Raw genomic sequence first — 55,893 nt, 5'->3', positions numbered from 1 at the left:
CGGGTGGGCGTCCAGCCGCTCGGTGTCACCGGGGCTCGGGTACATGCCGTGGGGTGCGCGGGCGCCGCCGAGCTCCACCACGTGGGAGACGATCTCGATCCCGGCCGTTTCCTTCAGGTAGGACCGGGCGACCGCGCCGAGCGCGACCCGGGCGGCGGTCTCGCGGGCGGAGGCGCGCTCCAGGATGGGCCGGGCGTCGTCCACGCCGTACTTCTGCATGCCGGCCAGGTCCGCGTGACCGGGGCGCGGACGGGTCAGCGGGGCGTTGCGGGCGAGACTCGCGAGCACCTCGGGGTCCACCGGGTCGGCCGCCATGACCTGCTCCCACTTGGGCCACTCGGTGTTCCCCACCATGATCGCCACCGGGGAGCCCATGGTCAGGCCGTGCCGGACGCCACCAAGGAACGTGACCTCGTCGCGTTCGAACTTCATCCGCGCCCCCCGGCCGTAGCCGAGACGGCGGCGGGCCAGCGCGTCCGCCACCAGGTCCGTGGTGACCGGCACCCCGGCGGGCATTCCTTCCAGCGTCGCCACGAGTGCGGGGCCGTGCGACTCCCCCGCCGTCAGCCAGCGCAGCCTGCTCAAGGGTGCTCCTCGCGATTGTTCGACCGTGCGGTGTCATACCCGATCCTGCCATGTCCGCACCGGCCTTCCCCAGGCCGTCTGACCTGCGAGACAGCGGAACCCCGGCGGAACCGGCCGCGCGGTCAGCGCGCGGCCAGGGCCGCCAGCCCCGCTTCGCGCATCTCCTTCAGCGGGGCGGGGGCGAGGCCCGTCATCGCCTCGACCTGCAGGACCGCCTGATGGACCAGGAGGTCCAGGCCCCCGACGACCTCGCCGCCGCGTCCGGACCAGGCTGCCGCCAGGGCGGTGGGCCACGGGTCGTACAGCACGTCGAAGAGGATGCCGGGCGTGCGGGGAACGGCCGCCGCCAGCGCGTCGGTGGTCCCGGCCGGGGTGGTCGCGACCACCAGCGGCGCGGCCGACGCCCGGTGGGCCAGTGACCAGTCCTCGGTGCGGAGGGCCACCCCGAGCCGTTCGCCCCAGCCGCGCATCTCGGCGGCGCGCGCCGGGCTCCTGACGTAGGCGGTGACCTCGCCGTCGCAGAGCTGGGCGAGGGCGGCCAGGGCCGAGGAGGCGGTCGCACCGGCACCGAGGACGGCGGCGGCGGGCACGCGGGTCACGCCGCGCTCGCGCAGCGCCGCCACCATGCCCGGAATATCAGTGTTGTCCCCGAGGCGACGGCCGTCGGGCGCGAAGACGACGGTGTTGACGGCCTCCACGGCCGCGGCCGTCGCGCTGACCTCGTCCAGCAGCGGGATGATCGCTCGCTTGAGCGGCATGGTGAGGGAGAGGCCGGCCCAGTCCGCGCCCAGCCCGGCGATGAAGCCGGGCAGCGCCGTCTCGTCCACCTCGAACCGGCCGTAGGACCAGTCGTCCAGCCCCATCGCCCGGTACGCGGCCCGGTGCAGCGCCGGGGAGAGCGAGTGCGCGATGGGTGAGCCGAGCACCGCCGCCCGACGGACGGCCGACGGGGCGGGCATCAGCCGTCGCCTCCCTCTTCCTCGCGCGCCTCCTCCTGGGCCGCGTTGAAGTCCGCGACGTTCCGGTCGTGTTCGTCGGAGTCGGCGGTGAAACGGGTGTCGCCCGGCCGGACGGTCACGAAGTAGAGCCAGTCGCCGTCGGTCGGGTTCAGCGCCGCCTCGATGGCCTGGTGCCCGGGGTTGTCGATCGGGCCGGGCGGCAGGCCGTACTCGCGGTAGGTGTTGTAGGGGGAGTCCACCTGGGTGTCCGCGATGGAGGTGTCCAGCGTGGAGCGGCCCATCGCGTAATTGATGGTGGAGTCGAACTGGAGCATCATGTCGATGTCCAGCCGGTTGTGGATCACCCGGGACACCTTGCCGAACTCCTCGTCCGCCTGGGCCTCGGCCTGGATGAGGGAGGCGATGACGAGGACCTCGCGGGGCGACCGGCCCAGCCGCGCGGCCTCCTCCTCCAGCCCGATCTCGTCGAACTCCGATTCCGCGCGGTCCACCATCTGCGTCAGCACGTCCTCGGGCGCGGTGTCCGAGGCGATGTCGTAGCGGGTGGGGAAGAGGAAGCCCTCCGGGTCGCCCTCGGCCCACTCCGGCAGGCCGATGTCGGCGCTTCCCGCCACCTCCTCGGTGGCGCCCTCCGCCAGGCCCAGGTACGTGTCGATGGTGGCGTAGACCTGGGTGGCGCGCAGGCCCTCCGGAATGGTGAGCGCGCTGACGGCGGACGGGTCGAGGAGCAGCTCGACGGCCGCTTCGGCGGACATCTGCCCGCGGAGGACGTAGACGCCGGCTTGGATGCTCTGGCCGTCCGCCCCGGCCGCCGCGACGAAGGCGTCGTGGCTCTTGACGACGCCCAGTTCCTTGAGGATGTTGCCGATCTGGGAGACCGAGGAGCCGGAAGGGATCTCCACCTGGATCTCGCCGGTGCCGTCGCCCGCGAAGTCGGGAGCCGGGCCGAACCGGTCCTGGTAGAACGCATACCCGTAGAAGCCGATACCGCCGACGCCGCCGACCACGAGGACCGCCGCGGCCAGGCAGCCGAGGCCGCCGCGCCGCCGTTTGGGCCGGTCGCCGCGCCGTCCGGAGCGCCGGGGCGGCTCGTCCCCGGGGTCGTCGTCGTACTCGTCGCGGTGGAAGAAGTCCCGCACGCCCTGGTCGGGGCCGGGGTCCCAGCCCGTCTCCGGGTCCGGCCCGGGTTCCTGGTGCGGCGCGCCGGAGCGGGACGGCTGCCGCGGCTGGTGCTGCTGAGGGGGCTCGGGGGACGGCGCGTACTGCTGGTGCTGCTGGGTGGCGTAGGGGTCCTGGTACTGCTGTCCGGTGGCGTACTGCCCGGACGGCTGGTGCTGCTGCTGGTAGGGGTCGGCGCCGTAGTACTGGCCGTTGGCGTCCCAGCCGCCCTGCTGCGGGTACTGCTGCTGCGGGTACTGCTGCTCGGGGTACTGGTCCGGGTAGTACGGCTGCCGCGGCTGCTGCTGAGGGGGGTAGTGCTGCTCCTGCTGCCCGCCGTACTGATCCCAGGAGCCGGGCTGTCCCTGCGGCGTGACCGTGCCGTCGTACCCGCCGGACCACTCCTGATCCCCGTAGAGCGGATCGTCGGGGTACCACGGTTCGGAGCCGGGACCCCGGCCATAGTCAGTCATCGATCCCCTTGTGACGCAAGGCGGCGGCCGCTTCCCCCGGACCCCACGGCCGCCCTTCCGCGCGAACGTTACCGTACCGCGATCAGACAACCACTTCGACGCACTGCCCGGGGGGACGGCCCGCGCTCCGCTCGGTCTCCAGGGCGCTCTGCAGGATGACGACGGCGGCGGCCTGGTCGATCCGGGCCCTGCCCTTCTTCTCCTTGACGCCCGAGGCGCGCATGCCCCGGGTGGCGGTGACCGTGCTCAGCCGCTCGTCCACCAGCCGCACCGGGACGGGCGCGATCCGGCGGGCGGTCTGTTCGGCGAACGCCCGCACCCGGGCCGCGGCCGGTCCCTCGCCGCCGTTCAGCGAGCGCGGGAGGCCGACCACGACCTCGATCGGCTCGTACTCGGCGACCAGCTCGGCCAGCCGCCGCTGCGCGGCCGGGGCGTCCCGGCCGGGCACCGTCTCCACCGGCGTGGCGAGCAGCCCGTCGGGATCGCTGCTCGCGACTCCGATCCGGGCCTCCCCGACGTCCACGCCGAGCCGTCTGCCGCGCCGCATCAGGCGGCGCCCGCGACCTGGCGCTCGATGGCGGCCAGCGCCTCGTCGATGGCGGCCGGGTGCTGGCCGCCGCCCTGGGCCACGTCGGGCTTGCCGCCCCCGCCGCCGCCAAGGGTCTTGGCGGCGGTGCGCACCAGGTCACCGGCGGCGAGACCGCGCCCGCGGGCGGCGTCGTTGGTGGCGACAACGGTCAGCGGACGCCCGTTCACGACGGTGAACAGGGCGACCACGGCAGGCCGTTCGCCGGGGAAGCGGCCTCGCACGTCCAGCACCAGCCGGCGCAGGTCGTCGGCCGTCGTGCCGTCCGGCACCCGCCCGGCGGCCAGGGCCACCCCGCCGATGTCGCGGGCGCCGGCCGCCAGGCCGCCGGCGGCGGCCAGCACCTTCTCGGCGCGGAAGCGTTCGATCTCCTTCTCGGCGTCCTTCAGCCGGCCCAGCATCCCGGAGACCCGCTCGGGCAGCTCCTCCGGGCGCCCCTTGACCAGCTCGGTGAGCTGGGCGACGACCGTGTGCTCGCGGGCCAGGAAGCGGTAGGCGTCCACACCGACCAGGGCCTCCACCCGGCGCACGCCGGAGCCGATGGACGACTCGCCGAGCAGCTTGACCAAACCGAGCTGGGCGGTGTTGTGCACGTGGGTGCCGCCGCACAGCTCCTTGGAGTAGTCCCCGATGGTGACCACGCGCACTCGGTCGCCGTACTTCTCGCCGAACTCGGCGATGGCGCCCTGCTTCCTGGCCTCGTCCATCGACATCACCTCGGCGGTGACGTCGAGTTCACGGGCCAGCACCTCGTTGATCTTCTGCTCGACGTCCGCGAGGACGCTGCCGGGCACGGCGGCCGGGGAGCCGAAGTCGAAGCGGAAGCGGCCCGGCGAGTTCTCCGAGCCGGCCTGCGCGGCGGTCGGGCCCAGGGCGTCGCGCAGCGCCTGGTGCGTCAGGTGGGTGGCGCTGTGGGCGCGGGCGATGGCCCGGCGGCGCTGGATGTCGATCTGGCTCTGGACGCCCGCGCCGAGCGTCACCTCGCCGACCAGGACTTCACCCTTGTGGACGATGACGCCGGGGACCGGCTGCTGGACGTCGCGGATCTCCACGAGGGCGCCGGAGTCCAGCCGCAGGCGCCCGGTGTCGGCGAGCTGGCCGCCGCCCTCGGCGTAGAAGGGGGTGCGGTCGAGCACGACCTCCACCTCGTCGCCCTCCTCGGCGGCGGGCGAGGAGACGCCGTCGACCAGCAGCCCGACGACGGTGGCCTCGCCGGCCGTCGCGGAGTAGCCGATGAACTCCGACGCGCCGGCGGCGTCCGCGACCTCGCGGTAGGCGGACAGGTCGGCGTGCCCCTGCTTCTTGACGCGGGCGTCGGCCTTGGCGCGGTCCCGCTGCTCCTTCATCAGACGCCGGAAGCCCGTCTCGTCCACCGACAGGCCCTGCTCGGCGGCCATCTCCAGGGTCAGGTCGATCGGGAAGCCCCAGGTGTCGTGCAGCAGGAACGCCTTGTCGCCCGGCAGGACCGTGCCACCCGCCGTCCTGGTCTCGGTGACGGCGGAGTCGAAGATGTTGGTGCCGGCCTTCAGCGTCTTCAGGAACGCGGCCTCCTCGGCCCGCGCGACCGTCTCGATGCGCTTGCGCTCGGTCAGCAGTTCCGGGTAATGCTGACCCATCGCGCCGAGGACCACGTCGACCAGCTCCCCGACGACGGGCTCGGTGGCGCCGAGGATGCGCATGTTCCGGATGGCGCGGCGCATGATGCGGCGCAGCACATACCCGCGGCCCTCGTTGCCCGGGGTGACGCCGTCACCGATGAGCATCACGGAGGTGCGCATGTGGTCGGCGACCACGCGCAGCGACACGTCGGAGTCCTCGCCGGCGCCGTAGGCCACGCCGGTCAGTTCGCCCGCCTTGTCGATGACGACGCGCAGGGCGTCCGTCTCGTACATGTTGCGCACGCCCTGGAGGATCATCGCCAGGCGCTCCAGGCCGAGACCGGTGTCGATGTTCTTGGCCGGCAGGTCCCCGAGGATCGGGAAGTCCTCCTTGCCCTCGCCCGGCCCGCGCTCGTACTGCATGAAGACCAGGTTCCAGAGCTCCACGTACCGCTCGTCGTTGACCGCGGGGCCGCCCTCGGGGCCGAACTCCGGGCCGCGGTCGTAGTTGATCTCGGAGCAGGGGCCGCAGGGGCCGGGGACGCCCATGGACCAGAAGTTGGGGCCCATGCCCAGGCGCTGGACGCGCTCGGCGGGGACACCGATGACGTCGCGCCAGATCCGCTCGGCCTCGTCGTCCTGCTCGTAGACGGTGATCCACAGCCGCTCGGGGTCCAGGCCGTAACCGCCGTCGCCCACCGGGGTGGTCAGCAGCTCCCAGGCGTAGCGGATGGCGCCTTCCTTGAAGTAGTCGCCGAACGAGAAGTTGCCGCACATCTGGAAGAAGGTGCCGTGCCGGGTGGTCTTGCCGACCTCCTCGATGTCCGGCGTGCGCACGCACTTCTGCACGCTGACCGCGCGCGGGTGGGGCGGGGTGGCCTCGCCCAGGAAGTACGGCTTGAACGGCACCATGCCCGCGGGGACCAGCAGCAGTGTCGGGTCGTCCGCGATCAGCGACGCCGACGGCACGACGGTGTGCCCGCGCTTCTCGAAGAAGCTCAGCCAGCGACGGCGGATTTCAGCCGACTCCATCAGCGGTCCTCTTTTCCGTACTCAGCGGCGGCCCGGTGTCCGGGGGCCGCGGTGATGTCGGGGGCCCGGCCGAGCTGGGCGCGTCGGGCCGGCGGGGGCAGCGTCCGGCCGTCGTGGCCGGGCTCTTCGGGGCCGACGCCCAGGGCCTCGTTGAGCTCGTCCTCCCGCTGGGCCATCCCGGCCCGGACATCGAGGGCGAACTCCCGGGCCCGGTGGCCGGCCGCGACGGCGCGGTCCGCGGCCCGGGCGGCCAGGCTTTCGGGCGTGAGGCGGCGCAGCGTGCGCTGGACCTTGGTGGTGGCCCAGACGCCGGCGGCGGCGCCGGTGGTGAACCAGAACGCGCGGCGGATCACGGGGGATCAGTCCTTTCCCGGCCGGCGGCGCCGGGCGGCAGGCACCCGCCGGGCCACGACGGGAGGCTCGACGGGCCGCGGGGCGCCGCGGCGGCGCAGGGCCCGGCGCACTCCGTAGCCGAAGGCGGCCACCTTCACCAGCGGCCCGCCGAAGGTGGAGGCGACGGTGGCGGACAGCGCCGAGGCGTTGGCGGCGACGTCCTGGACGTCGACGGCGATCGCCTCCACCCGGTCGAGCTGCGTCTGCGCGGAGCGCACGGTCTGCGACGCCTCGCCGAGCAGCGGAACGGCCTGCTCGGTCACGCCGTTCAGCAGCCTGGTCGCCGCTCGCAGGGTCTGGGCGAGCCGGACCAGCGCCACCGCGAGGAACGAGACCAGGATCGCCCAGAAGACGGCCACCAGCAGGCCGGCCACTTCTCCACCGGACACGAACGCACCGCTTCCCTCGGACGGGTTGTTTCTGGACAGCTTTCGGGTCGGCCGCCGCTCGCCTGGGCTGGCGGCCCGTTCCGCGTGCGGCGGCAGATCCCGACCTTATCGCGCCCGGCGCCCGCGCTCGTACCGCATTCCGGCGTCCCTGCCAAGGGCGGCGGCCCACAATTGTACGTTCTGCATACCTCCGAGTACGCTGCGTGTCTCATGCGAGGCTTTCAGGGCTCCGAGCCTCCGGCTCGGGAGACTCCGGGGATGGGGTGCCGGCGGGGCAACCTTCCCGCGGAGCTCACCAGGTTCATCGGCCGGCACACCGAGGTGGCCGCGCTGATGCGGGAGTTGACGACGTCCCGGCTGGTCACGGTGACCGGCGTGGGGGGCGTTGGGAAGTCGCGCTGCGCGATCCAGGCCGCCCGGCAGGCGCAGGAACGCTTCTCCGACGGGGTCTGGCTGGTGGAGCTGGCCACCGTCCGCGACCCCGAACTCCTGGAACACGCCGTGGTGGAGGCGCTCGGCCTCACCGACCACACCGGCCGCCCGCCGCGCGTGGTGCTCGTCGAGCGGCTGGCGCAGCGGCGGTTGCTGCTGGTGCTGGACGGCTTCGAGCACCTGGTGGAGCAGTCGGCCGCGCTCGCGCACGAGCTGCTGCGGTCGGCGCCGGGACTGCGGGTGCTGGCCACCGGGCGCTGCCCGCTCGGCGTGGCGGGTGAGCGGCTCTACCCGCTGGCCCCGCTCGACGCGCCGGCCCCCGGCTCCGGGGAGGCCAGCACGCTGGCGCCGCTGAGCGAGGCCGCCTGGCTGTTCGCCGAGCGGGCCGCCGCCGTGCTGCCGGGCTTCACGCTGGACGAGAAGAACCACAGGCTCGTCGCCGACCTGTGCCACCGGCTCGACGGCATCCCGCTGGCGCTGGAGCTGGCCGCGGGGCGGCTGCGCACGCTCTCCCTGGACCAGACGCTGCACCGGCTGGACGACCGGTTCCGGCTCCTGATCGGCGGCAGCCGCGGCGCGCCGCCGCACCACCAGACGCTGCGCACGGCCATCGGCTGGAGCCACGAGCTGTGCACGCCCGCGCAACGGCTGCTGTGGGCGCGGCTGTCGGTCTTCGCCGGGCACTTCGACCTGGAGGCCGCGGAGTACGTCTGCTCGGGGCCCGATCTGCCGGCCGAGGAAGTCCTCGACGTGCTCACCGAGTTGGTCGCGCAGTCGGTGGTGAGCCGCGACGACGCGGCGTCCGGGGTGCGGTACCGGATGCTCGACACACTGCGGGCGTACGGCGCGGACTGGCTGGCGGCGACCGGCGACACGGACCGGCTGCGGCGGCGGCACCGGGACTGGTGCACGGGGCTGGTGACCTGGTGCGAGCTGGAGTGGTTCAGCCCACGCCAGGCGCAGGTGGCGCGGCGGATCGACGACGAGATGCCCAATCTGCGGGCCGCGCTCGACTTCGCCCTGAGCGACGCGGAGGACGCGCGGCTCGGGCTCTACCTGGCCGCCACGATGGCGTTCTGCTGGATCGGCTGCGGGCGGCTGAGCGAGGGCCGGATCTGGCTGGACCGGGCGCTCGAACTGCGCACCGACCACGCGGAGACGCGCCTGAAGGCGCTGTGGGTGGCGGGCTATGTCGCGGTGCTCCAGGGCGACCCGGAGACGGCGGTGCGGGCGCTGCACGAGTGCCAGGAGAGCGCGGAGCGCACGGGCAACGCGCGGGCCGCCGCGTACAGCCTGCACCGCACCGGCTGCCTGGCGCTGATCCAGGACGAGACGCAGCGGGCCGAGCGGCTGCTGCGGGCGGCGCTGGACCGTTTCGAGGAGGCCGGGGAGCTCAACAGCGACGTGCTGATGTGCCAGGCCCAGCTGGCCATGGCCATCGCCTTCCAGGGCGACCTGCCGGGGGCCGTGGCGCTGTGCGAGGAGGCCAGGGAGGTGGCCGACGAGCACGGTGAGCGCTGGGCGCGGACCTACTCGCTGTACGTGCTGGCCTTCGCGGCCTGGAGCCGGGGTGACACGGGCACCGCGCGGGCTCTGCTGGAGGAGTCCCTGCCGGTGAACTACGCCTTCCGGGATCTGGTGGGCACGGTGCTGGCCCTGGAGCTGCTGGCGGGGATCACGGCCACCGAGGGCGACCCGGCGGAGGCGGCCGTGCTGCAGGGCGCGGCGGGCAAGCTGTGGGAGTCGGTGGGGATGCAGCTCTTCGGTTCGAAGGCGTTCAACGCGCCGCACGTCGCCTGCCGGCAGCATCTGCTGCGGCGGCTGGGCGGGGCGCGGTTCGGGGAGTGCGTCCACGAGGGCGAACAGCTGAGCACCGACCGGGCCGTGGCCCGCGCGCTGCGCCGCCGGCCCGGGGAAAGCGGCGCGCACGCCGGGGCCCAGGCGCCCAGGGAGCTGCCGGGGCGCCGGGAGCCCGCTCCGCCGGCCCTGCCGCCGGCTCCCCGCCGGGAGGGCGGGGAGCCGGAGCGGTCGGCCGGCGGTCAGCGGGCGTAGAACTCCACGACGAGCTGTTCGTCGCAGATCACCGGGACCTCGCCGCGGTTCGGGTCGCGGTCAAGGCGGAAGGCCAGCGCCTCCAGGTTGACCTGGAGGTAGCGCGGGGTCTCGCCCTCGCCCGCGTAGCCACCCTCGCGGGCGACCAGGAACGGGTGCTTGGCACGGCTGCGTTCGCGCACGGTCACGACGTCCTCGGGGCTGACGCGGAAGGACGGCTTGTCCACCTTGCGGTCGTTGACGGCGATGTGGCCGTGCACGACCATCTGGCGAGCCTGGTAAATGGTACGGGCCAGGCCGGAGCGCAGCACGAGGGCGTCCAGCCGCCGCTCCAGCTCGATGATGAGCGCCTCGCCGGTCTTGCCCGACACCTTGCGGGCGCGCTCGTAGGCGCGGACCATCTGCCGCTCGCTGATGTCGTACTGGGCACGCAGACGCTGCTTCTCCAGCAGTCGGACCTTGTAGTCGCTGCTCTGCTTCCGGCCGCGCCCATGCTCGCCGGGCGGATAGGGGCGCCTCTCGAAGTACTTGACGGCCTTCGGGGTGAGCGCGATGCCCAGGGCACGCGACTTCTTGACCTTGGGACGCGACTGGTTCACGTTGAACGGACCTCCGTGTAAGTTAGGTGAGCCTTACCTTAGCTGAGGAGTGCGCATGATTCGACCTGGGAAGCCCGCGCCCGGCGCCGGACGCCGAAGCCAGGAACACCGGGAAGGGGGCCAGCCGCGCCCCGGCGACGACACCCGGCAGCCGACGGCGGCCGAGCGCGTGCGCACACTCCTGGAGTCCAACGCCTCCGCCGCGCTCGCCATTCCGGGACTGGGGGCACCCCCGGGAAGCGACGCAGGGAAGGGCAAAACCAATGAACTCGGGCATACCGTCCCCGAGTCGCGCGCGGTCATGCCCTCGGGCGACGTGCTGGTGCTGATCCCGTCCCGGTCTCCGGCCGCGCGCGCCGTGGCGCACGCGCAGGACGACGACGTGACGGCCGTGATGGAGATCACGGACGTCGCCCCCGTCGCGGTGCCCTACCGGATCCGCGGGCGCGGCTGGGTGGCCGGCTGGCTCACCCCGGTGACGGGCGAGGCGTGGGCCGCCGGCATCCGGCTCCTCACCGAACGCCATCCCGGCGGCCCCGTCCCGGGGCCCGACTGGACGCTGCTGCGCCTGGAGGTGGGCGAGGCGTACACCGACGATCTGTGGGGCGCCGCATACGTGGAGCCGGACGAGCTGGCCGACGCCGAGCCCGATCCGCTGGCCCGCCACGAGGCCGAACTGCTCCAGCACATGGCCGCCGCGCACGGACCCGAACTCCGCTCGCTGTGCGCGCTGCTGGGCGACCGGGGCGCCGGCTGCGCGGCCTGGGAGGCGGTCACCCCGCTCGGGCTCGACCGGTTCGGCCTGCGGGTGCGCTTCCGGGCGGGGAGCGCGTGCTTCGACGCGCGCTTCGAATTCCCCGAGCCCGTCCGGGACATCAGCCGGCTCCGGCACGCCCTGCGATGGCTCTTCGAGGCCGCGGCGGCCGACTGAGCCCGGCGGGCGCCTCGCTTCAGGATTCCTCGCGCGGCTCCCCGGAGCCGGTCAGGCGGCGGCGGACCCGGTCGAGAATCTCCCCGAACCGGGCCTCCGCGCCGTGCCGCGTCGGCCGGTAGTACCGCTTGCCGTGCACCGCGTCCGGCGCGTACCGCTGGGCCGCGATGCCGCCGGGCACGTCGTGCGGATACTGATAACCCGCGCCGTGGCCCAGCCGCTTGGCGCCCTGGTAGTGACTGTCGCGCAGATGCGCGGGCACCGGGCCGGCCAGCCCGGCTCTGACGTCCGCCTGGGCCTCGCCGATGGCGACCACCGCGGCGTTCGACTTCGGGGCGAGCGCGAGCGCGATCGTGGCGTGCCCGAGGGTGATGGCCGCCTCGGGGAAGCCGATGAGCGCCACCGCCTGGGCCGCCGCCACCGCCGTGGGCAGCGCGGTCGGGTCGGCCATGCCGATATCCTCGCTGGCGGAGATCATCAGCCGTCTGGCGATGAACCGGGGGTCCTCCCCCGCCTCGATCATGCGGGCCAGATAGTGCAGCGCGGCGTCCACGTCCGAGCCCCGGATCGACTTGATCAGCGCGCTGGCCACGTCGTAGTGCTGATCGCCGTCCCGGTCGTACCGCACCGCCGCGCGGTCCACCGCCTCCTCCAGCGTGGCGAGGGCGATCTCCTCCTCGCCCTTGGCGAGGGCCGCGCCCGCGCCCGCCTCCAGCGCGGTCAGTGCCCGCCGCGCGTCGCCGCCGGCGATCCGCAGCAGATGCTCCTCGGCGTCCGCCGCCAGCGAGACGGCGCCGCCCAGCCCCCGCTCGTCCGCCACCGCCCGGCGCAGCAGTCCGCGCAGGTCGTCCTCGGTCAGCGACTCCAGGGTGAGCAGCAGGGAACGCGACATCAGCGGCGAGATCACCGAGAAGTGCGGATTCTCCGTGGTGGCCGCGATCAGGGTCACCCACCGGTTCTCCACGGCGGGGAGCAGGGAGTCCTGCTGGGCCTTGCTGAAGCGGTGGATCTCGTCCAGGAAGAGGACCGTGTCCCTGCCGTACGCGCCGGAGGAGCGGCGCGCGCCGTCGATGACGGCCCGCACCTCCTTCACCCCGGCGGTGATGGCCGACAGCTCCACGAACCGCTTCTCCGTGGCCTGGCTGACCACATACGCCAGCGTGGTCTTGCCGGTGCCGGGGGGACCCCACAGGATCACCGACGACGGCCCGGCCGGCCCCCCACCGCCCTCGCCGACCAGGCGGCGCAACGGCGATCCCGGGCGCAACAGATGCCGCTGCCCCACGACGTCGTCCAGGGTGCGCGGGCGCATCCGCACGGCCAGCGGCCTGGCGGTGAGATCCTTCTCCGCGCGCTCCTCGGCCGCGGCGGTGAACAAGTCCTCGGGCTCCACGTCACCGACCCTAAGCCACGGCACCGACAGCGCCGCCCGCGCCGGTCAGCTCGTCCAGAAGTCCCACCAGCGCGTGAGGATCAGCATGCCGATGACGGCGATGTGCACCGCCGGGATCAGCCAGTGGAACTCCTCCAGCGCGGAGCGCACTCCCGCCGGCGCGGGCAGGAAGCCGTGCCGCACGGTGTGCAGCGTCGTGTACCAGAACATGACGATCGTGGCCGCCCAGGCCAGACAGCACCACAGGCACAGGGCGTTGATCTCGTACAGCGACTGGTACTGGAGCCAGGTGCAGAACGCGACGCCGAAGAGCGTGCCGGCCTGCAGGCCGAGCCAGAACCAGCGCCGGTAGCGCGCGCCGGCCAGCAGGCCCATGCCGATGGCGATCACCATGCCGTACGTGACCATGCCGAGCATCGGGTTGGGGAAGCCGAACACCTCCGCCTGGTCGCTCTCCATGATGCTGCCGCAGGAGACGACGGGGTTGAGGCTGCAGGCGGGGGTGAAGTCCGGGTCCTCCAGCAGGTGGAACTTGTCCAGGATGATGACCCAGGAGGCCAGCACCCCGGCGAGGCCGGTGATCACCAGCGTCAGCGCGAAGGCGCGTCCGGCGCCGACGCCCGGCCGTTCGTCCCCGCCGCGCGCCGGCCCGTCGGTGCGCTCCACGTCCATCGCCGATGTCACCATCTCCGCCTGTCCATTCCGTCCGTCCCGGTACGGCCTCATTGTGCCTCAGTGACACAACGCCTACGGAGCGGCACTGTCAACCCGCCGCGGGGCCGGCCGGTCCGGCGGACGGCCCCCCGGCCGGCGTCAGGCGAGCCGGCCACGCAGTTCGTCCACCACCGACTCCAGGGCGACGGGCGCCTGTTCGCCACTGACGAGGTCCTTGAGCTGCACGACGCCCTCGGCCAGGTCCCGATCGCCCGCCACCAGGGCGAACCGGGCGCCGCTGCGGTTGGCCGACTTCATCGCCGACTTGACGCCGCGCCCGCCGTACGCGAAGTCCGCCGCCACCCCGGCCCGCCGCAGCCCGGTCACCACGGCGAACAGCGCCCGCCGCGCCTCCTCGCCGAGCGGGACGGCGAACACATCGGTGGCCGACGGGAGTTCGAGCTCGATGCCCTCGGCGCGCAGCGCCAGCACCGTGCGGTCCACACCGATCGCCCAGCCGACGGACGGCAGCGGCGGGCCGCCGATCATCTCGGACAGGCCGTCGTAGCGCCCGCCGCCGCCGACGGCGGACTGCGAGCCGAGCCCGTCGTGGACGAACTCGAACGTAGTGCGGGTGTAGTAATCCAGCCCGCGCACGAGCCGGTCGTCATCCGTGAAGGCGACCCCGGCCTCGGTGAGCAGCTCCCGCACCCGCTCGTGGTACTCCTTGCACGCCTGGCACAGGTGGTCGCGCATCAGGGGCGCGCCGGTGAGCTGCCGCCGCACGCCCTCCCGCTTGTCGTCCAGCACCCGCAGCGGGTTGATCTCGATCCGCCCGCGGGTCTCCTCGTCCAGATCCAGGCCCCGCAGGAACGACTGGAGCGCGGCCCGGTAGGCGGGGCGGCACTCACGGTCGCCCAGCGAGTTCAGCAGCAGGCGCACGTTCCGCAGGCCGAGCGACCGGTAGGCGTCGGCGGCCAGGATGACCAGCTCGGCGTCCAGGGCCGGGTCCTCGGTGCCGATGGCCTCGGCACCGACCTGCGAGAAGTGCCGGTAACGGCCGGCCTGCGGGCGCTCGTACCGGTAGTAGGTGCCCGAATACCACAGCTTCACCGGCAGGTTGCCCGCGCGGTGCAGGCTCGACTGGAGGGCGGCGCGCAGCACGGAGGCGGTGCCCTCGGGGCGCAGCGCGAGACGGGTGCCGCCCTTGGTGGTGAGCGTGTACATCTCCTTGGTCACGATGTCGGTGGACTCGCCGACACCGCGGGAGAAGAGCTCGACGTGCTCGAAGCCGGGCGTCTCCGCATAGCCGTATCCGGCGCGGCGCACCGGGGCGGCGAGCGCCTCGCGCACCGCGAGGACGGCGGCGGAGTCCGGGGGGATCAGGTCGTACGTGCCCTTGGGGGCGGAAAAGGTGCTCACGGAGAAAGGTTCACAATCCTGGTCGCGGGGCCGCCGCGTCGGCGGCTCCCGGGCCGGCGGCCAGCTCCCGGAGATACGGGTTGCCGACGCGCTCGCGGCCGATGGTGGTCTGCGGGCCGTGCCCGGACAGCACCACGGTCGAGTCATCGAGCGGCAGGCAGACACGCGCCAGCGACCGCAGGATCTCGGCGTGGTCACCGCCGGGGAGATCGGTGCGTCCGATGGAGCCGGCGAAGAGCAGGTCGCCCGAGAACAGGACCGGCGGGATGTCGGCCTGGTCGGGCAGCCGGAAGGTCACCGACCCCTGGGTATGGCCCGGGGCGTGCGCCACGGTGAGCGACAGCCCGGCGAGCGTCAGCTCGGCCCCGTCGGTCAGCTCCCGCAGGTCGTCGGGCTCGCCCACGGTCAGCTCGCCCAGCAGCGGCTGGCCGATGCGCATGCCCAGCGCCTTGCCGGGGTCGCTGAGCATGTACCGGTCCGCCGGGTGGATCCAGGCGGGCACGTCGTGGGCGCCGCAGACGGGGACGACCGAGGCGACGTGGTCGATGTGGCCATGGGTGACAATGACCGCCACCGGCTTCAGCCGGTGCTTGGCGATCGTCTCGGCCACTCCGGGCGCCGCCCGGTGGCCGGGATCGATGATCACGCATTCCTCGCCGGCGGCGGGCGCGACCAGATAGCAGTTGGTCCCCCAGGCCCCGGCGGGGAAGCCAGCGATCAGCACGGTCGTCCTTCGGTCGTCGTCGTGGGCGGGCTGCCGGCTCAGAGCCTACCGGCGGCGGTGCGGCGGGTGCGAACCCGTATACGGTGACGCCACGAGACGACGAGACGACAAGGGGAGAGCGCGGTGGTCAGCAAGGATCAGCGGCGCAAGCAGCTCGCGCGGGCGAAGTGGGATCGGCAGCAGGCACGCCGGTTCGACCGGGCACGGAAGGGCCGACGGCTCCGCGTGCTGCTCTCCGTCCTCCTGGTGGTGCTGATCGCGGGCGGCGTGACCGCCTTCGTGATGCTCACCGGGGACGACGGGACGTCCGACGAGGCGGCGGACGGCGAGCCCACCGAGGAGCCGAGCGCCCCGGAGGACCCGTGCGACGAGCCGGCGGCGGGCGATCCATCGACCGCGCAGTGGGACGCCGAGCCGGAGATGTCGGTGGACACCTCCGTCGACCACGTCCTGCGGCTCGCGACCACCTGTGGCGAGATCGAGATCACGATGGACACCGAGGCGGCCCCACACACGGTGAACTCGTTCGCGTTCCTGGCCGGTGAGGGCTTCTTCGACCACTCCCCCTGCCACCGGCTGGTGACCGAGGGCATCCACGTGCTCCAGTGCGGGGACCCGCAGGGCACCGGGCAGGGCGGCCCGGGGTACACCATCCCGGACGAGAACCTGGACGACCCGGCCCTGGAGGGCGGCGTCTACCCGGCGGGCACCGTGGCCATGGCCAACCAGTACGACGCCTCCGCCGACGCCGGCCGGGACACCGGCGGCAGCCAGTTCTTCCTGGTCTACCAGGACAGTCCGCTCCCGCCGGATTACACACCGTTCGGGAAGGTGACGGCCGGGCTCGACGTGCTGGAGCTGATCGCGGAGACGGGCGCGGCCCCGGCCGACCCGACGACCGGCAACACCGCGCCCTACGCCACGGTCGTCATCGAGGAGGCCACGGTGGAACCGGTGAATCCGTAGGCGGCGCCCGCCCCACCCGTAATTTCCGCCCGGCAAGGTGCGGACAGCCGGGCGGCCTGTCGCCTATGTTGGCGTTGTGCAGGGTGCCACGCCGGTCAGGCGGGGAGAGAACAAGCCGGTGGACCCGGACGAGAACTGTGTGCGGTGCCGGGGGCGTCACGCCCTGTCGCGCGCATCGAACGAGGAGGCGCTGTGAGCAGCGAGCCGTGGGGTCGCGTCGATGAGACAGGGACCGTGTACGTACGGACGGCGGACGGCGAGAAGGCCGTCGGCAGCTGGCAGGCGGGTTCCCCCGAGGAGGCGCTCGCCTATTTCGAGCGCAAGTACGAGGGTCTGGTCGTCGAGATCGACCTGCTGGAGCGCCGGGTGCGCACGACGGACCTGGCGGCCAAGGACGCCATGGCCGCCCTCGGTCACCTGCGCGAGCAGGTGACCGAGGGACACGCGGTCGGCGACCTGGCGGCCCTCGGCCGGCGTCTGGACGAGCTGGTCGCGGTGGTGGACGCCCGCCGCGAGGAGCGGAAGGCGGCCCGCGCCCGGCAGAACGAGGAGGCCAGGTCCGCCAAGGAGACGCTGGTCGCGGAGGCCGAGGAGCTGGCGGCGAGCGAGCAGTGGCGCACGGCCGGCGAACGGCTGCGGGCGCTGGTCGACATCTGGAAGGGCCTGCCCCGGCTGGACCGCAAGGCCGATGACGAGCTGTGGCACCGTTTCTCCCAGGCGCGCTCCGCCTTCTCCAAGCGCCGCAAGTCGCACTTCGCCGCCCTGGACTCGCAGCGCGAGGAGACCCGGCGCCGCAAGGAGAAGCTGATCGCCGAGGCGGAGGCGCTGTCGGACTCGACGGACTGGGTGACGACCGCCGCGCGCTACCGCGACCTGATGCAGGACTGGAAGGCGGCGGGCCGGGCCCACCGGGACGTGGAGGAGGGCCTGTGGACCCGGTTCCGGGCGGCACAGGACGTCTTCTTCCAGGCCCGCAGCGAGGCGTTCGCGGAGCGGGACGCCGAGCAGCGCGACAACCTGGCCCGCAAGGAGCTGCTCGCGGCCGAGGCCGAGAAGCTGCTGCCGATCACCGACCTGAAGTCGGCCCGGGCGGCGCTGCGGTCGATCGGTGAGCGCTGGGAAGCCATCGGGCACGTGCCGCGCGACGCCAGGCCGGCGATCGAGGGCCGGATGGCCGTCGTCGAGCGGGCCATCGCGGAGGCGGAGGAGACCGAGTGGCGGCGGACCAACCCGGAGGCGCGGGCCCGGGCGGCCGGGCTGACCGGCCAGCTCCAGGACGCCGTGGACCGGCTGCGCGAGCAGGCGGAGCGGGCGCGCGCCCAGGGCAACACGGCGAAGGCCGACAAGCTGGAGCAGGAGCTGGCCGGCCGGCAGGCCCTGCTCGACCAGGCGCTCAAGGGGCTCCAGGAGTTCGGCGGCTGATCCGTCGGCCCCCGTGACGGCGGCGGGGGGCGGGGCACACACCGTGCCTCGCCCCCGCCGTCGTCGTGTCGTGTCCGGGCTCTCAGGGCCGGCGCGGTGAGGACGTCACCCGGTAGACGTCGTAGACGCCCTCGACGCCGCGTACCGCCTTCAGGACGTGGCCCAGGTGCTTGGGGTCGCCCATCTCGAACGTGAACCGGGAGATGGCCACCCGGTCGCGGGACGTCTGCACGGCGGCGGACAGGATGTTGACGTGCTGGTCGGACAGCACCCGCGTGACGTCCGAGAGCAGCCGGGACCGGTCCAGCGCCTCGACCTGGATGGCGACCAGGAAGACGGAGGACTGGGTGGGCGCCCACTCGACCTCCAGGATGCGGCCCGGCTCCTGGGTGAGGGAGTCCACGTTGACGCAGTCGGCGCGGTGCACCGAGACACCGTTACCCCGGGTGACGAAGCCGATGATCGGGTCGCCGGGCACCGGGGTGCAGCAGCGGGCGACCTTGACCCACACGTCGTCCACGCCCTTGACGACCACGCCCGGGTCCATGTGGGCCCGTCGCTTGCCGCGCACCGGGACGGGCGGCGCGCCCTCCGCGATGTCCTCGTTGGCCGCCTCCTCGCCGCCGACCGCCTGGACCAGCTTCTGCACGACGCTCTGCGCCGAGACGTGGCCCTCGCCGATGGCGGCGTAGAACGAGGAGATGTCCGGATAGCGCATCTCGTGCGCCAGAGTGACGAGGGAGTCGCCGCTCAGCACGTGCTGGATGGGCAGGTTCTGCTTGCGCACCGCGCGGGCGATGGAGTCCTTGCCCTGCTCGATGGCCTCGTCGCGGCGCTCCTTGGAGAACCAGCCGCGGATCTTGTTGCGGGCACGCGGCGACTTGACGAAGCCGAGCCAGTCGCGGGACGGGCCGGCGCCGTCGGCCTTGGAGGTGAAGATCTCCACGGTGTCGCCGTTGTCGAGGGTCGACTCCAGCGGCACCAGGCGGCCGTTGACCTTGGCCCCTATGGTCCGGTGGCCGACCTCCGTGTGCACCGCGTACGCGAAGTCCACGGGGGTGGCACCGGCCGGCAGCGCGATCACGTCGCCCTTGGGCGTGAAGACGAAGACCTCGTTGCGGGAGAGGTCGAAGCGCAGCGACTCCAGGAACTCCCCGGGGTCCTCCGTCTCCTTCTGCCAGTCCAGGAGCTGCCGCAGCCACGCCATGTCGTCGACGGTGCTGCCGCCGCCCTTCTTCGGCGCGTCCGAGCGGACCTTGGAGGTGCCGGCGACCGCCTGCTGCTTGTACTTCCAGTGCGCCGCGATGCCGAACTCGGCGCGCCGGTGCATGTCGAAGGTGCGGATCTGCAGCTCGACGGGCTTCCCGCCGGGCCCTATCACCGTCGTGTGCAGCGACTGGTACATGTTGAACTTGGGCATCGCGATGTAGTCCTTGAACCGCCCGGGCACCGGGTTCCACCGGGCGTGCACGGTGCCGAGCGCCGCGTAGCAGTCACGGACGGTGTCGACCAGGAGCCGGATGCCCACCAGGTCGTAGATCTCGGCGAAGTCGCGGCCCCGCACGATCATCTTCTGGTAGACGCTGTAGTAGTGCTTGGGCCGGCCGGTGACCGCGGCCTTGATCCGGGCGCCGCGCAGGTCGGACTGCACCTCGTCGATGACGGTCGCCAGGTACTCGTCCCGCTTGGGGGCGCGCTCCGCGACCAGGCGCACGATCTCGTCGTACATCTTCGGGTAGAGGATGGCGAAGGCCAGGTCCTCCAGCTCCCACTTGATGGTGTTCATGCCCAGCCGGTGGGCCAGCGGGGCGTAGATCTCCAGGGTCTCGCGGGCCTTCTGCTCCTGCTTCTCCCGCTTCAGGAACCGCATGGTCCGCATGTTGTGCAGGCGGTCCGCGAGCTTGATGACCAGGACCCGGGGGTCCTTGGCCATGGCGACCACCATCTTGCGGACGGTCTCGGCCTGGGCCGCCTCGCCGAACTTGACCTTGTCCAGCTTGGTGACGCCGTCCACGAGCTGGGCGACCTGGTCGCCGAAGTCCCGGCGGAGGGTGTCGAGGCCGTACTCGGTGTCCTCGACCGTGTCGTGCAGCAGCCCGGCCATCAGCGTGGCGGCGTCCATACCCAGCTCGGCCAGGATCGTGGTCACGGCGAGCGGGTGCGTGATGTACGGGTCGCCGCTCTTGCGCTTCTGGCCGCGGTGCCAGCGCTCGGCCACCTGGTAGGCGCGCTCGATCTGCCGCAGCGCGGCGGTGTCGGCCTTCGGATCGTTGGCGCGGACCACCCGCAGCATGGGTTCGAGGACCGGGTTGTACGCGCTGGAGCGCTGGACGCCGAGCCGGGCGAGCCGGGCCCGCACACGGTTGGAGGAGCCGGAACGGCCGGAGACCCCGGAGACGGCGGGCGCGGGCTGCGGGGCCGCCGGCGTCGGGGTACGCGGGTCCACGCCGTCCCGCCAGCTCAGGGCGGTCGACGGCTTGGCACTCTTCCGCTGCGCTGACGCGAGCGGCTTGGCGTCGTCTGGCAAGGGCACTCCTTCTCGGGCCCTCTCCCGTCCATGGGCGGAACAGGAGAGGGAGCGGTCCTCCGGGCCCTGGTGCGGCCCGAGGAGAGTCCGGCCGGGAAACGATCGGACTGCCATGGTAACGAGCCCTGGCGCGTCACTCCCGCTCAATCGGCGCACAGACCAGGGCGCCCGCTTGACGGCGGGCGCCCTGGTGTGTGAGCGGAAGGGATCAGACGGTGATGAGGGCCTGGTAGGGGGCATCGCCCAGCGCGGGGAGCACTCGTTCGCGCCCTGCGAGAAATCCGAGCTCCATCAGCACGGCGAGCCCCGCCACGCGCGCCCCCGAGCGCTCGATCAGGCGCAGGGACGCCTCGGCGGTGCCGCCGGTGGCCAGCACGTCGTCCACGACGAGCACCCGGTCCTCGCCGGACAGGTCCTCGGCGTGGATCTCCATCTCCGCGCTGCCGTACTCCAGGTCGTACACCTGGGAGAGCGTGGCGCCCGGGAGCTTGCCCGCCTTGCGGACCGGCACGAAGCCGAGGCCCGCCCGGACGGCGACGGGGGCGGCGAGGATGAAGCCGCGCGCCTCCAGGCCCGCGATCTTGGTGGCACCGTGCGCCAGGGCGAACGCGGCCAGCGCGTCGGTGAGCGCGGTGAACGCCACCGGGTCGGCCAGCAGCGGGGTGATGTCCTTGAAGACGATGCCCGGCTTGGGGTAGTCCACGACATCCCGGATCCGGCTGAGCAGCAGATCCGCCAGCTCACCCGGCTCGTGCGACGCCGGGACCACGGCCGTCACCGCCGCTTCCCCGAGGGACGGCCCCGGCCCCGGCCGCGGGACGGCGGCTGGCGGCGGGGCGCACGCGGGCCCACCGCGCCCCGGACGGCGGCGACCGGCGTGCCGGACCCCTGGCCGAGCGGCTCCTCGTCGTACGGACCGTCGTCCTCCAGCGGCCCGTCCTCCGGCGCGGCGGACTCGTCCTCGTCGTCACGCTTGGCCCGCTTGGCGAGCACCTTCCGGTCCTGGGCCTTGATCGCCGGCTCGCGGGACTTGAGGTCCGCGACGAGCGGGGTGGCGATCATGATCGAGGAGTACGCGCCGGCGGTGAGTCCGACGAACAGCGACAGCGCGATGTCGTTGAGCATGCCGCCGCCCAGCAGACCGCCGCCGATGAACAGCAGCGCGCCGACGGGCAGCAGGGCCACCACCGAGGTGTTGATCGACCGCACCAGCGTGCCGTTGAGGCTGCGGTTGGCCAGCTCGGAGTAGGTGTGGCGGGTCTGCCGGGTGAACTCCCTGGTCTGCTCCTTGAGACCGTCGAAGACCACGACCGTGTCGTAGAGCGAGTAGCCGAGGATCGTCAGCAGACCGATCACCGTGCCGGGCGTGACCTCGAAGCCGACGACGGCGTAGACGCCGACGGTGATCGTGATGTCGTGGACCAGGGCGATGAGGGCCGCCAGGGCCATCCGCCACTCGAAGGCGATGGCCAGGTAGATCACCACGAGCACGAGGAAGATCACCAGGCCGCGCCACGCCTTGTCGGCGATCTGGTCACCCCAGCTGGGGCCGATCACCTCGGCGTTGAGGTCCTCGGTGGCGATACCGAGCTCCTCGGCCAGGGCCTCCCGGGTGGCGTTGGACTGGTCCGTGTCCAGACCGCTGACCTGGATCCGCATCTCGCCGTCGTCGCCGAGCGTCTGGACCAGCGCCTGGCTGCCCGAGACCTCCTCGGCCACCTCACGCGCCTCCTCCACGGACACCTCCGTCGCCGGGGTGGTGAAGACCGCGCCGCCCTCGAACTCGACGCCCATGTGCAGACCGCGCACGGCGAGACCGGCGAAGGCGAGGATGGTGATCAGGATCGAGACGCAGTACCAGATCTTCCGCCTGCGGACGAAGTCGACGCCGACCTCTCCGCGGTACAACCGGGCACCGAGATCGCCGAGCCGTGACATCTCACGCCTCCTTCGGGTCGCTGGGAACGGAAGCGGGAACGGGACGGCGACCGCGCAGCAGTGGCTTGGCACCCAGCCGCGCGGGGTCGAGGCCGGACCAGGAGTGCCCGCTGGAGAAGAACCGCCTGCGGGCCAGCAGGGTCATCAGCGGCTTGGTGAACAGGAAGACGACCACCACGTCCAGGGCCGTGGTGAGGCCGAGCGTGAAGGCGAAGCCCTGCACCTTGCCGACGGTCACCACGAACAGCACGGCGGCGGCCAGGAAGGACACGAAGTCCGAGACCAGGATGGTGCGCCGGGCGCGCGGCCAGGCCCGCTCCACGGCCGGGCGGAGGGTGCGTCCCTCCCGGACCTCGTCCCTGATCCGTTCGAAGTAGACGATGAACGAGTCGGCCGTGATACCGATGGCCACGATCGCGCCGCAGACGGCCGGCAGGTTCAGCGCGAAACCGATCGTCGGGCCGAGCAGCGCCATGATCGTGTAGGTGAGGATGCTGGAGACGACGAGGCTGGCGATCGCGATCAGCGACAGTCCCCGGTAGTACATCAGCATGTAGGCCACGACCAGGGCGAGACCGATACCGCCGGCGATGAGGCCGGCCTGGAGCTGCTCGCCGCCGAGCGTGGCGGAGACGGTGGAGACGCTGGCCTCGTCGAAGCTCAGCGGCAGCGCGCCGTACTTGAGGATGTTGGCCAGGTCCTCGGCCGACTCCTGGTTGAAGCTGCCGGAGATCTCGGCGCTTCCGCCACCGAGCCGCTCGGAGACCGAGGGGGCGGAGACGACCTCGCCGTCGAGCACGATGGCGAACTGGTTCTGCGGCTGGACCTGCTCGGCCAGCTCGGCGGTCACGTCGGCGAACTTCTCGGCGCCGGAGCCGTCGAACTCCATCTGCACGATCCAGCCCTGGCCGCGCTGGGTGTCGAACACCGCGTCGGCGCCGCTGACATCCGTGCCGGGAACGGCGACCGGGCCGAGGATGTACTTGGCGGTGCCGTCGGAGTCACAGGCCACCACGGTGTCCTCGTCCTTGGCCTGCGCCGCCGCCCGGCTCGCCGCCAGGCGGGCCTCCTCGGTGGTGCAGTCGAGCGCGTCGAGCTGGGCCTGGATCTCGGCCGCCTCCTGGGCGGCGGCGTCGTTCTCGGACTCGTCGGCCGTCTCGTCCGTGTCGTCGTCGGCGGCGCGGTAGGAGGCGTAGCCGGCGGTGGTGGCCGAGCCGTCGGCGGTACCCGGAGCGGGCAGGCCCTGGTCCTCGGTACCGGTCCCCTCGTCCGTGGGCTCCTCGGTCGGCTCGTCGGTCGGCTCGTCCGTGGGCTCCTCGGTCGGCTCCCCGGTGTCCTCCTCCTCGGGGAGCGGCTGACCGGCGGCGGCGGAGAGCACCGGCCGGAAGCCCAGCTCGGCGGTGGTGCCGACCTGCTCCCGGGCCTGCTGCTCGTCGGACCCCTTGGGGATGTTGACGATGATGTTCCGGTCGCCCTGGGTCTGGACCTCGGCCTCGGAGACACCGAGGCCGTTGACGCGCCGCTCGATGATGTTGACGGCGGTGTTGAGGTTCGTCGAGTTGATCGCGTCCTCTTCACCCTCGTCGGCGACGGCTTCGAGCGTGATGCTCGTCCCGCCGGCGAGGTCGATGCCCAGCCGGGGCTTGGTGTGGCCGGAGACGAACATGCCTCCGACCAGGGCCGCGATGGCCAGCAGGATCAGCGCGAGCGCCCGCCCGGGGTGGCCCTGGGCTCCCCCGGACCTGACACCCCTCTTCTGTGAGGACCTGAGGTCCTTCTTCGGTGTCGCCACCTTCTCGTCTTCTCTCTGTCCAGCGGCCCGCGACCGAACGATCGCCGCGCGGCTTACGCGGAATGGCTGACGGACGGCCGTGCCGTCACGGTCAGGACTTGGACCCGTTCTCGCCGTCGTCCCCGGCGTCGCGGGTGTCCGCCTCGTCGCCGTCCTCGGACTTGCCCAGCTCCACCCGGCCGTCGCCGTCGGTCTTCCCGGTGTCGGTGGCGTCCCCGGTCAGCGAGGAGGCGTCGTCCGGCACCACGGGGCTGTCGTCGTCCGCGAAGGCGGACTCACCGCTGATGATCCGCTCGTATTCCTCGGCGTCCAGCACGGCGCCGATGGCGTTCTTCGCGAAGAGCGCGTGCACGCCGGGGGAGATCTCCAGCAGCACGGTGTCGTCGCGGACCTCCTTGACCTCGGCGTACATGCCCCCGATGGTCCGGACACCGGTCCCCGGCTCCATCTGGTCGCGCATCTCCATGGCCTGGCGCTGCCGGTTTTTGGCAGATCGAGTCATCAGCAGCATGACACCGATGAGCAGAATGAATGGGAGCAGAAGCGCGATATCCACGATGGAGGAATGTCCTTGTGTTCGGCCGCTGAGTGCGGCCCGTATCCGGGTGGCATGCCGCCCTGAGGGTCGGGCGGCATCGGCGGAGTCTAAGCGAGGCTGCGCCGGGGGAACAACGTCCAGGATGCTATCGGAGTTCCGCACCGGGAAATACCGCCGCTATCACCGCCGTCACGTCCCGAACAACCCCTCTTGTCCGCCGCCGGACGTGGGGCGCGGCGGCTCCAGACCGAGATGGTGCCAGGCGGCCGGGGTGGCGACGCGACCGCGCGGGGTCCTGGCCAGCAGGCCCTCCCTGACGAGGAACGGCTCGGCGACCTCCTCGACGGTCTCCCGCTCCTCCCCCACGGCGACGGCGAGCGTCGACAGGCCCACCGGGCCGCCGCCGAAGAGATGCAGCAGCGCGTGCAGCACCGCGCGGTCCAGCCGGTCCAGGCCCCGGTCGTCCACCTCGTACACGGCCAGGGCCCGGGTCGCCGCCTCCTTGTCGACCAGGCCGTCCGCCCGGACCTGGGCGTAGTCCCGCACGCGGCGCAGCAGCCGGTTGGCGATGCGCGGGGTGCCACGGGAGCGGCCGGCGATCTCCGCCGCGCCCTCCGGGGTCACCTCCACGTTCAGCAACCGGGCGGAGCGGTGGACGACCCGCTCCAGCTCGGCGGGCGCGTAGAACTCCATGTGCCCGGTGAAGCCGAACCGGTCGCGCAGCGGCGGCGGCAGCAGCCCGGCCCGGGTGGTCGCGCCGACCAGGGTGAACGGCGGCAGCTCCAGTGGGATCGCGGTGGCGCCGGGCCCCTTGCCGACGACCACGTCGACCCGGAAGTCCTCCATCGCCATGTAGAGCATCTCCTCAGCGGGCCGCGACATGCGGTGGATCTCGTCGAGGAAGAGCACCTCTCCCTCGGCGAGGGAGGACAGGATCGCGGCGAGGTCGCCGGCGTGCTGGATGGCCGGTCCCGAGGTGATGCGGATCGGGGCGCCCATCTCGGCCGCGACGATCATGGACAGGGTGGTCTTGCCCAGCCCCGGGGCGCCGGAGAGCAGCACGTGGTCGGCGGTCGCCCCCCGGGCGCGCGCGGCGCGCAGCACCAGGTCGAGCTGCTCGCGGACCCGGGTCTGGCCGATGAACTCCCCCAGGTCCTTGGGCCGCAGCGCGGCCTCGACGGCGAGATCCTCACCGTCGGCGGCGGCGCCGACCAGCCGCTCGGGGTCGACGGGCACGTCCTCGTCCCAGCTCATGGTCGTTCGCCTCCTCGCGTCGGTGGATGGACAGGCCGCCCGGGCCGGGCGCGGCGGCGCGCGACGCTCACCTGGCGCGGTTCAGGGTCTGGAGGGCGGCGCGCAGCAGCCGGCCGACGGAGGGCTCGGCGCCGTCGGCCCGGGCGGTGCCGTCCGGCGGGGCGACGGCGGCGATCGCCTGCTCGGCCTCGCGGGGCGCGTAGCCGAGGCCGACCAGCGCGGTGTGCACCTGCTCGCGCCAGTCGGGCGCGCCCGCCGCGCCCACCGCACCCGCCATGGCCCGGGCGGCGGGCGCGCCCGTGCCGACCGGCGCGCCGAGCCGGTCCCGCAGCTCCAGAAGCAGCTTCTGGGCGCCCTTCTTACCGATGCCGGACACCGCCATGAGCGCCTTCTCGTCGCCGGTGGCCACGGCGAGGCGCAGGGCGTCCGGGCTGTGCGCGGCGAGCATGGCCTGCGCCAGGCGCGGCCCGACGCCGCTCGCGGTCTGGAGCAGCTCGAAGACCTGGCGCTCGTCGTCGTCCGCGAAGCCGTAGAGGGTGAGGGAGTCCTCGCGGACGACCAGTGAGGTGGCGAGCCGGGCGGGCTGCCCCAGGCGCAGCTCCGCCAGGGTGCCCGGCGTGCACTGGACGGCGATCCCGACGCCGCCGACCTCGACCACGGCGCGGTCGGGGGCCAGGGCGGCGACCAGCCCGGAGACGAAGGCGATCATGACGGAATGGTGCCCTTCGAGCGGGGTGCGGCGGGGCCGGACCGCGCCGCCGCGCGCGCCCGCCGGAGACGGTCCTGGGCGGGGGCGCGCCAGATATGACAGATGGCCAGGGCGAGCGCGTCGGCCGCGTCGGCGGGCCGGGGCGGCGCGTCGAGCCGCAGCAGGCGGGTGACCATGGCTCCGACCTGCGCCTTGTCGGCCCGGCCGCTGCCGGTGACGGCGGCCTTGACCTCGCTCGGCGTGTGCAGCGCGACCGGCAGCCCGCGCCGGGCGGCGCACAGCATGGCCACGGCGCTGGCCTGGGCGGTGCCCATGACGGTGCGGACGTTGTGCTGGCTGAAGACGCGCTCGACGGCGACCGCCTCCGGCTGGTGCGCGTCGAGCCACTCCTCGATGCCGCGCTCGATCAGCACGAGGCGGTCGGCGGTCTCGGCGGCGGCGGGCGTCCGCACGACACCGACGGCGGCCATCCGCAACGGCCGCCCGGCGGCACCCTCCACGACGCCGACCCCACAGCGGGTGAGCCCGGGATCCACGCCCAGCACGCGCACCGGCACTCCCCCTCACTCGCCACGACAGATCAACTCCGCTGGCAGGCTACCGGCCCCCACCGACAATCCACCCCCGCCGCCCTCACCCGATGGGACGAGAGCCCCCAGGCGGGGAAGGCCCGGCCGGGAAGGGCTAGGCGTCGACCTTCGCCATGACGTCGTCCGGGACGTCGAAGTTCGCGAAGACGTTCTGCACGTCGTCGCTGTCCTCCAGCGCGTCGATCAGACGGAAGATCTTCCGGGCGCCGTCCTCGTCCAGCTCGACCTGCATGGTCGGCAGGAAGCCCGCCTCCGCCGAGTCGTAGTCGATACCGGCCTCCTGGAGCGCGGTCCGCACCGCCACCAGGTCGCCCGCCTCGCTGATCACCTCGTACGACTCGCCCAGGTCGTTGACCTCCTCGGCACCGGCGTCCAGCACCGCGCCCAGCACGTCGTCCTCGGCCAGTCCGCCCTTGGGAACGAGGACGACGCCCTTCCGGTGGAACAGGTACGACACGGAGCCGGGGTCGGCCATGGAGCCGCCGTTGCGGGTCATGGCGACGCGCACGTCCGAGGCGGCCCGGTTGCGGTTGTCCGTCAGGCACTCGATCAGCACGGCGACACCGTTGGGGCCGTAGCCCTCGTACATGATCGTCTGGTAGTCGGCACCACCGGCTTCAAGGCCCGCGCCGCGCTTGACGGCCCGGTCGATGTTGGTGTTGGGCACCGAGCTCTTCTTGGCCTTCTGGATGGCGTCGTAGAGCGTGGGGTTGCCGTCCGGGTCGGCGCCGCCGGTCCGGGCCGCGACCTCGATGTTCTTGATCAGCTTCGCGAACAGCTTGCCGCGCTTGGCATCGATCACGGCCTTCTTGTGCTTGGTGGTTGCCCACTTGGAGTGGCCGGACACAGCGCTGCTCCTTCGATGTCACCGACTTCAAACCCGACGCCGTGATCCTACCGGCCGCCGCCTACCCCGCCGTGCGCACCATCTCGGCGAACAGGGCGTGCACCCGGTGGTCGCCGGTCAGCTCGGGGTGGAACGCGGTGGCCAGCAGGCGGTCCTGGCGGACGGCGACGCTGTGCCCGTCGTACTCCGCGATCGACTCCGCGCGCGGGCCGAGGGACTCGACCCAGGGCGCCCGGATGAAGACACCCTCGACCGGGTCGCCGTCGACGCCGGCGACCCGAACCGCCGCCTCGAAGGACTCGTTCTGCCGCCCGAAGGCGTTGCGCCGGATGATCATGTCGATGCCGCCGATGGTCTCCTGACCCGCGCGCGGGTCCAGGATCTTGTCGGCGAGCATGATCATCCCGGCGCAGGAGCCGTACGCGGGCATGCCGCTCCGCACCCGCTCGCGCAGCGGCTCCAGCAGGCCGAAGACGGCCGCCAGCTTGGACATGGTGGTGGACTCGCCGCCGGGGATGACCAGGCCGTCGACCGCCGCCAGCTCCTCGGGCCGGCGCACGGACGCGGTCCGCGCGCCGACCGCGTCCAGCGCGGCGAGGTGCTCCCGGACGTCGCCCTGGAGGGCGAGGACACCGATGACAGGGGAACTCACGCGCGCCGTGCCTCGCTCACTCACCAGCCGCGAGAGGCGTAGCGCTCGCCCTCGGGCAGAGTGTCGATGTTGATGCCGACCATGGCCTCGCCCAGGCCGCGCGAGACGTCGGCGATGATCTTGGGGTCGTCGTAGAAGGTGGTGGCCTTCACGATCGCGGCGGCGCGCTTGGCCGGGTCGCCGGACTTGAAGATGCCGGAGCCGACGAACACGCCCTCGGCGCCGAGCTGCCGCATCAGCGCCGCGTCGGCCGGGGTGGCCACGCCGCCGGCGGAGAACAGCACGACCGGCAGCTTGCCCAGCTCGGCGACCTCCTTGACCAGCTCGTAGGGGGCCCGCAGCTCCTTGGCGGCGCCGAACAGCTCGTTGTTGTCCAGGCCCCGCAGGCGGGAGATCTCGTTCTTGATCTGCCGCATGTGGCGCACGGCCTCCACGACGTTGCCGGTGCCGGCCTCGCCCTTGGAGCGGATCATCGCCGCGCCCTCGGCGATGCGGCGCAGGGCCTCGCCCAGGTTGGTGGCGCCGCAGACGAACGGCGTGGTGAAGGCCCACTTGTCGGTGTGGTTGACCTCGTCGGCCGGGGTGAGGACCTCGGACTCGTCGATGTAGTCCACGCCGAGCGCCTGGAGGACCTGCGCCTCGACCAGGTGGCCGATGCGGGACTTGGCCATCACGGGGATGGAGACGGCCTCGATGATGCCGTCGATCATGTCCGGGTCGGACATCCGGGCCACCCCGCCGTCCTTGCGGATGTCGGCCGGGACCCGCTCCAGCGCCATGACGGCGACGGCGCCCGCGTCCTCGGCGATCTTGGCCTGCTCGGGCGTGACGACGTCCATGATCACGCCGTTCTTGAGCTGCTCGGCCATGCCGCGCTTGACGCGCGCGGTGCCGGTCTCCGGGGCCTGGGTGGTACTGGGGGACGTGCTGGACACGGATTCGACCTCACTCGACGGAAAGCGCGGAACTCACGACATAAGGAGAACAATGGTTCAACGGGAACCATCGTAGAGCCGTTCGAAAGCGGACCACGAGTGGCGGAGCGCACGAACGGATGCCACCGCCTCGATGACACCGCACGGTGGCCCGGCCGGAAAGGGCCAATCGTCGTTCAGTGGCCCGGTCCTTCGCCTTGTACGGCGTAGTCGTTCAGCGAGGCGGGCGGCTCGTCGTCCATCTCGAAGGCGAGCGGGAACGGCGCGTGTCCGGCCAGCCGGAACCAGCGGACCATGCGGTGCCTGCGCACGGCGCGGGCGGCGCGGACCGCGTCGTTGTGGAAGCGCCGCGCCATCGGCACCCGGCGTACGGCCGCGACCAGCTCCTCGGCGCTGGCCTCGCCGCCGGGGGCGTCGCACACCGCCCTGACCTGGGCCCGCTCCGCGAAGACGGCGCGCAGGGCCTGGCTCAGCTCGCTCTCGGCGACCTCGCGCTGCTCGTCCCGAGCCAGCCGGGCGGCGTGCGCCGCCTGGTAGAGGACCATCGAGGCGGCCGGGTCGAAGACCCCGGCGGTGGCCAGCTCCTGGGCGATGGAGGCGCGGCGCAGGAGCTGGGCGTCCAACGCCGCCCTGGCCGCGTCGATCCGCGCGTGCAGCCGGTCCAGCCGACCGGCGGTCCAGCTGAGATAAAGGCCGAAGAGGACCAGGGCGGCGGCGATCCAGATCACTGTGGTCACGCCCGGTCACCCTACCGGGCCGCGGCGCTGGTCCCCGGCGCCCGGGTTCCCGGGGCCGGGCCGGGCCGACCGTCAGTCGCGGGCGAAGCCGAGCCGGCCGAGCAGCCCGACCCGGTCGTCGGGCGCCACGGCCTCGGCGCCGGCGGTGACCGTCTCGTAGACGGCGAGGATGTCGGCGCCCACCGTGGACCAGTCGAACCGGCGCACGTGGGCGCTGCCGCGCTCGCGCAGCTCGGCCAGCCGTCCGGGGTCGCCCAGCAGCCGCACGGCGGATCGGGCGAGGGCGTCGGCGTCCTCATTGCGGAACAGCTCGCCGGCCCCTCCCCCGTCGAGCACCTGGGCGAAGGCGTCGAGATCGCTGGCGAGCACGGGGGCGCCGGCCGACATGGCCTCGACCAGAATGATGCCGAAGCTCTCGCCGCCGGTGTTGGGCGCGACGTACAGGTCGACGCTGCGCAGCAGCCGCGCCTTGTCCTCGTCGCTGACCATGCCCAGGAACTCGACCCGGTCCCGCAGCGGACGCGGCAGCCCGGCCACGGCCTCCTTCTCGTCGCCGCGCCCGGCGACCAGCAGCCGGGTGTCCGGGCGGGCGGCGAGGATCTTCGGCAGTGCGCGCATGAGAACCGGAAGGCCCTTGCGGGGCTCGTCGATCCGGCCGATGAACCCGATGGTGCCGCCCTGCCACTCGGCCTTGGGCCCGGCGTCGGCGAAGAAGCCGACGTCCACGCCGTTGGGGATGACCACGGCGTCGCCGCCGAGGTGCTCGACCAGGGTGCGGCGGGCGTACTCGCTGACGGCGATGCGGGCGCTGATCTTCTCCAGCGCGGGCTGGAGGATCGGGTAGGCGGCGATCATCGCGCGGGAGCGGGGGTTGGAGGTGTGGAACGTGGCGACGATGGGCCCGCGCGCCGCCCAGCACGTCAGCAGGGCGAGGGAGGGCGCGGCCGGCTCGTGGATGTGCAGCACCTGGAAGTCGCCGTCGTGCACCCAGCGCCGGACGCGGGCGGCGGAGAGGAAGCCGAAGTTGAGGCGGGCGACCGAGCCGTTGTAGGGCACCGGCACGGCGCGGCCGGCGGACACGACGTAGGGCGGCAACGGGGTGTCGTCGTCGGCGGGGGCGAGGACCGAGACGCCGTGCCCGAGCCGGATCAGGTGCTCGGCCAGGTCCCGGATGTGGAACTGCACGCCGCCGGGGACGTCCCAGGAGTACGGGCAGACGATGCCGATCCTCATGACGGCCGCCTCCCTTCGGGCGCTGTCCGGACCGGCGCGGTGTCGGCGGTCCACAGCCGCTGCAGCATGTGCCAGTCCTGCGGGTGCGCGGTGATCTCGGCGGCGAAGGTGTCGGCCAGGGCCTGGGTCATGGCCGCCGTCCGTTCCGCGCGGGTGCCGGTCTCCGGCACCGGGACCGGCGGGTGGACGCGGCCCCTCATCACCGGGGTGTCGTCGAACCACAGGGCGGCGGGCAGCAGCAGCGCGCCCGTCTGCTGGGCCAGCATGGCAGGTCCGGCGGGCATCCGCGCCGTCTCGCCGAAGAACGAGACCTCCACGCCCGAGGCGGACAGGTCGCGGTCGGCGATCAGGGCCACCAGGCCGCCGGCCCGCAGCCGCCGGGCGAGCGTGCCGAACGAGCCGCCGGTGTGCGGCAGCACCTCCATGCCGAGTCCCTCGCGATAGGCGACGAAGCGGTCGTAGAGGCTCTCGGGCCGCAGCCGCTCGGCGACCGTGACGAAGGGGGTGTTCAGCGCGGTGACCAGCCAGGCTCCCGCCAGGTCCCAGTTGCCCATGTGCGGCAGGGCGAGGATGACGCCGCGCCCGCGGGCCAGTCCCTCGGTGAGGTGGCGCATGTCCTCGCCGGCGTAGGACGCCCTGATCCGCTCGGGGCTCCAGACCGGCAGCCGGAAGGACTCGATCCAGTACCGCAGATAGCTGCGCATGCCCGCGCGGGACAGCTCGCGCAGCCGCTCCTCGCCGGCGTCGGGGACGACCCGGGCCAGGTTGGCCTCCAGTCGGCGCACGCCGTCGCCACGTCGGCGCCAGGCGACGTCCGCGGCACGGCGGCCGAGGGCGTTCGCGGCCGGTTCGGGAAGGCGTTTGACGGCGGTCCAGCCGAGTCCGTACAGCCCGTCGGCGAGCCGCTCTCTCATGTCTGGCCGCTTCCCTGCTGCTGCTCGCGCGGGGCCGCCGCGTCCGCTTCGGCGGACTCCCGGCGCACGGTGACGACCCGCTGGATGAGCGTGATCGCGCTGCCGACGGCCACCACCCACAGCGCGGTGGGCAGCAGCACGCCGATGCGCGGCACGTCGAACGTCCGCTCCCAGCCCGCGATTCCGCCGCAGACCAGGGTGATCACGAGCCGTTCGGCACGCTCCACCAGGCCGTTGACGGCCACCGGCAGCCCGATGCTCTCGCCTCTGGCCTTGGTGTACGACACGACCTGGCCGCTGGCGAGGCAGAACAGCGTCACGGCGCAGAGCAGCTGGTTGTCGCCGCCGCCCGCGTACCACAGCGCGATGCCGGTGAAGATCGCCGCGTCGGCCACGCGGTCGAGGGTGGAGTCGAGGAACGCGCCCCAGCGGCTGGAACGGCCGAGCTGGCGGGCCATGTTGCCGTCGACGAGGTCGGAGAAGACGAAGAGGGTGATGACGACGGTGCCCCAGAAGAACTCACCGCGGGGGTAGAAGGCCAGTGCTCCCGCCATCACCCCCGCGGTGCCGATCAGCGTCACCGCGTCCGGGCTCACCCGCAGCCTGAGCAGCAGGGCGGCGAAGGGAGTGAGGACACGCGTGAAGAAGGCACGCGCGTACTTGTTGAGCATGTCCTTGTCCAAAGGTCACAGAGGGGCCGCGTGGTCAGACGGCCGGAGGCCCCATCGTAGCCACGCCCGGGATCCGGTGACGCGGGGCCCGTTGCGAAGGGTGGGAATTCCCCGAGGGGGCGGTGGCGGTCCCCGGCGGCCGTTAGGCTGGGCGCGGGCAGGTGTGCTGAGCCCGTCAGGAGGGAACTGGCCTGACGGCGGCTGGTGTTCGAGGGGTTTCGAGGACTGGGGGTACCGATGGCGGGCCTGGACGACCTGAGGAACGCGGCGGGGGTGGAGTTCGACTTCGCCCCGGGCGCCCAGGTCCCGCTCTCCGGCACGGGGAGCGGGCGGACCGGTGTCAGCCACGCGCTCGCGTCGGTCGTCTACCGGGACGGCGCCCCCGAGGAGATCCGGGAGCCGAACGACGCGGCCGAGGTGAAGGGCGGGCGCTTCTCGCTGCTGGAGCCGAACCTCGGCGAGGCGTTCACCCGCGCGATCGAGACCCGCATGCTCGGCGACAAGCGCAAGCCACTGATCCAGTCGTTCGGCGTCGAGCCCCAGGTCGTGGTGGAGCACGCGCTGGCGGCGAAGCGCGTCCGCAGGCAGCGCGACCGCCGGCTGACGATCCTCATGGCCGTCTTCGGACTGATCTTCCTGCCCGGTGTGCTGATATGGCTCGGGCTGTTCCAGCTGCGCCGCACGCTGGCCGGGTCGCTGGCCCAGCGCGCGGGCGCGTTCGGGCAGGTGCTGCTGGCGGCGGTGTTCGGGCTGGTCGTCCTCCTGCTGCTGGCCCTGCCGGTCTCCGGCATCGTCCAGCTGTACGTGTGGGCGCTGCTGCCCGCGCCGATCATCGGCTGGTTCTGGGCCAAGCAGATCGCCGAGCGCACCGCGCAGAACCTGCGGGCGCACTGGACGGGCCTGCTGGGCGGCAGCGGCACCGGCGCCCGCATCCCGGAGGCGGTCCCGCAGAACCCGAACGACGCGGAGGCGGAGCGGCTGCGGATCGGCCTCGCGAAGCTGTCGGCGGAGCAGAGCAGCAACCTCGTCTACTACGCGGGCCCCAAGGGGATACTGGGCATGGGCGTGCGCTGGGCGAGCTGGCAGCTCGCGGAGGAGCTGCGGCCCCGTGACCCGGGCCGGGACATCGATCCCTTCCGCAGCTGGGACGTCGCCCGGGCGATGGGCGACCAGCTCCGGCTGCTGGAGCGCGGCCCGTTGCACACCGGCGGCTTCACGCCCCCGTCGATAACGCACTGGGTGGTGCGGCACGTCGGCGAGGGCGCCAAGGAGGTGTCCCGCCCCGAGGGACCGACCGCGGACGGGTACAGCTTCAGCAACTTCGAGGTCCAGCGGATCTGCAACGAGCAGCAGTTCGACAGCGGCGACCGGCACTACCTGGGCGTCCAGTTCGTGCTGTGGGACGGCGAGCTGGTCGTCACGCTGATGACCACGGTGACGGTGCTGCACCGCACGCTGCGCATCGAGGTGACCGCGCACGCGCTCGGCCCGATCCACGGCTTCTTCCGCAAGAAGCCGGAGACCAACAAGCGGACGGTGCGGAACGCGCTGCGGCCGTGGAAGAAGGAGGACCAGGTGCTGCCGCTGGTCGACGCCAAGGAAGTGGTGCGACTGGCCGCCCGCGCCCCGCTGACCTGGTTCCCCGCCCGGCTCGACAAGCTGGGCGGCACGATCGCCCTGCCGGAGCCGTTCGGCCTGCGCCACACCTGGGCCACCCCGATGGGGAACAACCGCTTCATGATGGACGACCTGCTGCGCACCCCGACCCCGGTGCTGCGAGTGGCGCACGCGGCGGCGCTGCGGGTGCTGGAGGAGAACGGCGTGGACATCTCGTCGTTCGAGGCCCGCGCCCAGGCGCTCAGCGGTCAGGTGCAGACGGCGGAGCCGAAGCAGGCCGACGAGTACAACCTGTGACCGGCCGCCGGGGCCGCCGGGGCCGCCGGTCCGCGCTCGGGCGTCAGGACGTGGGCCGGACGTCCGGCCAGGCGTCGGCCAGCATCCGCCGGGTGTCGGCCAGGAGCTGGGGCAGGACCCGGGTGTGGCCCACCACGGGCATGAAGTTGGAGTCGCCGCCCCACCGGGGCACCACGTGCTGGTGCAGGTGGGGCGCGATGCCGGCGCCCGCCGCCGAGCCCTGGTTGATGCCGATGTTGAAGCCGTGCGCGCCGGAGGCCCGGCGGATCGCGGTCATGGCCTGCTTGGTCAGCGCGGCCAGCTCCGCGGTCTCCTCGGCCGTGAGGTCCGTGTAGTCGGCGACATGCCGGTAGGGCACCACCAGCAGGTGGCCGCTGTTGTACGGGTAGAGGTTCAGCACGGTGTAGACGGTCTCGCCCCGGACGATGATGAGACCGTCCTCGTCGCTCTTGCCGGGGATCGCGCAGAACGGACAGCCGTCGTCGGCCCCGGGGCCGGTCGGCTTGCCCTCACCTTGGATGTAGGCCATCCGGTGGGGCGTCCAAAGGCGCTGGAACGCGTCCGGCGTCCCCACTCCGATCTGCTGCTCCGGCTCGCTGCTCATGCTGGCCAGCATATGGCGTAGTACGGACGGAGCGGGCCCCGGGGCGGAGGCCCCGGGGCCCGCTCGGCCGGTGTTCCCGGCGCTAGATCTGGACCCGGGCGCGCACGGCCTCGGCGATCTCGCTCAGCGCCTCGGCGCGCGGAATCCCGTTCTTCTGGGAACCGTCGCGGTAACGGAAGCTGACGGCGCCGTTCGCGACGTCGTCGTCGCCCACGATGACCATGAACGGGATCTTTTGCTTCTGCGCGTTGCGGATCTTCTTCTGCATCCGGTCGGAGGAGGAGTCCACCTCCATGCGCAGCCCCTGGGCCTTCGCCTCGGCGGCGAATTCCCGCAGATACGGCACGTGCGAGTCCCCGATGGGGATGCCGACCGCCTGCACCGGGGCGAGCCACGGCGGGAAGACGCCCGCGTAGTGCTCCAGCAGCACGGCGAAGAAGCGCTCGATCGAGCCGAACAGCGCGCGGTGGATCATCACCGGCTGCTGCCGGGTGCCGTCCGCCGCGGTGTACTCCAGGCCGAAGCGCTTCGGCTGCTGGAAGTCGACCTGGAGCGTGGACATCTGCCAGGTGCGGCCGATGGCGTCCTTCGCCTGCACGGAGATCTTGGGCCCGTAGTACGCGGCGCCGCCGGGGTCCATGACCAGCTCCAGGCCCTGCTTGCCGGCGGCCTGGCGCAGCACCTCGGTGGCCTCGTCCCACTCCTCCGGCTCACCGATGAACTTCGGGGAGTCGTCCCGGGTCGACAGCTCCAGGTAGAAGTCGCTGAGCCCGTAGTCGCGCAGCAGGTTGAGCACGAAGGTGAGCAGGGCGTCGAGCTCGTCGGCCATCTGCTCCTTCGTGCAGTAGATGTGCGAGTCGTCCTGGGTGAAGCCGCGGGTGCGGGTGAGTCCGTGGACCACGCCCGACTTCTCGTACCGGTAGACCGTGCCGAACTCGAAAAGCCGAAGCGGCAGTTCCCGGTAGGACCGCCCACGCGCCCGAAAAATCAGGTTGTGCATGGGGCAGTTCATGGCCTTGAGGTAATAGTCCTGCCCCTCGAATTCCATGGGCGGGAACATCGACTCGGCGTAGTTCGGCAGGTGTCCGGAGACTTCGAAGAGCTTCCGCTTGGAGATGTGCGGGGTGTTGACGAATTCGTATCCGGATTCCTCGTGCCGACGGCGCGCATAGTCCTCCATGACCTTGCGGACGACGCCGCCCTTGGGGTGGAAGACCGCCAGTCCCGAACCCAGCTCCTCCGGAATGGAGAAGAGGTCCAGCTCGGTCCCCAGTCGCCGGTGATCGCGCTTCTCGGCCTCGGCCAGGAACTCCAGGTGTGCCTTGAGCTGATCCTTGGACGGCCAGGCGGTGCCGTAGATCCGCTGGAGCTGCGGGTTGCGCTCGCTGCCCCGCCAGTACGCCGCGGCGGAGCGCATCAGCTTGAACGCGGGGATCAGCCGGGTGCTGGGCAGGTGTGGCCCCCGGCACAGGTCCTTCCAGCACAACGCGCCGGACTTGGCGTCGACGTTGTCGTAGATGGTCAGCTCGCCGGCCCCGACCTCGGCGCCCGCGCCCTCGGCGGTCTCGGCCGCGGCGCCCTTGAGGCCGATCAGCTCCAACTTGTAGGGCTCGCCGGCCAGCTCGGCGCGGGCCTCCTCGTCGGTCACCGCCCGCCGGGCGAAGCGCTGGCCCTGCTTCTGGATCTGCTGCATGCGCTTTTCGATCCGCCCGAGGTCCTCGGGGTGGAACGGCTGGGGGACGTCGAAGTCGTAGTAGAAGCCGTCCTTGACGGGCGGCCCGATGCCGAGCCTGGCCTCGGGGAACAGCTCCTGCACGGCCTGCGCCATGACGTGGGCGGTGGAGTGCCGCAGGATGTCCAGCCCGTCGGGCGAGGAGATGTCCACCGGCTCGACCACGTCACCGTCGGCCGGCTCGTAGGCCAGGTCCTTGAGCTGTCCGGCGACACGGGCGGCGACGACCGACCGCTCGCCCTCGAAGAGCGCGGCGGCCGTCGTGCCGGTGGCCACCACGCGTTCGTCCCGCTCGGAATCGCGCTGGATGATCACACGGACGTCTGACACCGGTCTCTCCTGACTCGTGTGTGGTGAACGCGGCCTCCGCGCCGCGCAGTCCGCATCGTACCGACCGCGTGACCCCGGCGGCGACGGGGATAAACGCGGAAGGCCGGTCCGCCGCTTGGCGGACCGGCCTTCCCGGGGGTGGGCGATACTGGGATCGAACCAGTGACCTCTTCGGTGTGAACGAAGCGCTCTCCCGCTGAGCTAATCGCCCGGGGTGGTGCCCTGCGGCACGGTGAGAACCATACAGGGCGGGTCACCCGTCATCCAAATGAACTCCCAGCCAGGCGCGCAGCCCTCGCCGTCCCGAACGCATCATCAGGGCGTGGTTGGCGGCGAACACCGGCCGGGCGAGCCAGGACAGGGGCCGCAGCAGCGGCTTGCGCAGCGCGGTGTCCTGCTCGTAGCGGACCGCGGTGCCCCGCCCGCTGGGCGCGACCGTCCAGCGCACCCAGCCGTCCAGATCGCCGCTGAGGAGCACCTCGATCAGCCCGGCCGCCGGGTCCCGGCGGCCGGCGCGGACACCGACGCGGAGCGAGAAGGGAAGAAAGGAACGGAAGCGGGCAAGTCCGGCGTTCGGATCCGTCCGGACGACCTCCCGAATCTCACGCCACCACCGCGGATAGTCCTCGGGCCGCTCCAGAACGGCATAGACCGCGCCAGGCGGGGCACCTACCCACCAGTCGTCGTTGAATCGGTAACGGCTCCACCGGCCGTCCGTCATGCGTCGCCTCCCGGCTTAGGGCATATCACTACTCGCCCATTGGAATGACATTAAAGGCCACAATTGGGGTAGAGGGGTTTACAACCGGCGGGTACGTGGCATCTGGAATTCGCCGACGTGCGAATCCCCGAGCGCACACTGAGCGAAAGGCCCTGGCGCTTATGAACACCACGGTCAGCTGCGAGCTGCACCTGCGCCTCGTCGTATCGAGCGAGTCCTCACTACCTGTACCCGCGGGGCTGCGGTATGACACGGCGGACCCCTACGCCGTACACGCCACATTTCACACCGGAGCCGAAGAAACCGTCGAGTGGGTTTTCGCCCGCGACCTCCTCGCCGAAGGACTGCACCGGCCCACGGGCACCGGCGATGTCCGGGTCTGGCCCTCCCGAAGTCACGGGCAGGGAGTCGTCTGCATCGCCCTGAGCTCCCCCGAGGGCGAGGCATTGCTCGAGGCCCCGGCCCGGGCCCTCGAATCCTTCCTGAAGCGGACGGACGCAGCCGTACCGCCCGGCACGGAACACCGTCATTTCGATCTCGATACGGAGCTCTCGCACATTCTGGCAGAGAGTTAGAGACCCGCCGGTTCCTCACGCCGTCCGACTCGGGGCGACGGCGTGGGACCGGCGACACAACAGCACGGTGGCGCCGCCGCGGGTATTCCCCCCACGGCGGCGCCGCCGCGCGTGGGCAGCCGCTAGAGTCTGGCTTCATCGTTTTCCAGACCGGACGGGGAGCCCTCCGTGCTGATCAACCACGACACCCGGTGCGCACTCGACCACACCGTCGACCTGCTGAACACCGCGGCCGGCTCCTGGGACGCGCTCACCGACATAACGGCCCTGCGGGCTTTCGTGGCCGACCACTCGGTGAGCGACGTGCGGGTGGCGGAGCTCGCCGAGTCCGATCTCCGGGCGGTGCGCGGGGTGCGCGAGCGGTTCGCCGCGATCTTCGCCGCCCCCTCCGACCGGGCGGCGGCCGAGCTGATCAACGCCCTGGTGGCGGCGGCCGGGACCACCCCCCGCCTGACCGATCACGACGGTCACGACTGGCACGTGCACTATTTCGCCCCCGGCGCCTCGGTCGCCGAGCACCTGGCCGCCGACTGCGGGATGGCCCTGGGCTTCATCGTGGTGGCCGGGGAGCGGGAGCGGCTGCGGCGGTGCGAGGCGCCCGGCTGCGGGCGCGCGTTCGTCGACCTGTCGCGGAACCGTTCACGCCGCTACTGCTCCAGCCGGACCTGCGGGAACCGGCTGCACGTCGCCGCGTACCGGGCCCGGCAGCGGGACTCCGAGACCGTCGCGGGGAGCGCTCACAAGAGGAACTGATCATGCGCCCCGGCGAGGAGCAGCAAGGCGCCGATGACGGTCAGGAAGAGCATCAGCGGCGGCTGCGACAGGGCGAACAGGCAGCCGCGCGCCTCGGGGGCGCCCCGGCCGACCTCCGGACCCGGGGCCGGCGGCAGGTGGTCGGTCGGTTCGGGAGTCTCTTCCCACGTTGTGTGCGGCATGGCGCCGCGATCATGACGCAATCGGACGCCTGTGCGCGATCAACACGCCCTCTTCGCCCCGCGACACGCCCTATGTCAGATGCCGTGCTTCTTCAGGATCGCCTCGATGTCGGAGAAGTCGTCCGCCTCGCCGCCGCGCCGGGCGGCGGCCGGCAGGGACCGGGCCGGGCCGTCCTCACGGCGCCGCGCGCCGCCCGGGTCCCGGCCGCCCGAGCCCCGGCCCTCGGCGAACCGGCCGACCAGGAACAGCAGCACGGCGCAGCCCAGCACGCCGCAGCCGGCCCAGGCCACCGGGTTGAAGGTCATGTTGAGCACGAAACGCACCACGCCGGTCATCGCGAGGCCGACGGGCAGCAGGGCCACCGCCGCCACCCGCAGCGCCAGGGCGAAGCGGCGGCGGCGCGCCACCACCAGCGCGACGCCCAGGCCCGCGGCCGAGAGAAGGGTGCAGACAGCGCCAATCAGCATCTTTCCATCCTGCCGCGCTCCGGGCCGCGAAGCCATGGCCCGGGCCCGGGATCGGGGATTTCTCCGGGTCCGCCCCGCCCCGACGGGGATGGAAGACTGTGCGGCATGAACGAGACGACCGGTTCCCGCGCCGTGCTGGACGTGTGGTGCGACCTCCAGTGCCCCGACTGCCACCGCGCGGAGTCCGACCTGCGCGCCCTGCGGGAGCGGTTCGGGCCGGCGCTGGAGATCAGGCGCCGGCACTTCCCGCTCAGCCGCCACCGGCACGCGCTGGCCGCCGCCCAGGCCGCCGAGGAGGCGTACCTCCAGGGCCGGGGCGACGAGTACTGGTCGGCGTTGCTGGCCCGCACCGCCGATCTGGCGGCGCGCGGCACCGAGGTGCTGCTGGAGGTCGCCAGGGAGCTGGGCCTGGACGCGGACGAGGTGGACACCGCGCTGATCGACGGCCGGCACATGCTGATCGTGGACGCCGACCAGGCCGAGGGCGAGGCACTCGGTGTCACCGGCACCCCGACGTATGTGATCGGCGGCGAGCGACTGGACGGCGGCCAGAGTCAGCAGGGGCTGCGGGAGCGCGTCGGCGAGATCGCCGAGTCCCTGCTCGCTCAGCCCAGCGGCTTGTAGAGGTGGATCTCGACGGGCCGGTACCCCAGTGAGGCGTAGAGCCGCAGCGCCGGGGTGTTGCCCGCGAACACGTTGAGCCCGAGCAGCCGCGCCCCCGCCGCGTGGCAGACGCGCTCGGCCTCCAGCATCAGGGTGCGCCCGTGGCCGCGCCCCCGGTGGGCCTCGTCCACCTCGACGGCGAAGACGTAGGCGTCCTCCTTGTGCCGCAACCGCTCGGCCACCAGGGAGACCCAGAGCGTGCCGACGGCCGCGCCGTCGTGTGTCAGGACGCGCAGGACCACGTCCTTGGTGGCGGGGCCGTCGGGGAGCAGCGTGGCGTAGGCGTGGTCCGCCCTGGTCCCGGCGGCGGCCGGGTCCATGCCCCGGTCGGTCCAGCTCCGCGTGTACGCGGCCCGCTCGGCCTCGAACCAGGCCGGATACTCGGCGTCGGTCAGGTCGCGGAAGGCGCCCCCGGACGGCGGCGGGGGCGGCGGGCCGGTCACGGGCTTGGCGAGGTTACGGTTCCGCTCGGTGTAGCCCAGCGCGGTGGCGAGCGCCAGGGCGTCCGGGGCCGCGGCGGGCACCGCCACCGCGGCCTCGCGGCAGCCCCACGCGCGCAGCGCCTCCTCGGCCGCCAGCACGGCGACCGTGGCCCGGCCGCGACGGCGGTCCGGCTCGGCCACCTCCAAGTGCTCGACGCGGCCGGCGCCGTGCGCGGCGGCGATCCGGAGGGAGCCGGCGCGGCGGCCGTTGACGCGGATGTCGAACGTCCGGGATCTGCCGCCGTCGGCGGCGCGCTCCTCGGGTCCGGCGGGACGCAGTGTCGTCGTCATCGCCGGATGTCTACCCGCCCACGGGGTCCCCCGTCACCCGATTTACCCGCCACGCGGCGGCGCGCCGGGCGTCAGGGGTCGATGTCGGCGGCCGAGCGCTCCCGGAAGACGCGGGCGGCCTTGGCGGTCACCGGGCCGGGGGCGCCGGGCACGGTCCGGTCGTCGATGCGGCGCACGGCCTGCACGTCGCGGAGGCTGGAGGTGAGGAAGATCTCCTCGGCGCGCTCCAGGGAGTCCATGGGCAGATCGGTCTCGGTGGCGCCCACCCATTCGAGGATCAGGGCGCGGGTGATGCCGGCCAGGCAGCCGGAGGACAGCGGCGGGGTGTGCGGCTCCCCGTCGAGGACCACGAACACGTTGCTGCCGGTCCCCTCGCAGAGCCGGCCGGCGGTATTGGCGAAGAGCGCCTCGGAGGCGGCGGCCCGGCGGGCGTGGGCCAGCGCGATGACGTTCTCGGCGTAGGAGGTGGTCTTCAGGCCGGTGAGGGCGCCGCGCTCGTTCCGCGTCCAGGGGACGGTGACGACGGCGGTGCTCTCGGGGACGCGGGTCGCCTCGGCGTGCGCGACGAGCAGCGTCGGCGAGGCGTCGCCGCGATCCGAGCCGAGCGGCGCGGGCCCGCCGGTGTAGGTGACGCGGAGCCGGCCGAACGGCAGCGGCGTCGCCGCGAGCACGGCCGCGCAGGCACGCCGCACCTCGTCGCGGTCGGGCTCGGGCAGGCCGAGACCGGCGGCGGAGGCGGCCAAGCGGTCCAGGTGCCGGCTGGTGGCGAAGGCGCGGCCGTGCTCGGTCCTGAGCGTCTCGAACACGCCGTCGCCGACGGTGAGTCCGTGGTCGAAGACGGAGACCCGCGCGCTGTCGGCGTCGCGCAGCTCACCGTCCAGCCAGATCAGCGCCATGGTGGCTCCTCTCCCTGTCGCCCCCGGGCCCGGGGTGGCCTCCCGTAGACGCTACCCCGACGAGCCGGGACGCCTTCAGCTCGGTCTCGGCCCACTCCCCCGCCGGATCGGAGTCCCAGGTGACCCCCGCGCCGGTGCCGAAGCGCAGCACCGGGGCCGGGCCGGCGGTCCGGTCGATCCAGAACGTGCGGATGCCGACGGCGAGTTCGCCGACGCCTCGATCGGCGTCGACCCAGCCGACAGCTCCGCAGTACGGTCCCCGGGACGCGGTCTCCAGCGCGTCGATGACGCGCAGCGCGCTGGACTTGGGGGCGCCGGTCACCGAGCCGGGCGGGAAGGCGGCGGCCATCAGCTCCGGCCAGCCGGCGCCGGGCCGCAGCTCGCCACGGACGGTGGAGACCAGGTGGACCAGGCCCGGGTAGCTCTCGGCGACGCACAGGCCGGGCACGGTCACCGAGCCGGGGACGCAGACGCGGCCGAGGTCGTTGCGGACCAGGTCGACGATCATCACGTTCTCGGTGTAGTCCTTCGCCAGCAGATCGGCGGCGCTGCGGCCGGTGCCCTTGATCGGGCCGGACTCCACGGTGCGGCCCCGGCGGCGCAGGAAGAGCTCGGGGGACGCGGTGGCGATCTCCACGCCGTGCGCCGGGAGCCGTACGGTGCCCGCGTACGCCGCCGGGTGGGCGCGGGCCAGCAGTGCGCTCAGAGCGTCGACGTCGGCGTCCTGGCCGGGCAGCGGCGCCGACAGCACGCGGCAGAGGTTCACCTGGTAGACGTCGCCGGCCGCGATGTGGTCCCGCACCCGCCGCACGCCCGCCGTGTAGGCGGCCCGGTCCAGGGAGCTGGTCCAGGCGCCGGGGGCCGGGCCGCGCCAGCGCCCCGGCCCGGCGGCGGGCGGCGGGGCGGGCCGGACGGCGGAGAACCGCGCGCACACCAGCCGCCCGCCGAAGTCCGCGGCCACCGCCCACCAGCCCGAGGAGTCCAGCGCCGCCGGATCGCCGGTGACGTCGCGGAGGCCGGTGGCGAGGAATCCGCCGAGGCGGGCGAGCGGTGCCGAGTCGTGCATGTGTGCGAGTCTAGGCGGCGGTCAGGGGATACGAAGTTTGAGCTGGCCCGCGAATCCGCTAAGGTTCATGACGTCGCCGGAGCGAGGAAGTGGCTGTGGTGGCAGCGATTGCGGACGTAGCTCAGCTGGTAGAGCACCACCTTGCCAAGGTGGGGGTCGCGAGTTCGAATCTCGTCGTCCGCTCGAAGGGGGCACGCCCCCATCCGGTGGAGTGGCCGAGAGGCGAGGCAACGGCCTGCAAAGCCGTCTACACGGGTTCAAATCCCGTCTCCACCTCGGACGATTAGCTCAGCGGGAGAGCGCTTCCCTGACACGGAAGAGGTCACTGGTTCAATCCCAGTATCGTCCACTGGATCCGCGAGGATCCTCCGCGCGATTAGCTCAGCGGGAGAGCGCTTCCCTGACACGGAAGAGGTCACTGGTTCAATCCCAGTATCGCGCACCGCCTGTTGAGAAGAGGCCGGAAGAGCAGTGCTCTTCCGGCCTCTTCTCATGCTGCGCGCGTGCGCGCGGTGCCCGGGCAGCTCCCCAGCTGCCCGGGCCCATAGCCGTCCGCCTCATCCCCGTCCCCACGGGGTTGTTCAGCCGGTGTCCCCGACCCGGGCCGCTCTCCCGGGTCCGGGGCGCCGCTCAGCGCCCCAGCATGCCGGCCACGGACGACGCCTGTGTCATGACGGCGTCGACGCCGCCGATGACGATCGCGAGGGCGATGGCCAGCGGCAGCACCATCGCCGTGGCCACCAGCGGATGGCGCTGGTCCGTCCGACCGGTGCGCGGGCCTGCCGCGGTGCGTGCCATCTCGCCCCTCCCGACATCGTGTTGGCAGCGGCGGGCGGGTGACCTCGGGGGACGAGTGCTGCGCCCGCCGCTTGACCACAACAGTAGGTCCGGGGGGCGCCCGTGACGTCAGCCCGGCGTACTGACCTGGGGGCCTCCCCCAGGATGAGACGGCCCATGATCGACTACTCCCCAGGGTGGACACCGCCGCCGGGGAGCCAGGGGTTCCCCCCGGGCGGCGCGCGGTCGCCAAGGCGCGCGTGCGCGCGGCATTTCGGTACTCGGGCCGCGCAGTCCGTAAGCTGTGGCTCATCACAAGCACGGGGCAGCGAGGTGGACATGGCGATGATGCGGCTCCGGCGCGAGGACCCGCGAGTCGTCGGCGCGTTCCGGCTCCACCGGCGGCTGGGCGCCGGGGGGATGGGGGTCGTGTACCTCGGCTCCGACCGGCGCGGCCAGCGGGTCGCGTTGAAGGTCATCCGGCCCGATCTGGCCGAGGACCAGGAGTTCCGTTCGCGGTTCGCCCGCGAGGTCTCCGCCGCGCGGCGGATCCGGGGCGGCTGCACGGCCCGGCTGGTGGCCGCCGATCTGGACGCCGCCCGGCCGTGGTTCGCCACCCAGTACGTGCCGGGTCCCTCGCTGCACGACAAGGTGGTGGAGCAGGGGTCGCTGTCCGCCGCCGAGACGGCCGCCATCGGCGCGGCCCTGGCCGAGGGCCTGGTGGCCGTGCACGAGGCCGGGGTCGTGCACCGCGACCTGAAGCCGTCCAACATCCTGCTGTCGCCCAAGGGGCCCCGGATCATCGATTTCGGTATCGCGTGGGCGACCGGGGCGAGCACGCTGACGCATGTGGGCACGGCGGTGGGCTCGCCCGGCTTCCTCGCGCCCGAGCAGGTGCGGGGCCAGCCGGTCACCCCGGCCACCGACGTCTTCTCGCTCGGCGCGACGCTGGCCTACGCGGCACTCGGCGACTCGCCGTTCGGACAGGGCAGTTCCGAGGTGATGCTCTACCGGGTGGTGCACGAGGAGCCACAACTGCGCGGCGTTCCCGCCGCGTTGGCGCCGCTGCTGCGTTCGTGTCTGAGCAAGTCGCCCGAGGAGCGGCCCAGCACGCTCCAGCTCTCGCTGCGTCTGAAGGAGATCGCGGGCCGGGAGGCGCGCGGGGTGGGTCAGCCGGCGCCGCGCCAGCGGCCCGCCGCCCCGGCGCCCCGCGCCCCCGCGCCCCGGCGGCCCGAGAGCGCCGTTTCCGGGACGCGGCGCCCACAGACCGCCGCGGCGCGCCGGGGCGTCGACCGGCGGCTGCTGCGGCAGCGGCTGGTGGTATTCGTCTCGGTGACGCTGATGGTGGCGCTCGGTATCGCGGCGGCGCAGGGGTGTCAGGGGCCGCTGTGACGGGGCGGCGCGGCCCCCGCGCCGCCGCCGGCCCGTCTCAGCCCTGGGCGACCGCGTAGAACGCGACGGCCGCGGCGGCGGCCACGTTGAGCGAGTCCACCCCGTGCGCCATCGGAATCCTGACCCGGGCGTCGGCCGCGGCGAGGGCGTGGGCGGTCAGGCCCTCGCCCTCGGTGCCCAGCATCAGGGCCAGCTTCTCGCCGCCGAACTCCCGGACGGCCGTGCCGATGTCCGTCGCGGCGGCGTCCGGGGTCAGCGCGAGCAGCCGGAAGCCAGCCTCCCGCACGTCCCACAGCCCCCGCGGCCAGGGGCTCAGGCGGGCGTAGGGCAGGGAGAAGACGGTGCCCATGGAGACCTTCACCGAACGCCGGTACAGCGGGTCCGCGCAGTCCGGGGAGAGCAGGACCGCGTCGATGCCCAGCGCGGCGGCGCCCCGGAAGACGGCGCCGAGGTTGGTGTGGTCGTTGACCGCTTCGAGGACCGCCAGCCGACGGGAGGCGGCGAGCAGTCCGGCGGCCGGGGGCAGGGGCGTGCGGCCCATCGCGGCGAGGGCGCCCCGGTGGACGTGGTAGCCGGTGACCCGCTCGGCCACCTCCGGGCTGACCACGTACACCGGCGCCGCGGCGGACGCCACGACGTCCGCCATCACCTCGGCCCAGCGGGGGGTGAGGAGCATGGAACGCATCGGGTAACCGGCGCGCAGGGCACGGCGGATGACCTTCTCGCCCTCGGCCATGAACAGGCCCTCGGCCGGCTCGCGCCGACGGCGCAGGGCGACGTCGGTGAGCGCCGTGTAGTCCGCCAGCCGCGGGTCGCCGGGGTCGTCGACCGGGACCGGGCCGGTCATCCCTCCGTCACCACGTCGCCGACGACGATGACGGCCGGTGGCCGGATGCCCTCCTCCGCGATGTGCCGGCCCACGGTCTCCAGGGTGGCGTCCACGCGGCGCTGGGCGGCGGTGGTGCCCTCCTGGATGACGGCGACCGGGGTGGTGGCGGGACGGCCGTGCCGGACGAGGGTCTCGGCGATGGCGCCCATCCGCTCGACCGCCATCAGCAGCACCAGGGTGCCGCGCAGGGCGGCCAGCGCCTTCCAGTCCACCAGGGAGCGCGGGTCGTCGGGCGCGACGTGCCCGCTGACCACGGTGAACTCGTGGGCGACGCCCCGGTGGGTGACCGGGATGCCGGCGGCGGCCGGGACGGAGACGGCGCTGGTGACCCCGGGGACCACGGTCACCGGGATCCCCGCCTCGGCCAGCGCCTGGGCCTCCTCCTTGCCGCGGCCGAAGACGAACGGGTCGCCGCCCTTGAGCCTGACCACCGACTTGCCGGCCTTGGCGTGCTCGATGAGGGCGTTGTTGATGGCGTCCTGGGCCATGGCGCGGCCGTAGGGGATCTTGGCGGCGTCGATGACCTCGACGTGCGGGGGCAGCTCGTCCAGGAGATCGCGGGGGCCGAGGCGGTCGGCGATCACCACGTCGGCCTCGGCCAGCAACCGCCGGCCGCGCACGGTGATCAGGTCGGGGTCGCCGGGACCGCCGCCGACCAGGGCGACGCCGGGGGTGCGCAGACGGTGTCGGGGCGCGGTGAGGGTGCCGTCGCGCAGGCCCTCGACCACGGCGTCCCGGACGGCCGCCGAGCGGCGCGGGTCCCGGCCGGTGAGCACGGCCACGGTCACACCCTCGCTGCGGCCGGTGGCCGGGGTCCAGGCGGTGGCCGCCTCGGCGTCGTCGCTGCGGACGCACCAGACGCGGCGCTCCTCGGCCTCGGTGGACGCGGCGGCGTTGATCTCCGGGTCGTCGGTGGCGACCAGCGCGTACCAGGCGTCGGCTATGTCGCCTCGGCGGTATCCCCGGGGCTCCCAGCGCAGTTCGCCCGTCTCGGCCATGGCCTGGACGGAGGGGGTGACCGAGGGGGCGATCAGCAGGATGTCGGCGCCCGCCGCGAGCAGCGCGGGCAGCCGGCGCTGGGCGACGGTGCCGCCGCCGAGGACGACGACGCGGCGGCCGGTCAGGCGCAGGCCGACGGGGTATGCGGGTTGTTCTGGCATCGGTGGTGCGGGCTCCTCGACGCTTCACTGACGGGCAGGGGCCCCTCACCTTAATTCTTGTCCGTCACCCCGGCCGAGTCGAAGGTCGCCACCTCGCGCATCGCGCGGGCGGCGCTCTGCACGACGGGGAGCGCCAGCAGCGCGCCGGTGCCCTCGCCGAGCCGCAGGTCGAGGTCGACCAGCGGGCGCAGGCCGAGCGCGGTGAGCGCGGCCAGATGGCCGGGCTCGGCGCTGCGGTGTCCGGCGATGCAGACGGAGACGGCCTCGGGGGCGATGGCGCGGGCGGCCAGGGCGGCGGCGCCGGCGCTGACGCCGTCGAGAATCACGGGGACGCGGAGCGAGGCGCCGCCGAGGATCAGCCCGGCGAGGGCCGCGTGCTCCAGGCCGCCGACGGCGGCGAGCACGCCGATCGGGTCGCCGGGGTCGGGCTGGTGCCGTTGCAGCGCGCGGCGGACCACCTCGACCTTCCTCGTGTGCGTCTCGTCGTCGATGCCGGTGCCGCGCCCGGTGACCTCGGTGGGCTCGGCGTCGGCGAAGACGGCGATCAGCGCGGCGGCGACGGTGGTGTTGGCGATGCCCATCTCGCCGGTGAGCAGCGCCCGGTTGCCCGCCGCGACGAGGTCACGGGCCGTTTCGATGCCCACCTCGATGGCGCGCATGGCCTCTTCGCGGCTCATCGCCGGGCCGACGGTGAAGTCGGCGGTGCCGGGCCTGATCTTGCGCGGCAGCAGGCCGGGGGTGCCGGGCAAATCGCTCTTGACGCCGACATCGATGACGCAGACCTCGGCGCCCACCTGGGTGGCGAACGCGTTGCAGACCGCTCCCCCGCCCAGGAAGTTGGCCACCATCTGCGCGGTGACCTCCTGGGGCCACGGGGTGACGCCCTGGGCGTGGACGCCGTGGTCGCCGGCGAAGACCGCGACGGCGGCGGGCTCGGGGACGGGCGGCGGGCAGCTCCGCGAAAGGCCGCATAGCTGGGCCGAGATGACCTCCAGGGCGCCGAGGGCGCCGGCCGGCTTGGTCATCCGCTTCTGCCGCTCCCACGCCTCGCCGAGCGCCTGGGCATCCAGCGGGCGGATCTCGGCGAGGGTCTCACTGAGCAGGTCGTGCGGCCCGGCGCCGGGCAGGGCGCGGCGGCCGTACGCCTCCTCGTGCACCACCCAGGACAGCGGACGGCGCCGGGACCAGCCGTGGCGCGCCAGCTCGGGCTCGCCGGGGAACTCGTCGACGTAGCCGACGCACAGGTAGGCGACGACCTCCAGGTGCTCGGGGAGGTCGAGGGCGCGGGCCAGCTCGCGCTCGTCGAAGAAGCTGACCCAGCCGACGCCGAGGCCCTCGGCGCGGGCGGCGAGCCACAGGTTCTCCACGGCGAGGGCCGAGGAGTAGGGCGCCATCTGCGGCTGGGTGTGCCGACCGAGGGTGTGCCGGCCGCCGCGCGTGGGGTCCGCGGTGACCACGATGTTGACCGGGGTCTCCAGGATGGCCTCGACCTTCAGCTCCTTGAACTGCTTGGCACGGGCCTTGGGCAGGGACTTGGCGTAGGCGTCGCGCTGCTGGGCCGCGAGCTCGTGGACCATGGCGCGGGTCTCGGGCGAGCGGACCAGCACGAAGTCCCAGGGCTGGGAGAGGCCGACGCTGGGCGCGGTGTGCGCCGCCTCCAGGACCCGGATCAGCACCTCGTGCGGGATGGGGTCGGAGCGGAAACCGTTGCGGATGTCGCGGCGTTCGCGCATCAGGCGGTGCACGGTCTCGCGTTCGGTGTCCGGGTAGCCGGGGGCCGGGGGGCGGAGCGCGGCGTCCACGGGGGCGGCGGGCTCCTCGGGGGAGCGCTCCGCGACGGTGACGGGCTCCGCGACGGCGGGCTCCGGCACTGCCACCTCCGGCGCGACGGCCCCGGGCACGACGGGCTCCGGCGCGACGGCCCCGGGCACGACGGCCCCGGGCGCGACGGCCCCGGGCGCGACGGCCCCGGGCGCGACGGCCTCCGGCACCGCGGCCTCGGGCACGACGGCCTCCGGCACCGCGGCCTCGGGCACGACGGGCTCCGGCACGACGGGCTCGGGCACGACGGGCTCCGGCACGACGGGCTCGGGGGCGACGGCCTCGGGCACGACCCGCTCCGGCACGACGGCCCCGGGCGCGACGGGCTCCGGCACGACGGCCCCGGGCACGACCGGCTCCGGCACGACCGGCTCGGGCACGACCCGCTCTGGCGCGACCGGCTCCAGCGCGACGGGCTCCGGCACGACGGCCCCGGGCGCGACGGCCTCTGGGGCGACGGCCCCGGGCGCGACGGCCTCTGGGGCGACGGCCCCGGGCACGACCGGCTCCGGCACGACCGGCTCGGGCACGACCCGCTCTGGCGCGACCGGCTCCGGCACGACGGGGTCGGATGCGACGGGGACCTCGGCCGGCTCGGCCGGGGGCTGGGGGGCGGTCCAGGCACCCGACGTGACGGGGAGCGGGGAGGTGCTCTCCGCCTCCGGGGCGGCGACGGGCCCAGCCGGCGGGGTCACGGCCGGCGTCTCCTCGGCGGGCACGGCCGCCTGGGCGAGGATCAGCACCGCCTCGGGCGCGGGCACGGGCTCGGGAACCGCTTCGGGCGCCACCGGCTGGGCCGGGACCGGCACCACCTCGACGGCGACGGGCTCGGCCGGGGGCTCGTCGGCGGGGATGTCGAGGTACTCCGGCTCGGTGTGCGTGGGCACCGGCGCGGCCCGTTCCGCCAGTGGGCGGACCGGGGTCGGCTGGGGAACCGTGGGACGGGGCGTCATCGCCGCGTCGCCCCAGGCGCCGCTCACACCGGGCATCAGCAGGTCCTCTTCCTCGCTGTCCCCGGCCTCATCGGCGTGGCCGGGGAAGGTGTAGGCGGCGGGAACCGGTACGTCCACCGGCTCCGGCCGGGGACCCTCCGGGTTCTGGCCGGTGTCCGTCATACGTCCACCTCGCCCATCGCAGGTGCTCCTTCCAACCCCGGACATCGCGGGACATACCCCCAAGTCCGGCTGACGGCACAACGATCCATCAGCCTACCTGGGCCCGCGTGGGCTCCCGGTCACGGGTTCGGTCGGCGGCCCGCGAGCAGGAAGACGACGGACCTGCCGCGTTCGGACCAGTCGTGCGTCTCCAGCTCGACGGACTGCACGAGCGTGCACTCCACGGCGTACCCGGCGGCGTTCAACACGCGGCCCACGGTCTCGGCCTGATCGCGCGTCATCGCGTGCGTCACGACGCGCTGCGGCCGGCGGTCGGCGCACGCGGCGAGGGTGCGCGGGCCGCCGCCGCCGACCCGGATCACATCGGGCTCAGGCAGGTCTTCGAGGACGTGCGGGGCGACACCGTTGACGGTATGGAGCTGGACGCCGAGGCGCCGCGCGGTGGCCTCGGCGCGCGCGAGGGCCTGGGCGTCGCGGTCGACGGCGATGACGGCGGAGCCGAAGCGGGCGGCCTCGACGGCGGTCAGCCCATCGCCCGTTCCGATGTCCCACATCAGGTCGCCGACACGAGGGCCGAGGACGGCCAGCTCCAGGGCGCGCAGCCGGGGGTCGCGCCCGGGGGCGTCCGGGGCGGGGCCCGGGTCCGGCAGCAGGTACTCGCCCGGGGCCAGGCCCCAGCCGCGCGGCCGGCCCTCGCCGCCCGGGGCGAGCCCGGCCAGCCAGCCGGCGCCGTCGGCGGTGTGCGGGGAGCCGCTGCCGCCGATCACGAGCAGCAGGTTGGGGTCGGTCCACTGGTGCTGCGAGACGGTGTCGGAGGTCAGGACCGAGACGCGCTCCCGGTCGGTGCCCAGGGCTTCGCAGATGACGAACGTGCGGTGCACCCGGCCCAGCAGCAGGGCGATTTCGGCCGGGCCCGCGCCGGGCGAGGTGAGGACGGCGACCTTGGGATGGGCACGGCAGACGTTGACCGCCCGGCGCAGGGTGCGGGGATTGGCGACGACGACGCGGGCGTCGTCCCAGGGCATCCCGGCGCGGGCGAAGGCGGCCGAGACGGCGGATACGGCGGGGACGACCTCGACTTCGAGACCGTGTTCCGGGTCGCGCAGGGCGCGGACGACGCCGAAGAAGCCGGGGTCGCCGTCCGCCACGACGACGGCGGTGCCGCGGTGGGCGGCGATGCGCCGGGCGGCGAGGGCGACGCTGCCGAGGGTCACCCGCTCGGCATGGCCCGGGACTTCGGGCAGGGCCAGGTGGCGGGGAGCGCCGGCCACCAGGGTGGCCGCGCGGAGCGCGGCGCGCGCGGCCGGGTCGAGCGGGGAGCCGTCCCATCCGATCACCGTGACACGGTCGGCCATGGTCGGGGTGCTCCTGGACTGGTCGCAGATCGTGGACGGCGACGAGCCTACCCTGCGCGGTACCCGGCTCCGGGGGCTTCCTCAAGGTCCTCGGGGAGCAGTCCCCAGACGATCAGATCGGTGCGGATGTCGGTCCAGCCGCCGTCCTCGGTGCGGGAGCGGACTATCAGGGCGTTGCGCAGGACGCCCTCGCTGACGCAGCCGATCTTCTGGGCGACCTGCTGGGAGGCGGTGTTGCCCGCGGCGGTGCGCACTTCGAGGCGTTCGAACTTCTGCTCGTGGAAGAGCCACTTGACGAGGGCCAGCACGGACTCGGCCGCGTAGCCCTCACCTCTGGCCCAGGGGGCGACGACGTAGCCGACCTCGGTGGACAAGGTCCGCCAGTTGGTGCTCTTCAGGTGGACACTGCCGACGAGCCGGTGGGTGAGGTGCTCGGTGATGGCCAGGACGATGCCTCTGCCCTCGGTGCGCTCGGCGGGCGCGACGCGGGTGATCCAGTGCCGGGCTTCCGCCGTGGTGTAGGGGATGGGAGCGGAGGTCCAGGCCGCGGTGAGTTCGTCGTTCATCATCGCGGTGAGCTCCGGGATGTCCTCTTCCTCGAACGGGCGCAGCTCCAGCCGGTCGGTGCTGATGGCGATGTCGGGGAAGGTGGATGTCATGGGGCCACTCCATGCCTGGTGTCTGAGGGGACAGCATGCAGTATCGGCGGGCCGGACGCGGTGCCGGGCCCCGGCTGGTGCCGGGGCCCGGGCCCGGTGGCGTCAGGCGGCGGGCTCGCCGAAGGCCGGGACGACCGATCCCTGGTAGGTGTCCTCGATGAACTGCCGGACCTCGTCGGAGGTGAGCAGCTCGGCGAGGGTGCGGACGCGGGGGTCGTCCTCGTCGCCCGCCCTGACGGCGATGAGGTTGGCGTAGGGGTTGCCCTCGGCCTCCTCCAGCACGAGGGCGTCCTCGGCGGGGGCGAGGTCGGCCTCGATGGCGTAGTTGCCGTTGATGATCGCGGCGTCGAAGTCCTCCAGGGCGCGCGGGAGGGTGGCGGCCTCCAACTCCTCGAAGGACAGGCCGTGGTCGTCGGTGACGTCGGCGAGGGTGGCGTCCGAGCCGACGCCCTCGGCCAGCTCGATCAGGCCGTTGTCGGCGAGGAGCTTGAGGGCGCGTCCCTCGTTGGTGGCGTCGTTGGGGACGGCCACGGTGGCGCCCTCGGTGAGGTTCTCGGCGCTGTCGAGGGAGCTGGAGTAGAGGCCGAGGGGTTCGAGGTGGACGGTGACGACGCCGACCAGGTCGGTGCCCTGGTGGGTGTTGAAGTCGTCCAGGTAGGGCTGGTGCTGGAAGAAGTTGGCGTCGACCTCGCCGCTGTGGACGGCGGTGTTGGGGAGCACGTAGTCGGTGAACTCCCGGATCTCCAGGTTGAGTCCGGCGTCCTCGGCGAGGTTGTCCCGGACGAATGCGAGGATCTGGGCGTGCGGGGTGGGGCTGGCGGCGACGGTCAGCGGCGCGGCGGCGTCGGGCGGTCCGTCCGCGTCGTTTCTCCCGGGGTCCGGGTCCGGGTCCGAGTCCGTGCCGCAGGCGGTCAGGCCGAGGGTGAGGGCGGCGGTGGCGGCCACGAGGGCACTGGTCTTGAGGGGGGTACGTCCGGGAGTTCGACGGTCAGGCCCTGTCCGCGCAGGAAGCCGAGGGGGGCCGCGTTCTCCTCGGGGCGGCCCGGGATCTCGATCCGCATCCGGCCGACCTGGCGGCCGGCGACGGTGTCCATGGCCGCGCCGAGGATGGAGACATCGACGGCGTGGGTCCGGGCGAGCTGGGAGATGACCGGTTGGGCCGCGTTCTCGCCGTGGAAGGTGATGTCCACGACCGTGCGGCCGGCCGCCGAGGCGGCGCCACCGACGGGGAACAGCTCGTGCGCGAGGCGCGAGCCGGGGGTCGCGAGCAGCTCGGGGACGGCGCCGGACTCGACGACGCGGCCCCGTTCCATCAGGGCGGCGGAGTCGCAGACCGCCTTCACCACGTCCATCTCGTGGGTGATGAGCAGCACGGTGAGACCGAGGTCCCGGTTGAGGTCGCGCAGCAGGCCCAGCACGGAGCGGGTGGTCTCGGGGTCGAGGGCCGAGGTCGCCTCGTCGGACAGCAGCACCTTGGGGTCGCCGGCCAGGGCGCGGGCGATGCCGACGCGCTGCTTCTGGCCGCCGGAGAGCTGCGCGGGGTAGGCCCGGGCCTTGTCGGCGAGGCCGACCAGGTCGAGCAGGTCGAGGGCCTTGCGGGCGCGCTCGTGGCGACCGAGCCCGAGGATCTCCAGCGGGAGCTCCACATTGCCCTGGACGGTGCGCGAGGAGAGAAGGTTGAAGTGCTGGAAGATCATGCCGATGCCGCCGCGGGCGCGGCGCAGCGGGCGGCCGGCGCGGTTGCCGCCGCCGGCCAGGGCGGTGAGGTCGAGGCCGTCAACGGTGACGGTGCCGGAGGTGGGGCGCTCCAGCAGGTTGAGGCAGCGGATAAGGGTGGATTTCCCGGCTCCACTGCGGCCGATGACGCCGTAGACCTCGCCCGGTCGGACGTGGATGCTGACGCCGTCGAGCGCGACGACCTCTCGGCCGCGCGAGCGGTAGACCTTGGTCAGGTCCGTGGTGGTGATCACTGGACTTCCGTGACTGTCGGGTGCCGGGGCACGGCCCGGCCTCGGGGGCGTGACGGGAACGGGGGGCGTGACGGGAACGGGGGGGAGCACCGAGCCGGGCGCGGCGGACCGCGGGAGAACCGGGGGATCACCGGCGGCGCGGGGCGCGGCTCAGGAGGTCGCTTCGGGGCGCGAGGCTGCTCGGGCGGGGGCCCTCAGCGGGCACACATTCGGCCGCGACAGCGGCGACAACAACGAGCACCGGGCATGGTGGATGCCTCGGTCGTCCGGGGACGGATGCTCGTCGCGGTCATGTGCACAAGTAAAACAGACGTTCCCATGGCGTTACGTCACAGCTCCACGGCTGGGGTCAGGGCCACGTGCCCGCCCCTCCCCCCCGGCGGCGGGAGGCCCCCGTTAGAGTCGGCGCATGTTCACCCCGCTGACGGTCACGATCATCGTGGCCGCGCTGCTGCTGGCCGCCTGGTGCGGATACGCGGCGTACCGGGACCAGCCGGTCAAGGACTGGCACTACCTCGGGGTCGGTGCCGTCCTGCTGCTCACGCTGGTGCAGACGGGCATCACGGTGGCCCAGATGTCGGGCGGTGAGCGTCCGGCCGACGGCGGCACCGCCGTCTTCGTGTCCTATGTGGTCTCGGTCCCGCTCTGCCTGCCCGTGGTCGCGGTCGTCTCGCTCGGCGAACGCACCAGGTGGGGATCGGTGACGGTGGCGGCGGGCGCGGTGGTGCTGGCGGCGCTGGAGCTGCGCCTGGACGATGTGTGGGCGGGAGGCGTCGGTGGCTGAGGAGACGACGGCATCGCGGGGGCCGGCGGCCCGTCCGGCCGGGCCGGATCTGAAGCGGGGCCCGGGACGGCTGCTGCTGACGCTGTACGGCGTCTTCACGGTGGGCGCGGCGTCGCGCTCGGTCTACCAGCTCTCCACGCGCTTCGACGAGGCGCCGCTCGCCTATGTGCTCTCGGCGGTCGCCGCCCT

Annotated in this window: 54 protein-coding genes and 5 tRNA genes (2 of these 59 running past the window's edge); 15 read left to right on the top strand and 44 right to left on the bottom strand. The window is 73.2% G+C overall.

Translation table 11 applies throughout. The annotated features are described in order from the left end of the window. From aroC to OIE51_RS25020, 7 genes are all read right to left on the bottom strand, one after another. Window positions 1-585: the 5' portion of a chorismate synthase gene (aroC, locus tag OIE51_RS25050; protein ID WP_326600118.1), read on the bottom strand. It extends 600 nt beyond the left edge of the window; the window shows 585 of its 1,185 coding nt (coding positions 1-585); the start codon lies at window positions 583-585; the stop codon falls past the left edge of the window. 122 nt (window positions 586-707) lie between these two features. Beyond that, window positions 708-1,544 carry a shikimate dehydrogenase gene (locus OIE51_RS25045; RefSeq protein ID WP_326600117.1) on the bottom strand — a complete coding sequence of 279 codons (837 nt, stop codon included), beginning with the start codon at window positions 1,542-1,544 and terminating at the stop codon, window positions 708-710. Beyond that, window positions 1,544-3,175 (bottom strand): endolytic transglycosylase MltG, encoded by a 1,632-nt coding sequence (mltG, locus tag OIE51_RS25040; protein WP_326600115.1) that lies wholly within the window; start codon window positions 3,173-3,175, stop codon window positions 1,544-1,546. The genes OIE51_RS25045 and mltG overlap by 1 nt, the downstream gene beginning before the upstream one ends. Window positions 3,176-3,257: 82 nt before the next feature. Continuing rightward, entirely contained in the window at window positions 3,258-3,722 is a 465-nt protein-coding gene (gene ruvX / locus OIE51_RS25035; protein ID WP_326600114.1) for a Holliday junction resolvase RuvX, read from the bottom strand. Beyond that, entirely contained in the window at window positions 3,722-6,391 is a 2,670-nt protein-coding gene (alaS, locus tag OIE51_RS25030) for an alanine--tRNA ligase (RefSeq protein ID WP_326600112.1), read from the bottom strand. Before alaS ends, ruvX begins: the two co-directional genes overlap by 1 nt. Continuing rightward, on the bottom strand, window positions 6,391-6,744 hold the full coding sequence (locus tag OIE51_RS25025; protein ID WP_326600110.1) for a DUF6167 family protein: 354 nt from the start codon (window positions 6,742-6,744) through the stop codon (window positions 6,391-6,393). Before OIE51_RS25025 ends, alaS begins: the two co-directional genes overlap by 1 nt. A gap of 6 nt (window positions 6,745-6,750) precedes the next feature. Further along, a complete protein-coding gene (locus OIE51_RS25020) occupies window positions 6,751-7,173 on the bottom strand; it encodes a DUF948 domain-containing protein (RefSeq protein WP_326600108.1) in 423 nt (140 codons plus the stop codon). A 258-nt stretch (window positions 7,174-7,431) separates the two neighbouring features. Here OIE51_RS25020 and OIE51_RS25015 point away from each other — a divergent pair, with 258 nt between their 5' ends. Beyond that, window positions 7,432-9,657: an ATP-binding protein gene (locus OIE51_RS25015; protein ID WP_326600106.1), complete on the top strand. Its 2,226-nt coding sequence runs from the start codon at window positions 7,432-7,434 to the stop codon at window positions 9,655-9,657. Here OIE51_RS25015 and rpsD read toward each other — a convergent pair. Continuing rightward, complete coding sequence (rpsD, locus tag OIE51_RS25010) at window positions 9,645-10,256, bottom strand: 30S ribosomal protein S4 (RefSeq protein WP_326600104.1); 612 nt, start codon at window positions 10,254-10,256, stop codon at window positions 9,645-9,647. The genes OIE51_RS25015 and rpsD overlap by 13 nt on opposite strands. A 55-nt stretch (window positions 10,257-10,311) precedes the next feature. On the opposite strand from rpsD, the gene OIE51_RS25005 reads away from it, so the two are divergent. After that, window positions 10,312-11,187, top strand: a complete 876-nt coding sequence (locus tag OIE51_RS25005; RefSeq protein ID WP_326600103.1) for a DUF2470 domain-containing protein — start codon at window positions 10,312-10,314, stop codon at window positions 11,185-11,187. Window positions 11,188-11,206: 19 nt separating this feature from the next. Here the strand turns inward: OIE51_RS25005 and OIE51_RS25000 are convergent, their stop codons facing one another. The 4 genes from OIE51_RS25000 to OIE51_RS24985 all read right to left on the bottom strand — a co-directional run bounded on the left by OIE51_RS25000 (window position 11,207) and on the right by OIE51_RS24985 (window position 15,380). Continuing rightward, complete coding sequence (locus OIE51_RS25000; protein WP_326600102.1) at window positions 11,207-12,580, bottom strand: replication-associated recombination protein A; 1,374 nt, start codon at window positions 12,578-12,580, stop codon at window positions 11,207-11,209. Window positions 12,581-12,625: 45 nt separating this feature from the next. Continuing rightward, entirely contained in the window at window positions 12,626-13,267 is a 642-nt protein-coding gene (locus tag OIE51_RS24995) for a vitamin K epoxide reductase family protein (protein ID WP_326600100.1), read from the bottom strand. A 126-nt stretch (window positions 13,268-13,393) separates the two neighbouring features. Next, window positions 13,394-14,656, bottom strand: coding sequence for a histidine--tRNA ligase (hisS, locus tag OIE51_RS24990; RefSeq protein WP_326600098.1), 1,263 nt, complete (start codon window positions 14,654-14,656; stop codon window positions 13,394-13,396). Window positions 14,657-14,666: 10 nt separating this feature from the next. After that, window positions 14,667-15,380 carry an MBL fold metallo-hydrolase gene (locus OIE51_RS24985; protein ID WP_326600097.1) on the bottom strand — a complete coding sequence of 238 codons (714 nt, stop codon included), beginning with the start codon at window positions 15,378-15,380 and terminating at the stop codon, window positions 14,667-14,669. 123 nt (window positions 15,381-15,503) lie between these two features. Here OIE51_RS24985 and OIE51_RS24980 point away from each other — a divergent pair, with 123 nt between their 5' ends. Together OIE51_RS24980 and OIE51_RS24975 are read left to right on the top strand one after the other, a co-directional pair. Continuing rightward, window positions 15,504-16,346, top strand: coding sequence for a peptidylprolyl isomerase (locus tag OIE51_RS24980; protein ID WP_326600096.1), 843 nt, complete (start codon window positions 15,504-15,506; stop codon window positions 16,344-16,346). Window positions 16,347-16,538: 192 nt separating this feature from the next. After that, window positions 16,539-17,768: a DUF349 domain-containing protein gene (locus OIE51_RS24975; RefSeq protein WP_326600095.1), complete on the top strand. Its 1,230-nt coding sequence runs from the start codon at window positions 16,539-16,541 to the stop codon at window positions 17,766-17,768. A gap of 82 nt (window positions 17,769-17,850) precedes the next feature. On the opposite strand, the gene OIE51_RS24970 is transcribed toward OIE51_RS24975, so the two are convergent. The 15 genes from OIE51_RS24970 to pgsA all read right to left on the bottom strand — a co-directional run bounded on the left by OIE51_RS24970 (window position 17,851) and on the right by pgsA (window position 33,105). Continuing rightward, window positions 17,851-20,295 carry a RelA/SpoT family protein gene (locus OIE51_RS24970; protein ID WP_326600094.1) on the bottom strand — a complete coding sequence of 815 codons (2,445 nt, stop codon included), beginning with the start codon at window positions 20,293-20,295 and terminating at the stop codon, window positions 17,851-17,853. A gap of 208 nt (window positions 20,296-20,503) precedes the next feature. Beyond that, window positions 20,504-21,073 (bottom strand): adenine phosphoribosyltransferase, encoded by a 570-nt coding sequence (locus tag OIE51_RS24965; RefSeq protein WP_326600093.1) that lies wholly within the window; start codon window positions 21,071-21,073, stop codon window positions 20,504-20,506. After that, complete coding sequence (secF, locus tag OIE51_RS24960) at window positions 21,070-22,233, bottom strand: protein translocase subunit SecF (RefSeq protein ID WP_326600092.1); 1,164 nt, start codon at window positions 22,231-22,233, stop codon at window positions 21,070-21,072. The genes OIE51_RS24965 and secF overlap by 4 nt, the downstream gene beginning before the upstream one ends. 1 nt (window position 22,234) lies before the next feature. After that, entirely contained in the window at window positions 22,235-24,025 is a 1,791-nt protein-coding gene (gene secD, locus OIE51_RS24955) for a protein translocase subunit SecD (protein ID WP_326600091.1), read from the bottom strand. Between the two features lie 91 nt (window positions 24,026-24,116). Beyond that, the gene (yajC, locus tag OIE51_RS24950) at window positions 24,117-24,581 is read right to left on the bottom strand and encodes a preprotein translocase subunit YajC (protein ID WP_326600090.1); all 465 of its coding nucleotides are present in this window, start codon (window positions 24,579-24,581) and stop codon (window positions 24,117-24,119) included. A 171-nt stretch (window positions 24,582-24,752) separates the two neighbouring features. After that, on the bottom strand, window positions 24,753-25,817 hold the full coding sequence (gene ruvB / locus OIE51_RS24945) for a Holliday junction branch migration DNA helicase RuvB (protein WP_326600089.1): 1,065 nt from the start codon (window positions 25,815-25,817) through the stop codon (window positions 24,753-24,755). Window positions 25,818-25,884: 67 nt separating this feature from the next. After that, window positions 25,885-26,526 carry a Holliday junction branch migration protein RuvA gene (gene ruvA, locus OIE51_RS24940; RefSeq protein WP_326600087.1) on the bottom strand — a complete coding sequence of 214 codons (642 nt, stop codon included), beginning with the start codon at window positions 26,524-26,526 and terminating at the stop codon, window positions 25,885-25,887. Next, complete coding sequence (ruvC, locus tag OIE51_RS24935) at window positions 26,523-27,077, bottom strand: crossover junction endodeoxyribonuclease RuvC (RefSeq protein WP_326600086.1); 555 nt, start codon at window positions 27,075-27,077, stop codon at window positions 26,523-26,525. The genes ruvA and ruvC overlap by 4 nt, the downstream gene beginning before the upstream one ends. 133 nt (window positions 27,078-27,210) lie before the next feature. After that, complete coding sequence (locus OIE51_RS24930) at window positions 27,211-27,963, bottom strand: YebC/PmpR family DNA-binding transcriptional regulator (protein ID WP_326600085.1); 753 nt, start codon at window positions 27,961-27,963, stop codon at window positions 27,211-27,213. A 61-nt stretch (window positions 27,964-28,024) separates the two neighbouring features. After that, window positions 28,025-28,615 carry a pyridoxal 5'-phosphate synthase glutaminase subunit PdxT gene (pdxT, locus tag OIE51_RS24925; RefSeq protein WP_326600084.1) on the bottom strand — a complete coding sequence of 197 codons (591 nt, stop codon included), beginning with the start codon at window positions 28,613-28,615 and terminating at the stop codon, window positions 28,025-28,027. Window positions 28,616-28,635: 20 nt separating this feature from the next. Beyond that, the gene (gene pdxS, locus OIE51_RS24920) at window positions 28,636-29,550 is read right to left on the bottom strand and encodes a pyridoxal 5'-phosphate synthase lyase subunit PdxS (protein WP_326600083.1); all 915 of its coding nucleotides are present in this window, start codon (window positions 29,548-29,550) and stop codon (window positions 28,636-28,638) included. Between the two features lie 176 nt (window positions 29,551-29,726). Continuing rightward, a complete protein-coding gene (locus tag OIE51_RS24915; protein ID WP_326600081.1) occupies window positions 29,727-30,287 on the bottom strand; it encodes a hypothetical protein in 561 nt (186 codons plus the stop codon). Between the two features lie 72 nt (window positions 30,288-30,359). Continuing rightward, entirely contained in the window at window positions 30,360-31,520 is a 1,161-nt protein-coding gene (locus OIE51_RS24910) for a glycosyltransferase family 4 protein (protein ID WP_326600080.1), read from the bottom strand. Then, window positions 31,517-32,434, bottom strand: a complete 918-nt coding sequence (locus tag OIE51_RS24905) for a phosphatidylinositol mannoside acyltransferase (RefSeq protein ID WP_326600079.1) — start codon at window positions 32,432-32,434, stop codon at window positions 31,517-31,519. Before OIE51_RS24905 ends, OIE51_RS24910 begins: the two co-directional genes overlap by 4 nt. Next, the gene (gene pgsA / locus OIE51_RS24900) at window positions 32,431-33,105 is read right to left on the bottom strand and encodes a phosphatidylinositol phosphate synthase (RefSeq protein ID WP_326600078.1); all 675 of its coding nucleotides are present in this window, start codon (window positions 33,103-33,105) and stop codon (window positions 32,431-32,433) included. Before pgsA ends, OIE51_RS24905 begins: the two co-directional genes overlap by 4 nt. Before the next feature lie 237 nt (window positions 33,106-33,342). Here pgsA and OIE51_RS24895 point away from each other — a divergent pair, with 237 nt between their 5' ends. Next, entirely contained in the window at window positions 33,343-35,019 is a 1,677-nt protein-coding gene (locus OIE51_RS24895) for a hypothetical protein (protein ID WP_326600077.1), read from the top strand. Between the two features lie 43 nt (window positions 35,020-35,062). Here OIE51_RS24895 and OIE51_RS24890 read toward each other — a convergent pair whose 3' ends face one another. The 4 genes from OIE51_RS24890 to OIE51_RS24875 all read right to left on the bottom strand — a co-directional run bounded on the left by OIE51_RS24890 (window position 35,063) and on the right by OIE51_RS24875 (window position 38,406). Further along, a complete protein-coding gene (locus OIE51_RS24890; protein ID WP_326600076.1) occupies window positions 35,063-35,635 on the bottom strand; it encodes an HIT family protein in 573 nt (190 codons plus the stop codon). A gap of 70 nt (window positions 35,636-35,705) precedes the next feature. Further along, window positions 35,706-37,685 (bottom strand): threonine--tRNA ligase, encoded by a 1,980-nt coding sequence (gene thrS, locus OIE51_RS24885; RefSeq protein WP_326600075.1) that lies wholly within the window; start codon window positions 37,683-37,685, stop codon window positions 35,706-35,708. Between the two features lie 139 nt (window positions 37,686-37,824). Then, a tRNA-Val gene (locus OIE51_RS24880) sits at window positions 37,825-37,896 on the bottom strand. Window positions 37,897-37,938: 42 nt separating this feature from the next. Further along, window positions 37,939-38,406: an SRPBCC family protein gene (locus OIE51_RS24875; RefSeq protein ID WP_326600074.1), complete on the bottom strand. Its 468-nt coding sequence runs from the start codon at window positions 38,404-38,406 to the stop codon at window positions 37,939-37,941. 161 nt (window positions 38,407-38,567) lie between these two features. Between OIE51_RS24875 and OIE51_RS24870 the strand changes: the two genes are divergently transcribed. Both OIE51_RS24870 and OIE51_RS24865 read left to right on the top strand, forming a co-directional pair. Next, a complete protein-coding gene (locus OIE51_RS24870) occupies window positions 38,568-38,981 on the top strand; it encodes an SsgA family sporulation/cell division regulator (RefSeq protein WP_003959770.1) in 414 nt (137 codons plus the stop codon). Window positions 38,982-39,149: 168 nt separating this feature from the next. Then, window positions 39,150-39,734, top strand: a complete 585-nt coding sequence (locus OIE51_RS24865) for a CGNR zinc finger domain-containing protein (protein ID WP_326600073.1) — start codon at window positions 39,150-39,152, stop codon at window positions 39,732-39,734. Here the strand turns inward: OIE51_RS24865 and OIE51_RS24860 are convergent. Both OIE51_RS24860 and OIE51_RS24855 read right to left on the bottom strand, forming a co-directional pair. Continuing rightward, window positions 39,719-39,916 carry a hypothetical protein gene (locus OIE51_RS24860; protein WP_326600072.1) on the bottom strand — a complete coding sequence of 66 codons (198 nt, stop codon included), beginning with the start codon at window positions 39,914-39,916 and terminating at the stop codon, window positions 39,719-39,721. The genes OIE51_RS24865 and OIE51_RS24860 overlap by 16 nt on opposite strands. 75 nt (window positions 39,917-39,991) lie before the next feature. Further along, entirely contained in the window at window positions 39,992-40,384 is a 393-nt protein-coding gene (locus OIE51_RS24855; RefSeq protein ID WP_326600071.1) for a hypothetical protein, read from the bottom strand. Window positions 40,385-40,489: 105 nt separating this feature from the next. Here OIE51_RS24855 and OIE51_RS24850 point away from each other — a divergent pair, with 105 nt between their 5' ends. Continuing rightward, window positions 40,490-41,008 (top strand): DsbA family protein, encoded by a 519-nt coding sequence (locus OIE51_RS24850; protein WP_326600070.1) that lies wholly within the window; start codon window positions 40,490-40,492, stop codon window positions 41,006-41,008. On the opposite strand, the gene OIE51_RS24845 is transcribed toward OIE51_RS24850, so the two are convergent. From OIE51_RS24845 to OIE51_RS24835, 3 genes are all read right to left on the bottom strand, one after another. Next, window positions 40,990-41,820: a GNAT family N-acetyltransferase gene (locus tag OIE51_RS24845; protein ID WP_326600069.1), complete on the bottom strand. Its 831-nt coding sequence runs from the start codon at window positions 41,818-41,820 to the stop codon at window positions 40,990-40,992. The two genes, OIE51_RS24850 and OIE51_RS24845, sit on opposite strands and share 19 nt — an antisense overlap. Before the next feature lie 71 nt (window positions 41,821-41,891). Next, on the bottom strand, window positions 41,892-42,716 hold the full coding sequence (locus OIE51_RS24840) for an aminotransferase class IV (protein WP_326600068.1): 825 nt from the start codon (window positions 42,714-42,716) through the stop codon (window positions 41,892-41,894). Beyond that, window positions 42,691-43,782, bottom strand: a complete 1,092-nt coding sequence (locus OIE51_RS24835; RefSeq protein WP_326600067.1) for a chorismate-binding protein — start codon at window positions 43,780-43,782, stop codon at window positions 42,691-42,693. Before OIE51_RS24835 ends, OIE51_RS24840 begins: the two co-directional genes overlap by 26 nt. Window positions 43,783-43,892: 110 nt before the next feature. Here OIE51_RS24835 and OIE51_RS24830 point away from each other — a divergent pair. From OIE51_RS24830 to OIE51_RS24815, 4 genes are all read left to right on the top strand, one after another. After that, a tRNA-Gly gene (locus OIE51_RS24830) sits at window positions 43,893-43,965 on the top strand. A gap of 22 nt (window positions 43,966-43,987) precedes the next feature. Beyond that, window positions 43,988-44,058 (top strand) — tRNA-Cys (locus tag OIE51_RS24825). Window position 44,059: 1 nt separating this feature from the next. Further along, window positions 44,060-44,131, top strand: a tRNA-Val gene (locus tag OIE51_RS24820). Between the two features lie 21 nt (window positions 44,132-44,152). After that, window positions 44,153-44,224 (top strand) — tRNA-Val (locus OIE51_RS24815). A gap of 188 nt (window positions 44,225-44,412) precedes the next feature. On the opposite strand, the gene OIE51_RS24810 is transcribed toward OIE51_RS24815, so the two are convergent. Next, window positions 44,413-44,580, bottom strand: coding sequence for a hypothetical protein (locus OIE51_RS24810; RefSeq protein ID WP_326600066.1), 168 nt, complete (start codon window positions 44,578-44,580; stop codon window positions 44,413-44,415). A gap of 318 nt (window positions 44,581-44,898) precedes the next feature. On the opposite strand from OIE51_RS24810, the gene OIE51_RS24805 reads away from it, so the two are divergent. Beyond that, window positions 44,899-45,951: a serine/threonine-protein kinase gene (locus OIE51_RS24805; RefSeq protein ID WP_326600065.1), complete on the top strand. Its 1,053-nt coding sequence runs from the start codon at window positions 44,899-44,901 to the stop codon at window positions 45,949-45,951. Window positions 45,952-45,988: 37 nt separating this feature from the next. On the opposite strand, the gene OIE51_RS24800 is transcribed toward OIE51_RS24805, so the two are convergent. The 7 genes from OIE51_RS24800 to OIE51_RS24770 form a co-directional block, all read right to left on the bottom strand. Continuing rightward, window positions 45,989-46,798, bottom strand: a complete 810-nt coding sequence (locus OIE51_RS24800) for a TrmH family RNA methyltransferase (protein WP_326600064.1) — start codon at window positions 46,796-46,798, stop codon at window positions 45,989-45,991. Beyond that, window positions 46,795-48,000, bottom strand: a complete 1,206-nt coding sequence (cobA, locus tag OIE51_RS24795; RefSeq protein ID WP_326600063.1) for a uroporphyrinogen-III C-methyltransferase — start codon at window positions 47,998-48,000, stop codon at window positions 46,795-46,797. Before cobA ends, OIE51_RS24800 begins: the two co-directional genes overlap by 4 nt. Window positions 48,001-48,050: 50 nt before the next feature. After that, complete coding sequence (gene cobT, locus OIE51_RS24790; RefSeq protein ID WP_442812012.1) at window positions 48,051-50,981, bottom strand: nicotinate-nucleotide--dimethylbenzimidazole phosphoribosyltransferase; 2,931 nt, start codon at window positions 50,979-50,981, stop codon at window positions 48,051-48,053. A 74-nt stretch (window positions 50,982-51,055) separates the two neighbouring features. Further along, entirely contained in the window at window positions 51,056-52,291 is a 1,236-nt protein-coding gene (cbiE, locus tag OIE51_RS24785; protein WP_326600061.1) for a precorrin-6y C5,15-methyltransferase (decarboxylating) subunit CbiE, read from the bottom strand. A gap of 47 nt (window positions 52,292-52,338) precedes the next feature. Beyond that, entirely contained in the window at window positions 52,339-52,950 is a 612-nt protein-coding gene (locus OIE51_RS24780; protein WP_326600060.1) for a GNAT family N-acetyltransferase, read from the bottom strand. 102 nt (window positions 52,951-53,052) lie between these two features. Continuing rightward, window positions 53,053-53,895, bottom strand: coding sequence for a MetQ/NlpA family ABC transporter substrate-binding protein (locus OIE51_RS24775; protein ID WP_326600059.1), 843 nt, complete (start codon window positions 53,893-53,895; stop codon window positions 53,053-53,055). After that, window positions 53,862-54,920, bottom strand: coding sequence for a methionine ABC transporter ATP-binding protein (locus OIE51_RS24770; protein WP_326600058.1), 1,059 nt, complete (start codon window positions 54,918-54,920; stop codon window positions 53,862-53,864). Before OIE51_RS24770 ends, OIE51_RS24775 begins: the two co-directional genes overlap by 34 nt. A gap of 409 nt (window positions 54,921-55,329) precedes the next feature. Between OIE51_RS24770 and OIE51_RS24765 the strand changes: the two genes are divergently transcribed. Both OIE51_RS24765 and OIE51_RS24760 read left to right on the top strand, forming a co-directional pair. Further along, a complete protein-coding gene (locus tag OIE51_RS24765; RefSeq protein ID WP_326600057.1) occupies window positions 55,330-55,704 on the top strand; it encodes a hypothetical protein in 375 nt (124 codons plus the stop codon). Further along, window positions 55,676-55,893, top strand: partial view of a hypothetical protein gene (locus OIE51_RS24760; RefSeq protein ID WP_442812011.1) — the start only. The gene runs 253 nt beyond the window's last position; the window shows 218 of its 471 coding nt (coding positions 1-218); it begins with the start codon at window positions 55,676-55,678; its stop codon lies beyond the right edge, outside the window. Before OIE51_RS24765 ends, OIE51_RS24760 begins: the two co-directional genes overlap by 29 nt.

Origin of the sequence: Streptomyces sp. NBC_01803 (assembly GCF_035917415.1) — a bacterium.
GTDB lineage: Bacteria > Actinomycetota > Actinomycetes > Streptomycetales > Streptomycetaceae > Streptomyces.
The sequence above is the reverse complement of the archived record's forward strand: the minus strand, read 5'-3'. Positions and strand labels throughout refer to the sequence as shown.

Excerpts from the sequence above, each read along its gene's own strand:
- OIE51_RS24860 (WP_326600072.1), bottom strand. The coding sequence starts at position 39,916 with ATGCCGCACACAACGTGGGAAGAGACTCCCGAACCGACCGACCACCTG.
- OIE51_RS24875 (WP_326600074.1), bottom strand. The coding sequence starts at position 38,406 with ATGACGGACGGCCGGTGGAGCCGTTACCGATTCAACGACGACTGGTGG.
- OIE51_RS24855 (WP_326600071.1), bottom strand. The coding sequence starts at position 40,384 with ATGCTGATTGGCGCTGTCTGCACCCTTCTCTCGGCCGCGGGCCTGGGC.
- OIE51_RS24870 (WP_003959770.1), top strand. The coding sequence starts at position 38,568 with ATGAACACCACGGTCAGCTGCGAGCTGCACCTGCGCCTCGTCGTATCG.
- OIE51_RS24805 (WP_326600065.1), top strand. The coding sequence starts at position 44,899 with ATGGCGATGATGCGGCTCCGGCGCGAGGACCCGCGAGTCGTCGGCGCG.
- OIE51_RS24800 (WP_326600064.1), bottom strand. The coding sequence starts at position 46,798 with ATGACCGGCCCGGTCCCGGTCGACGACCCCGGCGACCCGCGGCTGGCG.
- OIE51_RS24845 (WP_326600069.1), bottom strand. The coding sequence starts at position 41,820 with ATGACGACGACACTGCGTCCCGCCGGACCCGAGGAGCGCGCCGCCGAC.
- cobA (WP_326600063.1), bottom strand. The coding sequence starts at position 48,000 with ATGCCAGAACAACCCGCATACCCCGTCGGCCTGCGCCTGACCGGCCGC.
- cbiE (WP_326600061.1), bottom strand. The coding sequence starts at position 52,291 with ATGGCCGACCGTGTCACGGTGATCGGATGGGACGGCTCCCCGCTCGAC.
- OIE51_RS24810 (WP_326600066.1), bottom strand. The coding sequence starts at position 44,580 with ATGGCACGCACCGCGGCAGGCCCGCGCACCGGTCGGACGGACCAGCGC.
- OIE51_RS24890 (WP_326600076.1), bottom strand. The coding sequence starts at position 35,635 with ATGCTGGCCAGCATGAGCAGCGAGCCGGAGCAGCAGATCGGAGTGGGG.
- alaS (WP_326600112.1), bottom strand. The coding sequence starts at position 6,391 with ATGGAGTCGGCTGAAATCCGCCGTCGCTGGCTGAGCTTCTTCGAGAAG.
- ruvA (WP_326600087.1), bottom strand. The coding sequence starts at position 26,526 with ATGATCGCCTTCGTCTCCGGGCTGGTCGCCGCCCTGGCCCCCGACCGC.
- OIE51_RS24835 (WP_326600067.1), bottom strand. The coding sequence starts at position 43,782 with ATGCACGACTCGGCACCGCTCGCCCGCCTCGGCGGATTCCTCGCCACC.
- ruvX (WP_326600114.1), bottom strand. The coding sequence starts at position 3,722 with ATGCGGCGCGGCAGACGGCTCGGCGTGGACGTCGGGGAGGCCCGGATC.
- OIE51_RS24765 (WP_326600057.1), top strand. The coding sequence starts at position 55,330 with ATGTTCACCCCGCTGACGGTCACGATCATCGTGGCCGCGCTGCTGCTG.
- OIE51_RS24910 (WP_326600080.1), bottom strand. The coding sequence starts at position 31,520 with ATGAGGATCGGCATCGTCTGCCCGTACTCCTGGGACGTCCCCGGCGGC.
- OIE51_RS25005 (WP_326600103.1), top strand. The coding sequence starts at position 10,312 with ATGATTCGACCTGGGAAGCCCGCGCCCGGCGCCGGACGCCGAAGCCAG.
- OIE51_RS25045 (WP_326600117.1), bottom strand. The coding sequence starts at position 1,544 with ATGCCCGCCCCGTCGGCCGTCCGTCGGGCGGCGGTGCTCGGCTCACCC.
- pgsA (WP_326600078.1), bottom strand. The coding sequence starts at position 33,105 with ATGCTCAACAAGTACGCGCGTGCCTTCTTCACGCGTGTCCTCACTCCC.
- mltG (WP_326600115.1), bottom strand. The coding sequence starts at position 3,175 with ATGACTGACTATGGCCGGGGTCCCGGCTCCGAACCGTGGTACCCCGAC.
- OIE51_RS24850 (WP_326600070.1), top strand. The coding sequence starts at position 40,490 with ATGAACGAGACGACCGGTTCCCGCGCCGTGCTGGACGTGTGGTGCGAC.
- OIE51_RS24995 (WP_326600100.1), bottom strand. The coding sequence starts at position 13,267 with ATGGTGACATCGGCGATGGACGTGGAGCGCACCGACGGGCCGGCGCGC.
- secF (WP_326600092.1), bottom strand. The coding sequence starts at position 22,233 with ATGTCACGGCTCGGCGATCTCGGTGCCCGGTTGTACCGCGGAGAGGTC.
- OIE51_RS24905 (WP_326600079.1), bottom strand. The coding sequence starts at position 32,434 with ATGAGAGAGCGGCTCGCCGACGGGCTGTACGGACTCGGCTGGACCGCC.
- OIE51_RS24895 (WP_326600077.1), top strand. The coding sequence starts at position 33,343 with ATGGCGGGCCTGGACGACCTGAGGAACGCGGCGGGGGTGGAGTTCGAC.
- OIE51_RS25015 (WP_326600106.1), top strand. The coding sequence starts at position 7,432 with ATGGGGTGCCGGCGGGGCAACCTTCCCGCGGAGCTCACCAGGTTCATC.
- cobT (WP_442812012.1), bottom strand. The coding sequence starts at position 50,981 with ATGTCCGGGGTTGGAAGGAGCACCTGCGATGGGCGAGGTGGACGTATG.
- OIE51_RS24780 (WP_326600060.1), bottom strand. The coding sequence starts at position 52,950 with ATGACATCCACCTTCCCCGACATCGCCATCAGCACCGACCGGCTGGAG.
- ruvB (WP_326600089.1), bottom strand. The coding sequence starts at position 25,817 with ATGAGCTGGGACGAGGACGTGCCCGTCGACCCCGAGCGGCTGGTCGGC.
- OIE51_RS24840 (WP_326600068.1), bottom strand. The coding sequence starts at position 42,716 with ATGGCGCTGATCTGGCTGGACGGTGAGCTGCGCGACGCCGACAGCGCG.